Below are 57,671 nucleotides of genomic sequence, written 5' to 3' on the forward strand. Positions count from 1 at the left end.
ATAACCTTGTTAAACAATCCTGCTTCAATACTGCAATAAAAGCTTTACTGCTGCTGTTCCAGTAAAGCATTCGTTAATAAAAAATTTAAATAGGTTCTTAATCGTAAAAAAAGCAATAACAGCAACAATAAGAATAATCATACATCCTGGCTTTCCAAAGAAACCTCTATCGAATAAGTCTGTATTCTCCTCATTTTTTCTCCTCATTTTTCTTCCCCCACATAATTACTCTCTTGTTTCACTATTTGCTTCATTTGTTAATAAGTTTCACAAAAATAGCGTTAATCCCTTCTTGAATTAACGCCTTCGTTAATTCAAGAAGCATCACAAGAAATATGTGTACTAGACAAAGTAAAATTGACAATGGAAAGTTCCTCCATCGCTTGATAACCCAACCCTTCATATACCTGAACGGCAGGCAAGTTATCTGCCAATACACCTAGATAGACATCTGGTGAAAGTTTTTTTCCAAGGTGTGTCAATTCACTTGTTATATGTTTAGCTAATCCTCTTCCTCTACAATCTAATCTAGTAACAATGTTCCCAAGTTCTACAAGTTGAGAGTCATAAAAATGGTAGCCACCAACCGCTATAAAGTCGTTTCCTTCCTTAATTCCAAGAAAAGGACAATTCTCTAACTCACTCTTAGTAAAAAACCTCATTCCACCTCTATGTAAAAAATTAAGCACTTCTGAATATTCACTTTCACTAACTTTTGCTACAATATTTGAATCAAGGAGTTTCGTTTCATCCTGATGCTTCATATTTAAAAAACGTTGAGGATTACCCTGAATGAGACCGAAGGATTTGAAAAGTTCAAGGTCACGTTGAGAGAGTATCGTACCACAAACAGCATTTTCATTAAGTTTAATAGCTTTCTTGTATAAGAAATTAGTTCTGGAAAAAAGATGTTTTGCTCTTCAACACGGAAGAAAGAAAAGGCAGGAAAGGAAAGTTCATTAAAAAAGCTAATACAGCAGTAAGTTGGTTATTAACAAATTGACAAATATATTGAGCCTTCTCCTTGCGTTGAGTTAAATAACTATAAAAAAGCAAATTCTGGTCTGCATTGATGTAGGGTAATAATTCAAAAATTGTATCATGAGTAAGCATTCTATGGGCAAACATTTAGACACCTCACAATCGTTTATTTGTTAATGAATTCCACAATAAGAGCGTTAATCCTTCTCGAATTAACGCTCTTCGATAGTTGAAATACTTTAATCCCTTCTAGTAATGTTAATTTATAGATTAGCAAACTGAAGAAACGCTCCCATAACAGTAAACACAGTTAAAATAACACCACCAAGAATAAATAATAGTTTTAACAACCAATAATTAACAATAGTTGGTAATGGTGTAATGTCTCTAAATATCTCAAATGTGTCCTTTTGGAAAAAGCGATATTGGGTCATATAAAAACCTAAGCATATACAAGCTATACCGAAGAAAATTATTAACATCGCGATTATAATTTCGATAGTCATCAAGTTCAAAACCACCTAAGTATTAGTCAAATTTTAATCTTAAGTGTTACTATACCCAAAACTAAAAATTGGTAATTGATGATTCAGTAATTCAACATTCGCTCACCGTTAGTGCAAGAGGTAAATGTGATAGCTTTTATTTAGATATCACTAGTTCTACCAATGATTTAGATATAATACTTTATATTTTACGATCTATTTTTATAGAATTTATAAGAAATATTATTAACTTACTTTTAACTTATTTTTTATTATAAGCTACTATACAACTGCTACCGTGGGTTCTACAATATCTTTTCTTCGATAAACATTTAAAATTAGTCCTAAAAAAGCAGTGTAAAAAAGCAGCATACTTCCTCCATAACTAATAAATGGAAGGGAGACTCCCATAATAGGAACTAATCCAAAGCCCATCAAGATGTTCCAGATAGTAGGAACGCTAAATAATGCAGCTCCCGCAATTACTATTAATCTCCCATAAAGATCCTTTGTTTTAAAAGCATTTTTTGAAATTCTTGAAATAAATAGTAATAATATTAAACTGAGGGCAATTCCAAATGCCCAACCAAGAGAATAGACTAGATAAGGGAAAACAAAATCTGTATGAGCTTCTGGTAACAATTGAAAATTTAAATCGTTATAAAGTCCATTTCCAAACCAACCTGCTTGTGAAAGGATATCCCGTACTGTAATATACATATATCCTGCCCCGTTTGGATCAGCATTTGGGTTAATAAAAGCGGATAGTCTAGTAAAAAAATAACTTTCGCGAGAGGTAATGATTATAGCAAGGAGAAAAATGAGACCAGCTACAGCATTCGTCCCCACTAGCTTAAGTGCTAATTTCTTCTGAACTTGAGCAAAAGCAAACATTCCAATTATACAGAAAAAGTAAATAATACAAAACATAAAGTTTGGCACCATCATGTAGAGAAAGATTGGAGTCCAGAAAAGGAAAAAAAGTAAGCCTTGTTTTTTCCAGCTATTAAACTCATTATTTTTGCTAAATATACCTGCCCATGCAAGAAAAAATAAAAATAAGCTAATCATGGTTCCATCGACCATAACTCCTGGAAGTGAAATCCACTTGTTTACTCCATTGGTGATGTAGCCAAAGAAATAAAGATATAAATGAATCAATAAGCCACTAGCATAAAAGTACATCCACAAGTTCTTTAATTTCCGATAATCAAAGAAAAGAAAACCAATAAGTACAAGAACAGCGAGAATGGACCAGATTACCTGTCGTCCTATAAAATAAGTACTTGATAATGAAAGCTCAGGGATTCCACCAACTAACGGTAAAAAACCAACACCTGCAAGAATAACAAATAATACAATCAGAATCCAATCCATTTTAGGTTTATGAATTTGATTTAAATTCTCTCCAATGGCATATGGATTCCCCATTTCTTGTATTGCCTTTTCCTCTGCTTTCTCTTTAGAAGATTCTCTCTTTTGAAAAGATTGACTTAACTCCTGTAGATGATTGGTAAGTTCTTTTTTTATCCTATTGTGGGCTTCCTTAGATTTCACTTTAGAAGTTACTTTATTTAAAAATTCTTCAAATTTGGGAGAACTCATAAGGACGCCTCCTCTATTAAGTGTTTAAGAGATAACTGTTGTTTTGAATTTTCTTGTTTATAAGCAGTTAAGTATTTTTTCCCTTTAGTATTTAAGGAATAATATTTCTTTTCATTTAACCAATTTGATGTAATAATTCCCTTGTTTTCTAGTAAGTGTAATATTGTATAAAGTTGTCCTTCATTATTTTGAAAAAAAAGTTCATTCTTTTGAAAAAGCTGGGTGGAAATATTGTAGCCGTCCTTTGCTTCATTCTGAATAGATTCTAATATAGCTGTAATGGTTTCTACCTCCCAAGAGTGAAATTGTGGTTGAGATTGCTTCCCACGAATGGCTTCTTTCACTGCATTTTTTCTTTCATTGGAAAAAGAAAAATCCTTAAAAATTGATTTTTTCATCGAACTCTTCAGGTTTGTAAATGGATCATTCATCTCTAACCCTCCTCTATCATCTTTTCTTTTAATAATTCTTTCGCACGCTTTAATCTTGTTTTTAGTGTATTTGAATTAACTGTAGTAATCTTGCTAATTTCTGCTATAGAAAGTTCTTCATAATAATGTAGAAATACTACTTCTCTATACTTTAAAGGTAAATTCATGACAGCATTAGTTAAAGTATTTTCTTCATTTTTTGTGATAACCTCATCATCAACATGTGGTGATTTAGAAGGGATATATTCCAAAATTTTATTACTAAAAGATATTTTGCGATAATGCCAGCTTCTTAAGTAGTCCTTACAATGATTACTAGCAATACGGTATACCCAAGTTTTTATAGTTGATTGCTGATTAAACTGATTTATTTTTTCATAACACTTTATAAATATCTCTTGCGTTAAATCTTCCGCCGTGGCTCGGTTTTTTACATATGTATATACGAGATGTAATATACCATCGCTATATTCATGCATTAGTTGATCAATTATTTGTTCTCTCTCATCTAGCATAATTTCATCTGTCATTGCCAAGTGCATTAATTCATCCATCTAGATATCACCTCCTCTATTATTTTAGACGAAGCTAGCCCTCTTATGGTTTTAAAATATACAAAATTATTTATGAGCATTTGTAACCTAAAGATTAAATAGAAAAAGGAACAACCTTTTATTAGATTGTTCCAGAAATTTCAAGGTAGGTTAGATGGCTTACATTACTTATTCAAGTATACTGCTCCGTTAGTTGAAGAACTGAATTTTCGTAATCTTTTATATTATTTTACCACATAATGTAATAAATCCTTGAGTTTTCTTGAAACAGATAAAAATCGCATCTCAAATAACAATTAAAATTGCACCCTATTTCGCACGATGACAATATTCATTGTCAAGATGTTATTTGGGGTGCTATTTGCTATGCTATTTTATAGTTATTATCTTATAAACGTTGATAAATCAATGAAAACAGCCCTACGATTTACTGTGGTATAAGGTACGCTAATTCATATGTTATTTACACTGTTTTTCCACAAAAACGGAACTACTTAAGAAACGTAAGTGTTCTCTGTTTTTTTTGCTTTTATATAAAGCTAGTAAAGCTAAAATATATCAAGGTCTAGGGGGTATCTTTTCTGCCAATCGAAAGTTGTAAAAATCAAATAATTGCCCTAAAACTACAATGTTCACGAAAAGAGCCTTTGTATAAGTCGTTTTTCAAGGTAATAACAGATTTCCTAGAACGCTATTTTAGGTTATAATAACTACTTAAACGAATTTCACATTACCAAGCAAGTTCCTAGTGGTGAAAAATTGAGATTATGTCGTTTGAAATATTAGAACGAAGGTGATTATTAATGATAGAAGTAAAAACATCGACACTAAGTGATGGTGAGTTTAATAGAGGCGTTTTTGCGACTCAAGATATAAAAAAAGGTGAGTTATTCCATGTAGCACCAGTCGTACCTTATCCTAATGAGGAGCATATTTTAATTGAGCATACTGTTCTTGCTGATTATGTATTCGAATACGGGATAAACCACTCTGCTATTGTCCTTGGATATGGAATGTTGTTTAACCATTCGTACGAGCCAAATGCTACGTATGATATAAAATTTTCAAATCACACGTTTGAGTATTATGCTTATAAAGATATAAAAGCTGGTGAAGAGATTTTAATTAATTATAACGGTGATGTTGATGATCGGGAACCTCTATGGTTCATGAAAGATAAAGATGATCAATCTAAAGATGAAGCAAAATAATTAATGGGGCGAGATTTCTCGTTCCTTCTTGCTTTAGGGAAAGAGAACACTACACTTTTTCCTAGGTGCCTTGCTTTTTTCTAAACGAGGAGTGATAATCTTGAAAAAACATAAAATCTTGCTAATTGGACATGGTGGCATTAGTACAAAGTATTTAGACGCTTTTTCTATGATTAACAATACAGAAATCGTTGGTGTTGTTGGCCGCAACGAAGAAAAGGTTCAGGTGTTTGCAAAGGCGCATAACATATCAGTATATGGGACCGATATCGAAACGGTTGCGACACTCTCTGGGGCAACTGCAGCTGTTATTTGTACGCCCAATGCTCATCATTATGAAGGTGTTATGGTAGCCTCAAAATTAGGACTCCACTGTCTATGTGAGAAACCTTTACATATCTCCCCTAGCAAACAAGAAGAAATGATCGCTAGCTGCAAAACTAACAATGTGAAATTAGCCGTATCATATATGCGAAGATTTATTTCTCATTTTCCGTTTATTAAGGAAGTGATCGATTCTGGAAAGCTAGGCAGGATTATGGTCGTTGATGCCTCTATTAAAAATTATCGTAAGAAAGAATATTACGAGTCTTGGCACGGTACAATGGATTTAGATGGCGGTGGACCTTTCATTCAACAAGGTTCACATCTGATAGATCTCGCATTGTGGTTATGTGGTGGATACCAACAGGTGTTAGAGGCAAAACGTTTCCAAGTGTATCATGACATTGAAACGGAAGATCATGGATATGCTATCGTTCAATATAACAATGGTGCCATCGGGATGATTACTGCTTCCACGGCAACACCTGGGTTGAATAGTGAGTATATCGAAATCTCTGGTACAAAAGGATCAATAAAGGCGAATTACCAAGGCATCATCGCGTTTGAGGTTGAAAATCTTGTACTACCAGAAAATATATCCGTTGACGCTGAAAAAAGTAACTTTACCAAATTAGCAGAAGACTTTATACATGCGATAGAAACCGATACTGAGCCATTCATAAACGGTGAAAGCGCAAAAATAGCAACTGAACTGGTTGCTGAAATCTATGCAAAAGCCGGCAAACCCTTGAAACTTTAGAAAAGCGCAAGCGCCCTGGGAAAAAGTGTAGTCCTTTTTCTTTGGGTAGCCCCGACAAGCAAATGTTCTTCGAGAAAAAAAGTGGCTCTTCACTTTTATTTTCGAAGGTTATTTGACCTCGAGGGGCTGGGCGCTGAAGCTAGACAGTTATTATGTTGATATGTTCTTACCTAGAAAATAAAAATAGACATAGGAGAGGTCACTTTCCTATGTCTATTTTTCTACTCTCAACCTTCTTAAGTGATTTAATCAATAGTGAATAGAAAATGATCTCCAACATATTGAAACTCACAACCACTCAAGACGTATGCTTCATTATCTGAATCAAGTTTCTTCACGATACGATCGCAAGTTGTGGTTTGAATACTTTCTGGCTTATTGCTAAATAATGGGTCCTGTGTAAAATCAATAGTGTATTCGATTTTTTCATTAAAGACGAGATTTTGATAAATCGGTGCCCCCTCATTTGTATAACTTGTAACTCGAATCGCATCCGGTTCGCCAACTTCCATATTAGTTATAAATTCATAAAATTTTTCTAGGTTCTGTATCGAAGACCCTAGTACGATATCACCGTTTTTCAATGCTACTTCTGATGAATAGGGATTACTATCGGTATGGACAGGATTTCCGATGATGTTCGTTTGAATTTCATCTCCATTACCACAAGCCGAAAGTAATACGAGGAACAAAAGCAAAAAAGTAAGTCTCAATATTTGATTCATTATTATTCTCCTCTCGACATCTATTATATTTTATTGCATTATACTTCCCACTACAGAAATGGTTTGGTTAATGAATACTTGTATACTTCATTACTGTAAATTTACCTATTTTCTTTTAATAAGTCCTCTGCAAGTCTAATATTATCTTTTAGATAGACAGGCGAATCCTGATGAGTTAAAATCTCTGAAGTTTCCATCCATAAGACTTCATCAATTTCTTCTGTGCTTTTAGCATAAGGTTCACCAGATTTATAGTAACAAAGAAAAACGATGTCTATTACACAATGACCTGAGTCCGTTACAAATGAGGAACTATTTACATACCTAACGATTGTTACTTCAATGCCAATTTCTTCGAAAATTTCGCGGTGTAAAGTCCTTTCTAAAATGTCAGAAGAAACTCCCTCAATTTCACACTGTCCCCCAACAAGAGATATAGTTCCACCAGCATGTTCTTCTTTTGTACTTCTTCGGATTAAAAGCCATTTTCCTTCTTTATGAATTGCACCTTCTACATTTACTATAAACATTAAAAATGTCCCCCACTCATCTATTCATTGTATACAGATACTAATTTCATTTTAACATAAAATACCAAACTACTAGATTGAAAAAAAGAGATCAATTCACCTGCGAACTAATCTCTAATCATGGTATTTAAAATTGCATTTGTCTTAATTCGTAAAAGGCCCCTTTTTTCTCGATCAGTTCTTCGAAAGTCCCTACTTCCTCAACTTTGCCATTTTTCATCACGACAATCCGGTCAGCATCGCGGATCGTCGATAGTCTATGTGCGACTATAAAGGTCGTTTTGCCTTTAATCAGTTGCTGGATTGCTTGCTGTACTTTGTATTCGGATTGATTATCGAGGGCAGAAGTGGCTTCATCTAAAATGATAATCTCCGGTTGTCGGATGATCGCTCGGGCTATCGCAATTCGTTGGCGCTGTCCCCCGGAAAGTTTTCCGCCATGTTCTCCAATTAAAGTATCTAATCCAGCAGGTAACTCCGCGATAACGTCTTGGAGGTTTGCCATTCGGATAACCTCCTGTATTTGTTCTTCGCTAACATTTTCTAACCCATAGGTAATATTGTCTCGAATTGATCCCGAAAATAAGATTGTCGTTTGTGGGACAACTGCGAGTTTTTGCCGATAAGATTTCATATCGAGTTGGTCAAAGGGAACCCCATCTAGCAAAATTCTTCCTTTTGTTGGCCGATAAAATCCAACGACCATGCTAAGAACCGTCGACTTTCCGGCTCCTGATTCACCTACAAAAGCGATACACTCTCCAGGTTTAACATGCAAATGAAAATGATTTAAGACATGCTTTTCGGTATCTTTATAGTGAAAATGAACATTATCAAATACGTAATCCCCATATGTTTGGTTAACCTGTAGTTTTCCCTCATATTCTTCTGTTTCTTTAGATGATAAAATCTCAGTAATCGAAATGATCGATTCGTACCCTTTGGCAAGTTGCGGATAAACGACAATAATTTGGTTTACAGCCATGAGAATTTGTGTGAAATACGCTTGATACATGACAACCTCACCAATCGTTATCTCCCCTCGCATCGCCAAATATGCTGAAAAAATTAGACATGCCATTTGCAGGATTTGAAACACGACCCAGCTAGAGGAACCGAATAATGCCTCGGTAAGATCCAGGCGATATCCTTTTCCCTTTAACGTTTGCAGAGTTTTATTAGCCTTATTTATCTCGATATCTTCGAGTCCATGAGCCCTTGTGACTGGAATCATCTCGACTGTCTCTGCAACTTCTCCACTCATGGTTTCAATCTGTTTACGAAATTCATGATTTCGTAAACGTAATGTTCGTCTAAATAGAAACACAATGAGCAAACCAATAGGAATTACTAGGATAAAAAATAGCGTCATTTGCAAATTAAAATAAGCCGTGATCCCGATTGCAACAACTACATTGGTGATCGCTGCTGAAAATGAAAACATAATCTGTTTCGATAAAATCTCAATATTCTCTACATCACGTAAAATCTTAGCTTGGAGTAACCCAGAGCGAAGTTCACTGTGAAAAGACATTGATAAATGTTGAAGTTTGCGAATGATGGTACTTCGTAGCGCTGCCTCTACGTGCCTAGATGCCCGACTGAAATAACTTATGTGAAGCATATGCGAAGGCATATTTTGTGCGATAACTACAGCTACAATCGCAAATTGGATCCACAGTTCTTTAAGACTATGGTTCTCGGGATAAGTAGCAATGTTAATGACATTTGCTGTGATTACGGGGATAATCCAAACTGGAGAATGTTTAATAATAAAAAAGAAGAACGATAAGAAAATACTTTTAAACTGGCCATTGTACAAAAGCGAAAGTGTCTTTAGCGAATGACGCTTTTTCTCTTTTGCCTCGATAAATATTGGTTCAAAGTTTAGTAGCTGACTTTCTTCTAGTTTTCCCAATCCTTATCACCTCGTTTATTTTTATTACAAGATGATGCAAAACATGATTCTAGAGTTTAATTCTCAAAAATTATTGCTTTTAAAAGAGCTATTTATGAAAGGCTCTTTTCTAAAACATTGCCCCTGCGGTTACTCGTCGCACAAAAAGACTTGTTGCTTTTTAACCTAAAATAATTGGAAAATTCTTTAGATGAAGATAACACCGAATACAAGAGCAGTGCTTACTAAATAAGTAGTGATATCATCGATTTATGTGTAAATATCCGGATTTTGGGATTTTTACGAATGCAACAAACTTTACGAAAACAGCCTTATGAAAAGATATATCAAGGTCTCGGGGTCATCTTTTCTAACATTGAAAGTTATAAGACAGGAATAATCCCCCCTTTAAGATGGGTTTCCTTAACAAATCTACTTATTTCGATTCCTCTTTAATATTTATAACAAAGATAATTCCTCTTGTTTCTGATTGATAACCAAATCTTGAAACAACAAAGAATACATATTCTCCTTCTTTATGTGGAGAAAAAATAGTTATTTCATTATTCCGCGGGATAATTGATGCTACTCCTAGCCATTGACCATCTTTATATTCATGTGCATCAAATAACCTTGGTCTTTTATCAAATACAAAAGTGATTTCTTCTCCAGGTTCAAGGGTAATTGCTTTAAGTTCTCTCGGTACCTCTGGAAAGTCACCGTAAAGGTCGATATGCTCATACTTTAAATAGTCAATTTGAATATTATCAAAATAGACATCAGGATAAACATCGGTTTCAGTAGAACAACCAGCACTTAAAATAATTGTAATAAATATAGTTATTATTTAATTTTTCACTATACTCCCCCAATCAGAAACAATCTTTCCATTACAAGTAAATTCTCTTTTTTTAGAAATTTGTTCGTTTGTTAATAAAATCCAAAAAAGACCGTTAATCCCTTCTTGAATTTACGCTCTAAACTTATATATCTTTACCTACCTTTCGTTCAAGTGTACCTGAGTAATAGTCGTCTATAATACTCTTCAAATTGACATTATTTTCAGTTGGTGAACAATATAAAAGCTGCATTTTGCAGCTTCCTCGATCTTCAACTATTGCATTCGTTACTTGAAAGCATTTGCAATTTCCTTTGAATAGTTATAGAAATCAGTCTATCTTTTTGTGTCATACTTATCAATCTCACCATATAAAACAATAGATGTTGCCATCTCTGACATTTTCCACACCTCTTTCTCTTATTCAGCATTTGCTCTCGTTAGTTTAGTAAACTAAAACTATTCCAAGTTGAAATTACTTTTGGAAATCCTCTTCACTGAGCCCGACAGAATAAAATTCATACCGTGTGTACTCAGCAATCTCTAGGTTAGGTATATTCATAAAAAACTCATAAGAAATTGTATCACCATTTCTTCTAAACTGTCCTACAAAATTTTCTATTACTAACAATTCAGTATCAGGAGTCGTGGCATATGGGTCTATACCTTTCTCAACATCTTCAATTAAGTTTTGGGGATTTGGATTTAATCTACGATTAGGTTCTTGACTAAACCTAAAGTATGTTTGAATATCTTCACCTTCATATCTTAACTCTAGTAAATAATTTTCTAAAGAGAGGGAGGACATAGATGATAAACCTAAACCATTTGGAATATATTGTGGAACTAATACTTCGTAAGGTAATTCCTCTTGAGCCTTGTCAATAATATCTTCTTTACTTGAACACCCCACGAACATCAAAATAAGGATAAAAATAATACAATAATATGTTTTTTTCATATTAACCTCCTCTTTAAAAGTATCATTCATAACAGCAATTACAACAATTTACAGACAGATAATGAATTTTCTTTTATTACTAGACTGCTAGTAAATAAATCCCACAAAAAGCGATAAATCCTTCTTGAATTAACGCTCTCGTTTGTTTAAATATATAACTTCACAAACTCTTTGAAGATGTTAATAAAAAATCCCTGCTTTAATAGGTAGGTTTGAATAATAAACTTTCTCTGACCATTTGTAGTGTCCAATATCCGTAAGCAACGGTATTCAAGAATATTGTAATATCAATCCAAATTGGACCCGTTCCAAAACTATCCGCTATTATCCAAAAACATAGTAAATACAATAAGACTCTAATAAGATTTAAACTCCAACGGTCCTTATTTAGAATTAATATTCTCCAAGAAGATATTTGCTTAGGAGACTTTTTAATGCTTTTCTCGTATACGACTAAGTAGAATACGACATTAAATATAAATAACAATAAAGGAGCAAAAATCATAGCAAGACCTACCATTGCAACATTGTCAATTCAGGGTGTTTTCTAGTACAACAAGTGATGTTTCGTAAAGTTTATACAGAGCATAACAAGAAAAAAATGAGATGATTAAACACAGAATATATATACTTAATTTATTTGCTTCCCTCAACTTAACTTCCTCATCCTCCTCTACTGTTCTCAATCCTATTTCGTTAGCTGAATTTTATCTTCTAGCTATCATCTCGATTTCAACCTGTGCACCAAGAGGTAGGGATGCCACACCTATAGTTGTACGGGCAGGATATGGCTCAGAAAATTGTTTAGAATAAACTTCATTCATTGCTCCGAAATTATTCATATCAGTTAAGAATACATTCACTTTTTCAACATTTTCAGGAGTTAAACCTGCTGCTTCCAATACAGTGAAAAGATTCTTAAAACATTGATTTGTCTGTTCAACAATATCACCTTCTACAAGCTTTCCAGTCTGTGAGTCTACTGGGGTTTGCCCAGATAAAAATATTAAATTTCCTGCTTCAATTGCATGTGAGTAAGGACCAACAGCAACAGCTCCAGATGCACTAAAAGCCTTTCTTGACATATAAAATTCCTCCTATATTAATAGATATAAGACCAAATGGTATGGTATATAAAATATATAACAACCCTTCTTTATATAAATGCTCCGTTAGTGCAGTAAATAATTATTAATATTTAAGCGCTGTAAAATAATAATGTTAATTTTGTAATAATTTAAAGGAACCAACTTTAGGGGGGGCTTTACCTGACTTATTAATCTATGAAAATTATAACCAAGACCCTTTGCCCTAGGTTCTCTTTATAAGCCTATCCATAAGTAAGTAGTCGCCGTGCTCCCAAACATTAGATATTATACTTTTTAATTTTTCAACACCTGTATTCGAGTTAAGATTGCAAAAAGCTATTACCTCTCGTGAAGGTATAGCTACCACATATCCTTTATGAACATATTGTTCTAGTGTATCATTCCATAAGTCATCTAATAGAACCAAAGCAGCTTCAAAGTTTCCATCAAGCAATAACGCAAAACAATCATTCTCTAAGTCATGCATTCTCAAACCATTACTTTCAACTAAGGAACAAAGGTTTCTTATTGCAATATCCATAAGTGCTTCTCTGAGCTAACTCTAAATCCCGCTTTTGTATATATTTAAATGCCTCGGTTTCCGAATTATATGTTAGAAACGTAATAATCAAGTCTTCATTAAATTCTATGTCAACTACACTATCCTCTTCAGAAATAGAAAGTAGATCTTCGCCAATATCATCTCTTAGAATTGGTTTTAAGTACGGTAAAGCCTTATCACATAACTGATGATTCATAATTCTTGTCTCCTTAACTTTTATAATACTTGTCTATGTTCTTCCCTTTAACAAAACAGAAGTTGCCTGGACAACTCCTTATTTCGTCAAGCTGCTTCGCTTGTAAATAAATTCCACATAAAAAGCGTTAATTCCTTCTTGAATTAACGCACTTCGTTTAGTTAAATAGCAAGTATTATCGTTTTAAAACTTCATATATATTAAAACGGTATTCAGAAGGTAGTTTATCAATATCACGAGAAATCTCTGCTCTTAAACTTTTTCTACCCTTAATTACGATTTCATTTTTCTTTATTTGTATTGTACCGATACTATATGGGGCATAATCAATATCTAAATTATTAATAGCCACAATTCCGGTAGAATTAGTGTTAATTTCAGTTAGTCTAAGTTTAAATTCAGCTTTTGTAAGATGAATTTTAGGAACATGGTAGATTATTTCGACCAGATAATCCTTATTTTTAGCATTAGCATAAACTAACTCTGTATCAATACCATTTCTATCTATATATTCAATTACTCCTTCAATCTTTTCCTTTTCTAAATGGTCAAAATCAGCAATCAACCGGAGACCAGTACACATTGTGTTGAAAACCATCTTTGATTTACCTTCTTCGTCCGACTTCTTATATTGTGATAAATTCAAGGTAGAATATGTATACTTGTTCCATGTTTCAAAGGCAAACGACTGTTTCGCCTGCTCCAGAGTTTCAGCAATACTAAAGTAAATTTCTTCATAATCAGGAGATTTGACTTCAGCTCTCCTTAATAGGTTACTAAAAAGTTGTGAGTAAATATAGGAATAAGGTGATAAAGTATCTCTTTCAAAATGGTCATATAACCTAACACCGATTACCTTTTTATTCAATGATCTTGGATTGTTCTTGTAAGAGTTTATTAAGCAATCAACACGTTTAACCGTATTCAAATATCTTATTTCTTCTTCCTTACATGCATAGTCCTTTAGTTCTCCATCAGTCTGTGGTGCAAATTGAACAATATTTTTAAAATCTGCCAACAATTTATCTTTTTGAAAATCCAGTTTCTCGTTTATCTCTATCAGGGGAACCATGTTGATGGCTTCGTATACTTTTAAAAATCCATGTTGAAAATCAGAAACATTTAACCTCACATTATCAGTAAAGTTCCCTTCAATTTCAATTTGTGCGATGGTTTTATAGAGTGAATTTAATTTAAACTTTTTCTTTTTTGGTGGATTGTTTATAAACCGTATTAGTAAGCACTCAAACGTTAGTCCATGAAAATCTCCAATAAGATGTTCATTTAAAAATGTCTCCAATAAACTTAAAGATTTATTTCGTTCCACTTTTGTCTTAAAATCTTTATATTCAATTAAAACCGCATATGTACTCCTTTAGCCTTTTATGTTTTAACAATGATCCCTATCAAACTAAACTCTTCAATAAGAGAAGAGTGATACCTTTATTAAGCACCCGTTAGCGCAATAACTACTACTTATTTTCTTCTAATTATCGTATAGCAAGAGCCAAATCAAAAGCGACAGCCTTTATTGTGTTATCGCATATGTTACTTGAAAGCGAAAAGAAAATCTTACTCTTATTTAAATTTGCTTATCCCTGTGTCATAAAAATCCAATTAAATAGTGTAAATAAAGTTATGATAATGAAGATTACTAATAAGATTATTAAAAATTTTTTCAAGTTCTTTCAACTCCTTTAAAAAAATAACACTAAAAAATTGGACTATCCTAATTAAAGTATCCTGTTGCAATACTTCAACAAAGTCGTTACTGTGGCTCTTCCACTAAAGCATTCGTTAATTTAACAACATTGTTAATTCGTTCCAATGTTCTTGTACTTTAATGTCAAACATATCCAATGTTGTCACCCAAAAATCTTTCTTTATACTGGTCCGCGACAAACTTTCTCTATCTTTGGTAATTGTGTATTCTGAACCTTGGATTTCAAATCCTATTATATTTTCACTTAATACTTGAATCCACGACTGATTAATATTAGAAATAGTGTTAACTTTATTTAAAAATTTTCATCTAAGTTAACAACTTCTTGGTAGGTCATTATTCGATTAAAAACCGCTTCTATGGTAGAAGCAGCACTAGAAGTCGATGGACCATCCTTCTTGAACCCTCGTATTAGTGCAGCTAAACTACTATAATCTTCATAAAAATTATATATTACATAAGTATTATTATGAATTCTTTCTACTTGTTCTTTTGTCAAAACCTCTGTACTTACTATCTCTTCATAAATTTCCTGATTATCCAAAAGACTGTGGGTAAGTGTACTAATATTATTCATTAATCTATGTGAATGATATTGCTCATAGCCTTTATTGCTTAAGAACAGATTTATATAATGAATGAAAAATACTAATGAAATTACTAATAATACCACAACAAGAATTTTCTTTCTTTTTAACAAATTACCACACCGCCCTATTTAAATGTGCCTATTTCACTTTTGGTTAAATTTTTCGTTACTTTCATAACAAGAGGAATTGCCACATTAACAACTCCTCAACTAATGCACTCGTAACTTGAATAGGACTATTTATTAGCAACTTACACAACATTTAACTATAATTCTTCATCTACTTGCACCCATTCTCGTAAGGAATACCTTCACGATAAGTTTGTTCAAAATGCTTGTTGCTTTCTAATAACTCTATACCTTTCTCAGTTAATCGTGCAGGCTTCAAAGAATACATATCATTAACCCACAATACCCTCTCTATGTATCCCTTTCTTTCAAGCAAAATTATAAACTTTTCAAATTCAATTTCCTCTAATCCATAATCATTAGCATTAGGTTCAAAGTGTCTTCTATGAATCTCTCTTAAAACACTATATCCCACACGCAATACCACCACTCCTTCTTCCACGATTGCACTCGTTAGTAAAAAGTTACTGATTGTTTGCTTTTATAAATTCTCGCCACTCTTCTGAGTATTTTTGGTTAGTTACTTCTAATTCTACAAAGAGTACCTCCATATTTTCCAAATCATATTTAACAATATAATTACCAAATGGTTCTTCGTTTTTTGCTAATCCTCTATTTAATTCAACTATACCTTCTGAACTGATTTCAGAAGTGATAAGAGTTTTATAATTATCATCAACAAAAGTAGCAAGAGTAGGGTCAAATTGGTCTAAGTTATCTGCTAACAATATAATTAATTCTTGTCTTTTATCTTCCAGTAATTTTTGAAATTCCATTTGCTTTGACTGGTAAATCAAAGCTATTGTACCTAGTGAAATCACCGAAATAGTAATAATTAAAGTTAGTTTATTCTTCACTTTCTTATCCCCACCAATAGATAGTTATATAGATTTAAAAGAAATTTAAGATCTTGTTTGTCTATTTAATACAGGTATGCTGCTCGTTAGCTTTAGTAGCTTTGCTCAAAATCTCTATACATATTTTAACATAATTAGTAATATAACCTTGAATGATAATCGAAAATATAAGCCTATTTTCTTTAAATAGAAGTTTTTTGAGAGTAAATCTATGTAAAATTGTATATAAAAATGTCCCTATACACTGGTTGGTATATAAGGACATTTGGTTAGCATTTTACAATTTGACGGTCAATTAGTAATACATTTTTAATGCTTATGATAGGTAACGGAATCCGCTAAGCAAATAGCTGTCCTTTTTTGTCTGAAAAGTAAGGCTTACCCCAAGATTTCTTCGATTTTGTTCATAACATCTTCTGATAAGGTAACATCAATTGCTTTGACATTTTCTTCGACTTGGCTTGGTTTGCTAGCGCCAATTAATGCACTTGCGACATTTGGTTGTCGTAGGACCCAGGCTAACGCAAGGGAAGGTAACGTGATGTCTAGTTCATTTGCGATGGCTTCTAACTTTTCAACCTTCGTTAGAATTTCTTCATTCAGCATGTTTTTGATTGAATTATTAATGGAAGCATTTGCCGCACGACTACTATCCGGAACTTGACCGCCCTTATATTTACCAGTTAGCACGCCCTGTGCTAATGGAGAAAAGACAACCTGCCCGATACCGTGTTTTTCACTTACTGGGATAATTTCTTTTTCAATGTAGCGTTTAAACATATTGTAGACAGGTTGATTTACGACGATGCGGTCTAGTAAGCGACGGTCAGCGATACGTACAGCTTCTTCAAGTTGTGCGGCATTCCACTCACTTACGCCTGCATATAAGATTTTCCCCTGACGAATGAGATCATCGATTGCACGTAGTGTCTCTTCCACAGGTGTTTCAGAATCATAGCGATGACAATAAAAACATCAACATAATCTAACTTCATTCGTTGTAAGCTACCGTTTACTTGTTCAATAATATGCTTTCTTGATAAACCACGGTCATTTGGACCATCGCCCATTTGCCCGAAAGCCTTTGTTGTAATCACGTACGAATCACGACGATATTCCTTCAGTGCTTGAGCGAGTACTCGTTCTCCCTCTCCTCGTTCGTAAACATTGGCTGAGTCAAAAAAATTAATTCCTAATTCATAAGCTTTATGTATTGTTTTTTCTGCTAAGTTTTCTTCTACTGATTTACCGTAGGTTAACCAGCTCCCAAGACTAATTTCACTAACTTTTAATCCGGTATTTCCTAAACGTCTATACTTCATCAGAAATCCCCCTACAAAATATTGGCAGTACGTGAATATTTTACAGAAAATAGGACATTTCGCCACTGTTATATTTCGTTATCGAAACTCTTGGTAAATAAATGAATTTTATAAAGCAAATAGTGCATCTAGAGGTTAGGGACACTCAACTAGATGGACTTGTGACACATTGCAATTTTAAATTTACGAAAAAACTTTTACTCTAAGTTATTTTTTTGAATTGAATAAATGACATCATCACTTTTACCCACAAAGGTTCTTTTTTCAAATTTCATTCCAATTCGCTCAGCAAGTCTAATTGAGGGTTCGTTCTTGTGGTAAATTGTTGCGATTAGCCTAGAAAATCCAAGTTCTTTAAAGCCATAATTCAGGGTGGCGATTGCTGCTTCTGTAGCCAACCCCTTTCCCCAATGCTTTCGTACAAATAGATATCCTATCTCCATTTCCTGTTTTTCATCTACGATTTGTGGAATGATTCCGCATTGGCCAACAAATGACCTGTCGTCTTTTAATTCACATATCCATAACCCTGTTCCAACTTCTTCGTAATTTTTCATATTCCAATGGATCCATTTTAGTGCTACCTCACGAGGATAAGTTGATGGATAATATTGCATCGCAATTGGGTCAGAAAAAATTTCCATTATAAGATCAACATCTGCTTCAACCATTTTCCGAAATGTTAATCTGGCAGTTTCTAATATGTACAACTCTGCATCCCCGTTCTATATTATAGGTTATAATAATCCTTCAATTCCTTATCTGCTTTACAAGGTCCAAAAACTTTTATATTTAATAACGTTTCCTTTGCTAATTGAAGAGGGACATTTTCATCGATTGTTAATCTCCCAATAACGTAAAGTTTTACACCGGTATTAGAGGCCTTTAGTTTTAGTAATTTTTCAGTATCATAGGTAACCTTTCCGAACTGAATAAAAACATCTGTATCTAATTCCTTAAAGTCGTTTCCAAAATACCTTCATTTTTATTTAATTCGTTGGTTATCGCTTTTACCATAAAATCAGTCTTATTTGTATAAATTCCTTTTTCTATTAAAAGTTCTATCTTCCCAATATCTACGACATTAACATTTACACTTACTTTTTCGGTATTCACCTTGTCATCCCCTTTCCGCTCTTGTACTCTCATTGTAATACGTGGGAGGTATAAAATAAACATATTTTTTATAATCGTTCTTTATTAAAGGCTGTTTCGTAAACTTTGTTGCTATATTGTCGTAAGTTTTAAAAAAAAGAGCGTATAGACAACAAATCCATTTGTCTATACGTCTCTAAACTTAATTAAGGGAAACACCACCATCTTAATTTTCTACTTCATACTGCTGCCAATCGGTTTCGGTAATTTGTAATGATAACTGAACGAGTTTTTGTTTTAAGTTATCAGCCGCAGCACCTGTCATTGGTGTTGGTTGAAAATTATTTCGGTTACTTTCTGATGAGATACTAAAAGGAAGAACTCGGATCTCCTTTTTGTCTGTTAGTTCTTCCCCCTTTATATAAAATGATTGCTGAAAGACGAATGTATCTTTATCTGAGGGATTTCTGTTTCCACCAAACATAAAATTGCCAAGGCTATAAACAATAAACTTATCCTTGTACTCCTCAATTCCTTGAACAACATGTGGATGATGCCCTAGAACTAAATCAGCCCCTGCATCAATCGTGTATCTTCCTATCGATTGTTGTGTTTGGTTTGGAACATAGCTTCTTTCAACACCCCAATGGAAATTTACAATAATGATGGTTGCTCCGTTTTCCTTTAATCCCTGGATCCCCTCTCGGATTTGATTACGTAAAGTGATCGTATCATACCACCCGGTGAACCCAAGGAGCCCAACTTTGACACCTTTTATTTCGGTAAGGTAATGCTGTTCGTAACCAAAATAGCCAATCCCTGCATTGGTTAAATGGTAAATTGTATCATCAAAGCCTTTTTGCAAGTAATCAAACGTGTGATTATTGGCGAGATTGACAGCTTCTATGCTTCCTAGCGTAAGAATTTCAGTGTATGAAGGATCTCCCTTAAACGTAAATTGTTTGGTGGCTTTTGCTGTAGCATTTGTTAATGCACCTTCTAAATTGACAATGGTTAAATCGTCATTACTGAATATATCCTTAATGTTTTGGACGAAGTAGGCAGGATCATTATTTTTTGCTACTTGATTAAAGCTACCTTGATATCCATAGGAATCGTCCCCACCTAAAGTAACATCGCCTGCAGCGCTAATTGTGATAACTACCTCTTCTGGTTCTACTCTACTACTTTCGATTAATCTCTCTCTTACATCACCAAGAAACCTATCTATGTATCGAAGTGAACTTAACAGTGTCACAGTTTTCTCTTGTGTATTTTGCTTAAATAGTGCTTTGAACATGATCGTTGTATGATTTATATTCGTAAGGGCTGTTTTCCTTTCAGAGGATGATGTTAGACCTTCAGTCTCTTCGTAAACTAATTCATGAGCTAAAATAGGATTAGTAGTAAATACCAAAAAAAGTGCTAGAACTAGTAACAATTTTTGATGAAACTTCATAGGAAAACCTCCCTAGTAAAATAGTACTCAGGGAAGTTTATTTAGAAAATTATCGTTTTATTCCTGAGTGAATTTCATAATTTCCTTAATCAAGCTATATCCATCTAAGTGTAGTTACGAATGGTTTATAAAAACTATTAGGAAATTATAAAATTCATTAACAAAAAGAAAAAAACAGAGAATCGCCTAAAGGGTTCTCTGTTTTTCGTAATAAATTAACAGCTACTATTTGGATTGTGCATAATAAACTGACCATTATTACTATCTAATGTAAGAAGCTCTGCAAAATACAGTGCATCTTTTTGAAATGAAACTTGAATATCATTAATTTTTTTTATAACATCGTCAGCTTTTGGTTCATCCAGAACCATTCCTAATTGTGGACCGCCTCAGCCCATGCCGGCAATATAAACACGTAGTCCGGCTGCATTATTTTCAGCGATAATGGTCTTTAATTGTTCTGTTGCTGTCTCCGTAATCTTCATAAATTTCCCCTCCATAACTAAAACTAATATACCTATATGGGTATATATAAAGTTTACAACAATGTCTTTTAAATTTCAATAAAAAAGATTTCGTGCAACTTGGTCTTATTATGCCTCACTATTTCTCAATCTAATTGTAGATATCATTTTGTTTTGGGAATAATAAGCTTGGTCATTAATAGATGCCGAACACTGGATTAGAAAGGAAGTTTATATACATGCCAAAACAACAAATAGGTGTTATTGGATTAGCGGTAATGGGGAAAAATTTAGCATTAAATATTGAAAGCCGCGGCTACTCTATCTCGGTTTACAATCGTTCTTCAGACAAAACTAAGGAGTTTGTTACTGAGTCACAAGGGAAAAATGTTGTTGCAGCTTACAGTCTTGAGGAGTTTGTTCAATCACTGGAAGTCCCAAGGAAAATTTTACTTATGGTTAAGGCCGGTACGCCAACAGATGCAACAATTGATCAACTTAAGCCTCTGTTAGATAAAGGGGATATTATCATTGATGGTGGAAATACCTTCTTTGTTGATACCCAAAGAAGAAATAAAGAACTAAGTGAAGCGGGTATCAACTTTATCGGTACTGGCGTTTCAGGTGGTGAAGAAGGTGCGTTAAAAGGACCTTCAATTATGCCTGGAGGACAAAAGGAAGCCTACGATTTAGTTGAAAATATCTTAAAGGATATATCTGCAAAAGTTGACGGGGACCCTTGTTGTACATATATTGGTCCAGATGGTGCTGGTCATTATGTAAAAATGGTCCACAACGGAATTGAATATGGGGATATGCAGTTGATTTCTGAAGCTTACTTTTTAATGAAGCATGCACTAGGGCTAAATGCCGATGAATTTCATGAAATCTTTGCTGACTGGAACAAAGGTGAATTAGATAGTTATTTAATCGAAATTACGGCAGATATCTTCACAAAGATGGACGACGAAACTGGTAAACCATTAGTGGATGTGATTCTTGATACTGCTGGACAAAAAGGAACTGGGAAATGGACGAGTCAAAGTGCCTTAGACCTTGGTGTACCGCTTCCAATTATTACAGAGTCTGTTTTTGCCAGATTTATTTCTGCGATGAAAGCTGAACGTGTAAAAGCTAGTGGAATGTTATCAGGCCCTGAAGCAACTACTTTTACAGGTGATAAACAGGAGTTTATTGAATCTGTACGTAAAGCTTTGTATATGAGCAAAATTTGTTCGTACGCCCAAGGATTTGCGCAAATGCGTGCGGCTTCCGATGAATATGGTTGGGATTTACGATATGGAGACATTGCGATGATCTTCAGGGGTGGGTGTATTATTCGAGCGGCGTTTCTGCAGAAGATTAAAGATGCTTATGATCGTGATCCTCATTTACCTAATTTATTATTAGATCAATATTTTAAAGAGATTGTGGAGAGCTACCAAGGAGCGTTACGAGAAGTGATTGGTCAAGCAATAACTCGCGGGATACCTGTTCCTTGTTTTTCAAGCGCCTTAGCCTATTATGATAGCTATCGCACCGCTACGTTGCCTGCCAATCTCCTCCAAGCACAACGCGACTATTTTGGTGCTCACACCTATGAACGAATCGATAAAGAAGGGATTTTTCATACCGAGTGGATGGAAAAATAATAAGAAAAAGCGCAAGCGCCAATTTAGCCCCGACAAGCAAATGTTCTTCCAGTAAAAAGTGGCTTTTTCACTTTTTAACTGGAAGGTTATTTGACCTCGAGGGGCTGGGCGCTGGAGCTAGACATCAAATACTAAAACGCATATTTTTTAATCTTTTAAAAAAGCGGGATACTCTTTTACCATAGAGTATCCCGCTTATTAGTTAACCAATTGTTATTCCTTCAATTAAAACAACCCTTGCTGGTGCCCCATCAATGCCTGACAGCTTTAATGGTGCAGCTACCATAAAATAACTTCCTTCGTTAATATCCTTCAAACGTAAACCTTCGAGGATGATTACGCGATTTTCAAAAAATGTTTTATGGGTTGGGTGCCCATCTTGACTTCGTTCAATTCCAAGAGTATCTATTCCTACTCCACGTACACCGAGTTCAGAAAGATACTTTGCACCTGATTCGTCTAAATAAATAAAATCAAAATTAAATTCTTCATCAAAAGAATTTTTGTTTTTAAAATAATGAAATCATCAGTTGCAATGTCAAATTGCTCTAAATCAGTCTTTGAAATTTTATCATTCACCGCTGTTAAATCAAACACCTTACATTGCCCGACTAACTTTTCAATAGAGATCGTTTCTATAGTCTCACCTTCCACAACCATATGTAATGGCGCGTCTACATGAGTGCCTGTATGAGCATCTAGTTCTATGCGAGTTTCAGTTACATAACCATTTGTGACTGTTGATAGTTTTGGTTGTTTTTCTGGTTTGTTTTTGTAAACTGGCATTCCTTCATAGATGGGAGAAGAAATATCATATACTTTCATCAAATCATCCTTTCTATTATGGTGCTTCTGGTAACGCCCACCAATAAAAGCCATCTTTCGCTAACAAGAGGTTCGCTTCATCTGGTCCCATAGATCCGGCTTTATAATTTGGAATTGTATCGGTTTTATTTTCCCATACATGCGAAATTGGATCAACGAATTTCCACGAAAGTGCAACTTCATCCCAATGTGTAAAATTAGTAGCATCCCCGCGCATGCAATCATATAACAGTTTTTCATACGCTTCCGGAGTATTTACAACATCATCACAATTATTGCAGTAACTTAAGTTTATCGGAATCGTCTTAAAATTTTGATCTGACTTTCTTGCGTTTAAAGAAAGCGTAATCCCCTCGTTTGGTTGAATATGGATCACTAACAGATTTGGTGTGATATTTTGATCGTTTTGATTGAAATATAAATTCATCGGAATATCTTTAAATTGAACAATGATAATCGTTGACTTTTCTGTCATCCGCTTTCCAGTGCGGATGTAAAAAGGCACACCCGCCCATCTGAAATTATCAATAAGTATTTTCCCAGCTACATATGTTTCCGTCGTAGATGTTTCCCTAACATTGTTCTCCTCACGGTACCCAATTACTTCTTCACCGTTGATTGTTCCGCTTGTATATTGTCCTCTTACAAAAAAGTCATCTACCTCAGTTTCTTGAATAGGACGCATCGCACGTAATACTTTAATTTTTTCACTACGTATTTCATCTGTTGTTAATTTAATTGGTGGTTCCATTGCAAGTAACGAGACCATTTGCATCATATGATTTTGAACCATGTCTCGCAAGGTACCTGAATTTTCATAATAGCCACCACGATCCTCTACCCCTAAAACTTCACTCGAAGTAACTTGGATATTGGCAATATAGCGGTTATTCCATAACGGTTCAAAAATTGCGTTCGCAAATCTGATAACTTCAATGTTCTGAACCATTTCTTTCCCTAAGTAATGGTCAATACGATAAATTTGATCTTCAGAAAAGGCATGACGGATCTGCTCATTTAACTGCTCGGCAGAAGGATAGTCATGTCCGAACGGTTTTTCAATAATTAAACGGCTAAAGCCTTCTGTAGAAGTTAACCCTTCTTGTTTTAGATGCCCAGCAATTTCCCCGAAAAATTCTGGAGCCATTGCCAAATAAAAAATGCGATTTCCTTTTGTTTGGTACTTCTGATCCAATTCACCCAACAAATCTTTTAGGTTTAAATAAGATGTTCGATTTGTAACATCGAACGGATGATAATAAAAGTGATTGGCAAATTCCGATAAATGTTCATCCACTTCTAACTTTGAAACTGATTTTTGAACATTTGCTTGAAATTCTTCTTGAGATAATTCACGTCTTCCTATTCCAACCACTGCAAAATTACTTGACAGGTGCCCTTTCTTATACAAGTTATAGATGGATGGAAACAGTTTTCGTTTCGCTAAATCACCTGTTGCACCAAAAATAACGACAACGGTTTCGAGTTGTTCTGTTTTATTCAAAAAAATAACCTCACTTTTTTAAAAAAATAAGAATTTATAAAAATTCAACGTAATAACTGTCTAGCTCCACCGCCCAGCCCCTCGAGGTCAAATAACCTTCGAGAATAAAAGTGAAAGAGCACACTTTTTTCTCGAAGAACATTTGCTTGTCGGGGCTAAAATGGGCGCTTGCGCTTTTCTTATGTACATTGATGTCTTACTTGGTCACTTTTTTTAGTATTCCAATGCTAAGAATTTCTAGTATACAAAATTCTGCAGAAATAGGCTAGGATTAGACTCCTAAGAAAGTTCACTTTCACCATTAAGAATGTAACTCTATTTGCGCTATATGAAGTTGATAAGAGAAAGTGAACTTTCGAAGTGAATATATTTTCAGTCGAGTTCTAGAGTTTTTTGATGCCCTTTATGAGATATTGTGGTACTTTTTAATTAGAGCATTTGCAAAACTATTTCGACAGGAGCTTGAAGATGAGCAACAGTGATAAATGCTATTGTTTAGAGATTTTCAGAAAAAAATACGGGTCCCACGTGACAGGAAGTTGTCTAAAGCTGGCTTGTGAAAGGTATCGTCGTGAAAATCATCTACCACCTCTAAAGGAAAAGCCAAAAGATAATTAAGAGGGATGAATGAAATTCACTCAATTTCATCAACCCTCTTAATTATCTTTAACGAGCCATATTAGTTTAAATAATTAAGGGAACCCCAATTTGAGGTTCCCTAAGGCAATATCTCACTCAATAGATCCACTTAATGACGTCCTCTTTCTTTTTACGTGTTTTAGGACGTGGTTCCTCTGCACGATAGCCAAAGGCAACCATCACAGAAATATCGAGATGGCCGTTCTCCAAAAGACCCTCTTCTTCAAAGATTTGGTGAACCGAGTCATAATGAAAGCCTTCCACTGGACAAGAATCGATGCCGATTTGTGCGGCTGCTGTCATCATATTACCTAATGCAATGTAGGTTTGTTTACTTGCCCAATCAAACATTGACCTTTCACTGTCTAAAAGATGGAGATCATTCTCTTGAAACACTTTATAGCGCTCATGGACTTTTGGAATTAACTCTTCTGGAAGTCCTTTAACTGTTAAGAGATGATTCGTTATATAATCTGAATCATATTTCGTATCCACTTTAGTTCGAGCAAGTAGAGCAACAAAGTGACTGGCAGTAGGTAGTTGGCCTTGTGCTCCCCAGGTGACTTCTTTTAACTTCTCTCTCAATTGTTGGTTTTGGATTACGACAAACTTCCAAGGTTCGATTCCGATTGAACTAGGTGATAACCTTGCTGTTTCTAAAATAAAGTTAAAATCATCCTCTGGAATGATTTTGTCCGGATCAAATTTCTTCGTTGCGTGCCTAAACTGAAATGCTGCTAAAATCTGTTCTTTTATGGCGTCTTTGTTTTCCATATGTATCTCCCCTTTTTCTACACAAAGCTCTTTAATAAGTATTTGCTAACCCTTATGTATTTACCCAAGGGTTACGCTTTGAAACAATTAGTGAATTAATTTTTAGGTGCTCCCCAGTTACATGATATCTTTTACGAGAAAGTAGTCTTTTAACACCTTGGTAAGATACTCATAGGGGGTTGTTTCTACTTGGCCATAGACTTTATCGGTGTACAAATGAATAGCATTTGGCAGTTCTCTTTTTAACTGTTTACGCAATTTATCACCAGATTCATCGGCATCTACTAGGATATAAACATCCATATCTTCAATTGGATAAATCAACTCCTCAAGCTTTTCTTGGCTTAAGGTCCCATAGGTACAAATAATATCTACAGGCTCTGCCAACACTTGCTTCACTCTTTTTCGATCACTTGTCCCTTCAACGATTAATACTTTTTCTTCCATGTTATTATCACCTTCGTTCAAAAAAGATAAGCTAGCTATACTAAATTTTAACATGAATTATGATTGATAACCAAAAGTAGGACAGTACGTATGTACTGTCCTCCCCTACTTAAGTTATATTAATATGCATTCCCTTGGTCATCAATATATACAGATTTAATAACTGTTCGTTGGAACTTATCTCCGGTAGGGGTCACCCCTTCAATATTGACAGTTATATTGTAAGCACCTTCGCCGCGATTTGGAATTGTTACAAGATTATTTTCATGATTTTGGTTTTGTCTGAAATTACGCATTTTGTGGCCGATTTGTTTATTCGCGTTCCCTTTACCTGGGACAAAATCAATGTCGTAGAACAGTTTAAATGGAGTGTTGCCTTTACTGTTTCCAGCTTCAAAATCTGTATTAAATCTCCAATTATTTTTGTTGCCATCTTCAACAAATGATAACCGCTTGTTTAGTTCAGAATCGAATTTGACTAGCATTGCATACGCAGACTTTTCATCTGTATGTGTACGAATTGTCCATTCACCCTTCTTTGGATGTTCAATTTCGATATAATGGTGCCAGGCGCCATTAAAGTATTCTGTATCCTGGATACCAACAACATCATAGACCTTCTTTTCATTATTTCCTGGTCTAACTACTTCCACTGAAGTAAGTTCGGTAGCGCTCATCCAGTTAATAGACAGTTTCTTCACGTCACTTTCAACGTAAAACGTTTCTTCGGCAAGGCCATTCTGTGAACCGCCACGAACTAAAATATCAAGGGCGCTAGCACCTGTTTTATTATAGAAATTATCAAAAGCTGCCATTTCCATTGGTTTAGTTGTCGAAATTCGATCTTTAAAAAGCGGGAGGGCGTTAGAGCCGCGATGAACTTCGCCGTGATTCCAGTTACCAATTCTAAGCATCTCTCCATATGGAAGGTGTGCACTTGCGACTGAAACTACGCCGTCACTTGCTCCAGGTATAAAGCCTCCACCAAACCAATAGTTACTAAAAAGTGGGCCCGCACGATTTCCAGCAATCGTATAATATCGATTTTGCTGTACTTCCCAGCGACTATCGGTAATAGAACGGAAATAATTCATGACCCCAGTTTGTAAACTTTGTGTGCCTTCACTATTTTGACCAATTAATGCTGCTAACCAACCAAGTGATGAACTATTTGCTAAATCTGCCAATTCACTTCCCCAGTGTGGAGAACCGATTGTAACAACATCTGATACTAAATGGTGTTTGCCTTCATGTATTAAAGCGACCTGCGCATCAACGCCACCTTTGCTATAACCAACAACGACGAGCTTTTTCCCGTTAAAATAGTCGGAGATTTGCTCTAACTGATCAGCTAAGATCGCACCGTTATCCCAATAGCTTTTAGGAGTTCCACCCGAATCGTGTAACTCAACAAATGCAGTTTCAAAGCCTTCCTGACGAGCTAGATCGTACATGTTATTCCCTTGATACCATGTAGTTGAATTGTTTGTTAATCCTTGGACAAAGACTAGTACTGGCTTATTTGGATCTGGTTCCGCAGGTAATGTTCCAATATGGAATGTCCCTGGTTCAAATGGTTCACCTTCCGTTTTATGGAATAGACTATTTGCTAGCCCTACTGACTGAAAGATTAGTGCAAATACTAACACAATGGCAAATGTAAAACCTAAGCTTCTTTTTTTCAACTTCATCTCTCCCTAGACATATTTTAATAATAAAAAATACAAAGCCTCCTCTCTCTTTTTTTGGAAAACACTATAATAATAGTTCAAACACCGTTAATGAAAACCCTTTCATAGACTTGTAGTATCTCTCCTCGTTTTTCAGCAAAAATAGTCAATTGATAGTTCTATATGATTAGGTAATTCATTTTTAGATGTTAGCTATTATCAATTACTAGATTTTTTTGGTGATAACATAGTAAAAAAGTCATAATAGATTTATAAATTAATGAGTCTCTCCATAATTACCTAAAAATCACAAAGTTTACGAAACAGCCAAATAAAAAAACTGAAAGAATATCTTCCAGTTTTTTAAAGGGGGAAATATCTATATAAAAACCTAGTATTGTCCTAGTAATCCTTTTTTCATAGCAATTTTTTCGCATTGATGAAAGACGATGAGTCCCAATGCCATATAAATCGCCGAGTTGGCTAGTAAACTAAGATAATCTGTCCACGGCAATTGTGTTAAAGTTAGATTTTCCATCATCACCATTCTTACCATATTGACTCCTTTGACAAATGGCGCTAATTCTAAAAACGGCGCAACAGATAGTGGGACAAAGACAAGTCCCATTAAGACAAATTGGAAGATCTGCAAAAATGCCTGAATTTGTTTGACGATAATCGCAAGGCCCGCGATCATAAAGGAGACACCTACCATACTAAACATGGTTAATAAGATAATTGGGATTGTCGTCATTGGGTTAAGGTTAAGCCATTGTCCTGATGTCAGCATTGCTGCAAATAGTAAAATAATCATAATGATTGATTGCAGAGCAAATTGCCCAAGGATTCTAGTTAGCATGATTTTCCAGACACCCATGGGTGACATATACAATTGCTCAAGTGTTCCGCGCATTGCTTCTTGGATGACGGCAAAACCAATAAAGTTCATTGTTAACATGGTTAAACTCCAAAACACAACACTAATAATCGAATATTGAACGTTAGCTTCAAAGCTAGCTGGATCACCAACAAACATGATCCCAAAGAAGGCTGCAAGAAAAATAATATAGAATGTTAGCAGTAAGGCTAGCGTATTCGGTAAGTAACGTTTCAGTTCAATATATTCCTTACGAAAGTTCGCTTTTAAGAGATTAAGCCATCGCATATTGCTTCTCTCCCTTCACAATTTGCATAAACACCTGTTCAAAGTCAATCGTTGTTCTGTCGATACTTTCAACGATCGTTCCCTCAGCTTTAAAGATATCAAAAAGCTCATATATGTCTTCACTGCGCTCTAAATTCACCTCGACGGTCGGTTGAAGCGAATTCCCTTCATACGTACATAAGGGAAACTTAGCGAAAAGCAGTTGTTCTTGTGAGATACTTAAGTTTTGACCTAGCTTTATTGAATAAGCCCGTGTCTCAAATAGTTTTAGTAGATTATCGACTTTTTCGTCGATTACGACTGCGCCTTTATTAATGATTACAGTCCGATCACATAACTCTTGGACGACTGGCATATCGTGCGAACTAATGATAATTGTTCGCTGTTCTTCCTTTACGATCATCTTTAAGATTTCTCGTAGTTCATAGCTAATTTCAACATCTAAGCCAAGAGTTGGTTCATCTAATAGGATTACTTCTGTATTGGCTAACAAGGAGACAGCAATCGCCAGCTTTTGCTGCATTCCACGTGACAATCCATTGACGAGTTCATGCTCTTTTTCTTTTAGGTGAAATTGTTCTAAAAGCTTCTCTACTTGAAAGGAAATTTCTTTTCGAGAGCAACCGCGGTTTCCAGCAAAATATTCGAGATTTTCACGAACTGTTAAGCGCCAATACAAATTTCGATTTCCTTCTAAAACCGCACTAATATGGCGCAACGCTTTTAGTCTTTTCTTCTGTATGTCTAAACCATTTATGGTGATTGATCCGGCATCAGGTTGTAACAAGCCACAAATCATTTTTATTGTCGAGGTTTTCCCTGCCCCATTTGGACCTAATAAGCCGAGAACCTCACCTCGATGGACGTGGAACGAAACATCGTTAACTGCGGTAATCGTCTCTTTTGTCTTTCTTTTGACATATTCCTTTTTTATCCCTTTAACCTCAATAATCTTTTCCAACAAACACTCATCCTCTCTTCAACTGATCGTCTATATGTATTATAATTTGAATTATTTTTTAATTACACTTGCTGAAGGTTGAATTTAACTCCGTCTGTAGTTGGACTTTTTGCTGAAAAAAAGCAGCTCGCTCAGAAGAATAACCCTTTCGTTTGAGAGGGGGAAAAAGTTAATTTGCAGATTGATTAACACTGGTTTTAGCAAGTGATTACCAATACAAATAACAATACAAAAAAAGAGGCTGGGACAAAAGTGTCTGACACCACGCGGATCCTACTAAGTATAGACAATCAGATTAATAATATGTCTACATTCGGTGCCTAGCGGTGTCTGACACTTTGTTATGTCCCAGCCTCTTTTGCTCTGAAATCCCAGTCTTCTTAAACTAAAGCAGCTCGTTAGTGGAATAGCCAAGAAGTAAAATTATTCTTCCAGTTGGGCTTTATAAAGAGATTTAATAATTTCATTCTCATCTAAATTCCTTAGATTTACAGACTTATCATCGCTATATCGTAAGGTAAAGGATGTTTCTCGTCCATCCCATTTTATTATTACGTCAAACTCATCATCTTTTTTTACATACTGTTTAAAATTAGAGTGACCGATAGTACCAGCAATCCATTCTTGGAAGTGACTGCTAGAGCCAAACAACCTTTTTGCTTCGTCATTATTACTGTTAGCTGTTTCAATAAAATGCTCAATAGAAATTTGTTCACCTTTAAGTTCTCTATTTGTATATTCTTCGTAATCACCAGTATAAGTAATATTGAACACTTGATTTATAGTATAGTCATTCTTACTATTTTTCCTTTGACTAACATACAATAACGCACTCCAATTTTCAGATTCGCCTACAAATAACAAAGGAGAATTAATTTCTTCAGTAGCAAAGGAAGAGTCAATTAGATTACACCCTACTAAAATAAAAATTATAGATAAAGATAATAGAAGTAAGAATTTTTTTTGAAACATAATTATCCTCTCTCCATCAACAAATTATAAACTTTTTACTCCTTACATTTGCTTTTTTACAACTCTGTCCGCCAAAGCTAAAATTCATGTCTATTTTTGAAGTTAACGGAACTGGTGTCCGCGACACTTTTTATAACATTTTTTTCGCTTATTAAACTCTCCATGTTCTTTACTTCCACAAGAAAGAACTCCCTTTATTAATTCGCACTCGTTACTTTAAGTGTACCATTTCACATAGCCACAATTTTCTATTTTAACTCTTATGTTTAATAATGCTAAAATAAAAATGCCCCCTTTAAAAGAGGACTACTTTATGGATATGTTAAACTGTTTCAAATCAATAATAAGACCTACTTCTTTCATGAAGTCAAAGCCGATAATACCATCAATCTCAAGACCATAATCCATTGACCCTAATTCAACATGGAAGTTTTGAATTAATATTTCATCGTTAATAGAGATTTCATCTATGTTTTTAGTATAAACAAACTCAAGGCCACCGACTCCTTGAATCGTTTGAGTTACATCATTTGCTTCTGGTTTTATCCCTATTTCTTCGAGTTTGTTAACATTAAAAATTGTTCCAGCAGATCCAGTATCAATTAAAACATTTTCTAATTTTAAGCTTTGCCCTCGAAAAGTAACTGTAGCTTCTATAAATGGTAATTCTGACAATACCCTTAACTTAATCATATTTTTCTAAGTCCAGTCAATTTCTTCTCACGTATTTCAAGATCTTCCCTAGATGTATGAAAGAAGTAAAGTTCACGGTTAGACTTTTGCTTGTGTAATTCATTATGACGACGGAATGCGTCCATTGAGTCGTCAAAGCAATCTATTATCGCAATCTCATCTACTATACGATAATTATTATCTGAATGAGCTTCAATTGCTTCAAATACAACTCATTTATCTGGATATGCTTTTCGAACATCCTCCCATAACATTTATACTCCCCCTTTGTGAAGTAGTGATTTCTATTTCTATTTTATCAAATTTCTTTAATACACCTCAAATTTTTTTATTCAAGATAAGCCTCCGTTAGTGAAATTTTGTTACAACTTTTCCAAAGTATAAAGTCACTATATCTGATGTATTATGCAGACTTTGGAAAAGAGTATTTTTTCCTAAAACTCCACAGAATTAATGAAATAATTAGCGATATAACAGTATAAAAAATTGCCCACCCAAAAATACCTTCCCAACTCACGTTGTAAAATATTGGAACTACTACTGTTGGGATGCTGAGAATAAAAAATATGATTAAAGGTGCCATAAAATACTTTTTAAACCTAATTATGCAGAGTAAAGAAATGATGATTGTTAAAATAGGTGCAAAGATTAAGTAAATTGGAATTTCCCACATCAATATCCCCCCTTGTATATTGTTAGATTTCTAATTACTAATTACTTCGATAAGAAAAGGCGATAACCTTTATAAAGTTATTGCAACCCGTTAGTGACACAAGGATAGAGATTGCATATTTAGATCACACCTTCAGAAACATGGTTACATTTTTCCTACCTTCTGGTATGAAGGTAGGGTTCTTTAGATCCGTTATATTTCACCATAAATAACCCTAATATCAATACTTGCGGACCACTCCGATAGTTAAATAGGTATTAATATTTGAGTAAGCTCTCTTACTGTCTGTTGTATGGCAAATTATATAACCTGGAAAGTTAAATTAATAAGTCAACCTGCCTTATGTGAAATTACATTTTAATTCCCATATCCTCTCTTTTAACTCGTTCTAATTGACCTTCTGTCAAGCGATAAGTTTCATCTCCTAAAAAAGTGATTTCTTGGTCATGAGTAACTAACAGAATACTGTGTCCTTTTTGATGTAGTTCCTTGAGCGTGTTTAACACAGCATCACGATTTTTTTGGTCGAGGTTCCCCGTTGGTTCATCACATATCAATAATTTAGGGGAATTTATAAGGGCTCGAGCAATCGCTGTCCTCTGTTTCTCCCCACCAGACAACTGTGTGGGGAAATAGTGTCTACGATGATGGAGTCCAAACTGAGTTAACAACTCTTCAGCTTTTTTTTGTAGCACTAGCTTATTTTCATAAGGAACCATTGGCATCATGACATTATCTAGTACAGTAAATTGATCAAAGAGACGATAGTCTTGAAAGACAAACCCAATCTTATTTCTTCGAAACTCGGGAATATCATCTCCTTTAGCCTTTTCTAAATGCCAGTCATCAAAAATGATTTCTGAACCTTCGTCCAGCTTTTCAATTCCTCCGATACATTTTAATAATGTAGATTTCCCCGAGCCAGAAGGTCCAACAATTGTGATCCATGTTCCGTTTTTAATGGTAAGCGTGATTCCATTTAATACTAGTATTTTTTCTGTCGAGGTTTTATACTCTTTCGATAAATGGTTGATGACAATAGCCATTCTGTTACCCCCTTTATTACATATATACATATTTTCTAGTAAATGCAGTCACATTCCACCAGCTGAGCAGCACAACTAGTGTGAACCAGAAAGCGGTAAATAAGAAAATCCAGACGAATAACCCCTCTAGTCCAATGGTTACATAAAATATGAGGATACTTATGAATAAACCGATCAAAACTGCGACCGATGACCATAGCACAACCTCAGCTAGTAAAAATAGTGTTACCTTATTCCGTGTCCAACCTATTAGAGCCAATAGATGAATTTCTTCCAAGCGATGTCTCCATAAATGACGAAGCGCCTCTATTAATGTCAGCGCAGTGAGAACGTAAGCAAGACCCAAAATTATATACTGTATGATTTCTGTTTGAACATGGACATATTCACCAAGTCTCGTCAATGTTGTCTTCTCCTCAGTTCGTAATAACGATGAAAATACATAGATGGACAACACGCTGGACATAATAATTTGTATAAACACATTAAGTAATTGCTTTTGGTAGTATATTAGATTTTTCTTCGTAAGAGAAGCCTTCGGTCGGCCCACTTTACCTCTCAATTGCCGCCCCCTTAGTAGGAAAGCAATCAGTGCTATTATAGTAGCAAACATGGAAATGACGGCATAGAGGAATAAGACATTTATCTCAACGACTCCACTGACGATTAAACTATTAAGTAACAGTCCACTACCTACAATCGAGATCACTATTAAATAAGCAAATTCTTTGGCAAAGAATCTTGATGTATGCTTTCGCTCCCAACCAAGTAATTGTAGAAGCTCTTCGTCTCGTCGTTGACGTTCACTCCAGAGTCGAAGCCTATTCCAAAATGTCGAACCACCTATGAAAACAAATAGCCCGGTAATCATTACCGTAAGCACGTTCCAGCTTGTTAAAATCGTATCCGCTGCTCCCAAAGTCGTTGTTGGTTGAATGACGGTTCCAAAACCTTCAACATCAATTACCAATTGCTGATGAGAAGCTCCTGCAACAATATCAACTTGAAAGCCTTTAGCAGCAATCTTATCTGCCACCTGTTGAATCACCCCTGCTGCTTCTACTGTATAGCCATCAATTCCAGTAACAACAACCCGGATTGCATCAATTGGCGCTTCTCCTTTGAAGTGCTCTGCCCATTCAATTGACGTAATTCCATGTGCGGGAAGTGGTAGAAAACTTCCGGGTAACGCAGTCGGTTGGATCGGATTCCCATTTAAAGTTGTTTCTTCAAAATTGTAAATCCCTAGAGGACTAGCAGCAAGAATGTTTGAATTCTCATTGACCGAAATTGTGTCGACGGTTTCAAAATATGTCAACGTTTCCTCCTCCACAACTGGTGCAGCAAAAGAGCGATTGATTAAATAATCAAACGTATTCTGACGTTGAATAGCTGATATTTCGCGATAAATTGGAATCCCGTTATCATGTTGGTTCAGCTTTTCTACTATAATTTGGTCTGGTGTAAAAGAGTAGTCAACCTGAGATAATAGATAGTAGACATCCTGTGACTTAAGATCCTCTACAAAGGTAAAATCGTCGTGAATTTCTGAATCCCATTCTTCCGCTCTCTTTAATTGATAAGCACGATCAAGAAAGAAATTGTATTCATTTAGTGCTGATAATTGCTTAGAAAAATCAATTGAATAGTTTTCTTTTGAAAGGGTTTCTATATCGCTTAATGAATCAAAAAATTCTAAAAATATTGGCTCATCATCAAATGATAACAACGGCCATTCTGGACTAGGATTAATGCCAAGCTGTTCCTTTCCTTTACGAATTAGCCGAATCGTTTCTTCATTCGATATGTTAAGTCGTTCAATTTTCAAATCTACAAAGAGTGGAACAGCGCTTTCACTTACATTAACAATTGGAAATACTTTTGAGTTTTCTTCCATTAAACTACTTGCTTTAGGTTCTCTTAGTAATGAGCCTAATGAAATCGTTGTTAATGCTTCTTCTTCAAATGGATCAACAGCAACAATGGGGTGAAATGTCGTAGGTATGGGTATCACATGATGCCCCGAGTGAAAAAGGTTAATCAATTCACTTTTCGTTATTGTGTCTTTACCATCAAAAAAAGCTTCACTGTTTGGAAGGGAATAAGCAACATGTTCATTAACTAGATATGTATTCATACCATCATCCGTGTAGAATGATACAGTATAGCGGATAGGTTCATCCAAAATAGGGAGGTCAAATGATCTTTGTGTCATTGTATAATACCCTAAAGCGGCAATTGGAGCAGCAATTTCAACTTCTTCAATTTGCTGAATCTCCCGCCATTCTGACAATGTTATTCCACCTTTACCTACTCCAAGATAGTTTTCTTCTACTATTCCTATCTTTTTTTCTAGCTCTGAATGGGCATCAACTGGTCGAACAAGTAAATCATAGCTTCCACGGGCAAAATCTGTAATCTCCATTTGAACAGTCGCATCAGCTGAACGGAGGGTTGATAAAGCAATGGGAAGAAAAGTTATCAGTAATATGAGTATGGCTACTGTAAATAGAAAGGCTCTTTTGTGATGTTTTATCTGCTTGAATAATAAACTTCGCATAAATAAGGCCTCCATTTATTTAATAACAGAGGGGAAACCCCCTCTGTTCCCTTTTTTTATTATCTTTTCCAGACTATTATAGATCCAGTTGTCCAAGGTGAAGCACCATTTGTATTATCAGCTACTCTAGCACGAGGATAGTAAAATTGCGCATCTTGTCCATTTGTAACTTTATAAACGATTGGCCTAAAATTATAACTATAATCAGTTGTAGTCCTAGATAAAGTTCCCATTCCTGTTCCTGGTTCCAGCTGATAGAATTTAGAGCCTCGATCCGCATCAATACTAGATACGATATTGTAGGTCGATTGTCCATCGTCTACACTTGAAGGGTATGACATCCTTGCACCAATAGACATTAGAGTGATCTCTTCTTTTGAGGTATTTTCTTCAGCTGAAGCAACTAGTGATAAAGAAAAAAGTAATACAAAACCAACAATTATTGCAGATATTTTTTTCATTGAAACATCCCCCCTTTTTTTGAAATATTTGGTAATTCTACTAAATTATAAAAAAAAGTTCACAATAAAGTCAATATACTATTTTTTTAGATTATTCATTATATAGTGTTCTGTCTAGTATATAGAACCTTAATTCCTTACCTATACCTACTCAAATAACCAAAATAATTACTTTTGATTACCGCCACTCCAATTTACCACCTACACCATGTCTTTTACCACCGAATGACAAGGATTTTACCGCATATTTGGGCTCCTTTGAAATTTAAGGTTATATATACGAATAGGTAAGGGTTTGAAGTTATCGCTCCCTTTTCCCCTCGTTCACACCGTACATGAGACTTTCACCTCATACGGCGTTCCAACTATTCCAACTCTATTTAACCATCAACACTTTTGATATTTTAGTACCTTTTGTGTCTCAATTCTTCCGTTTTAATAAGTCGGTGCCTCCCGTGGGAGGTAAACCTCTATTAGTCTCACAAGAACCTTATTAACCGATAAAGATTTGCCTTGCATGATTAAATAAATCTTCATTAGTCTAGTGGCTATCCCTCCGTGCGGATTAGACATTTCATTGGTACTGTGCCACCACTTTCACTGATACAAAAATAAGTTATACAATAGCTAATCTCATTATTGCTTTCCTTATTACCGTTTCTTTGGGAGTAAGCCCTCCACGTTATCAGCTTACAACGTTGAATTATATCTATTATAGAATGAACTTAGGTGCTTCCTGTAAGCCTGTTAGCCGTTTATATGCCTGTAACATATCATGGACTTTCATATTAGCGAGTCTTACTCATCCACTGCTAACTTCACAATTTGGTGATATACACATTTCTATGTAGTAAGCGTTTAGACCCGTACATTCAGAAGTTTGTCAGCTTAATCCGTCTTCGTAGATAATTTAGCATTCTCACCATATTCATTCAACTCAAGCATCATGATTTACACCACCCCCGTGGGTAGGCTTTCGCCAGCCGAACTGTTACGGTAAATTCTCACGCCTTTTTGCCGAGCTTATAACACTATCATTCTTACCAATTTTAGTGCTATTCGACTAAGAGAGAGCCCTTCAAGACGTTACTCCATCATTTGGCTCTTCGATATAACCCTTCGAAGGGAATTGTCTACCTTTTACCTGAGTAATGTAACCATTCTCAATTTGGGGTAGAAACATTTCGCACAACTAACGCACCCGTTAGTGAATTATCCCACTAAACTTAATTATCGAATGAGCGAACTAATAAAATACCTGCAAGTACGTTTAAGACAACGTTAATTTCAATACCTAAGACGTAACTTATAAGAAAATTTGGTGCAAAATACTGTAACAAATATGGTGCAGGTAACAAAGTTAATAGAATCAACACAACTACAAAACCAAGAGAAATCCAATTAATTGTTAATTTCTTAGTAGAAATTTTAATTAACCTTTTAGTCTCAATTAAAACACCAAATAGCAAATACAAAATACTCAATAATATTGAATAAATTAAAATCCATTTAATATTGAAGAAGTCCAACATTTCTCGATAAATAGGGAGAATTTGTGCTATTAACAATAAAATAATAATTCCTATTATACTAGTCAAAATTGTTGTTTTTTCACCTAATCACCTCTTTCTCTTATTGTAGTAACCTGCTCGTTTGTAAATAAATTCCATAGAAAAAACCTTTATTCCTTCTTGAATAAACGCTTTCGATAGTTCAATAGCGATAATTATTTTTTTACTTTATGTATGCTATAGGAAATATAGTAACCACATAAAATCAAAGCAAAGTTCCGTAAATAGATATGATTAAATCTACCTAAATCCACTAAACCTTTTAAATAAAAAGTTAATAGGAGTAGAACTATTCCAAGTGGTAAGATGCCAAGCGTAATCATCATTTTAAAGTTAATTTTCCAGCTTCCATCTGCTTTTAACTCTTTAATCAAATGCCCTCCACCAAGAAGAACCCCAAACAAAATTAGTATCGATATTGGCGTTACAATTGATAAAAAATGTAAAAATGGTGTTGTAGGCCAAAATGCGGTATTTTCCCATCCCCAGGATGTTTCGAAAAGCCACGCTGAACTAAGTAGGAAAAAAATCCACATAATGCACTTTAATAGATAATTCAACCTTTATCCCTCCAAATAATAAAGTTGCCTAAAGCATTCGATTTTAGAAATTTTATTCAACTCTTTGCTTCGTTAGTTGAATAAGCCTATCCATAGAATACCATATTTGCGGAATATTCTTATAAATAATTAAAAAAAACCCAATAGCAACCCTTTTAACAGGTGTACAAAAATTATTGTACATCTGCTAAAAGGGTTGCTATTCCTCTGTTAAACCTCTAAAAATTCCATAAAATCTTGATATGTCAATAAAAAAGAGATGCGAATTATCGTGCTAATTCCATCTCTAAAAGGCGCGCATTTTGTATTTCCTCCCTCTCAAGCAACTGGTTACTCAGAAGAACGAACTGATTTTTCTCTTTCTCAAAGAATGGTGTTTTTAAAATAGCTATTAACGACATGATCTATCAAGGTCACGGGCAATTGTCAATAAAGAGTTTTCTATTAAGGACTATGCACATCTCGAACAATTCCGATTAGGTACCACTCATCTTCAAACTCTTCATAGATAAACCGGAGTGCTTGCCACTGATGCCATAATTCTTCTGACGGCGGTGTTGAGTAATATTCAACGTACTTTGCGTCTGGAAAGAAGTCCGGTATCGTATTAATGATCCCCCCACTTTGCACAACTGAGTCATTAAACGTGATTACATCATAGTCAATCTCCTTACTATTTTCTCCGTCCCAACGCATCGAATGGTTTACTAAAAACTTAGAAGTGTAATCATTCACACTGAATTCGAAGGCGTAATCACCCATGTCATAGCCCCAAATATACGTTTCTGTTCCTTCGAGTTGGCCAAGGTTTTCTTTCGTAAAATGGACTTCATCGGAATTAGGACTTCCGACAGCAGCATAAAACGAAAAGAATAGTCCTTTTTCTGGGTGCACCTGATTTGCCAGTGCCGACCAATTAGTTGTGTTTAAGTTTGCAAAGACCGTTTCTGTTTTTGTTAGTAATACAGTTTCAATATCAAAAGGAAGTTCATCAGTACGATCATCACTATATTTTTCTGTCCAAGCCCTTTCCCAGGAAGGATAGTCAATCCCATGAAGTTCTTCTAGTGTTTGGCCATCTAACGAATAGACCCAACCACGCAGTTGTTCCTCAGTCACCGGCCAAGATGTGCCACCGATAACAATACCATCAACAAGTAGTACAGATATTCTCGTTTTGCCCAAAGTGTTTACACCTTGCAGCTGATCTAAACGATGCCCTTGAACAATAAATAATTCGGTATCAATCGTTTTTTTCTAGATATTCATCAGGTCCTCCAGGTTGAACCGACCAATCTTGCTTATAGGGAAGTTCTAGTAATTTGTTTTCGTTAAACGATATGACTCACTACTACCATCATATGAAATAACTTCATATCCTCTTCTTTCTAAAAAGCTCTTCGCATTTTTCACATTCGCGCTTAACTCTAGTTCGTGGTCAACAACTTCTAATTCTTCATTTTCATTTAATAAAGAACCAACCGTATCAAAAATAACTTGCTTCCCACCTAGAAACGATAACCAGACTGAAAAGATTGCAGTTGCAGCTATACTACTCGAAACGATGGAAAGTTTCTTCACATTTTTTTGAAATTTCATTTTCCGTGCTTTTTGAACTAAATTCTTTTTTGTCTCTTGGACGAATTCCATTCGTGGCTCGAAGTCTGGAGAGTTTTTTACTTCTTTAAAAATGTCATCCTCATTTCGCATTTTCAAATCCCTCCTCCATAGTAATTTTTAGTGTTTCTTTTAATTTTTTTAGTGCTCGAAAGTAGTCAACTTTCACCTTTGCTTCAGAACAATTTAAGATCTGAGCAGTTTCGCGAATCGATAGCTCATTAATCCCTCTAAGGATTAGAACTGATCGGTAATTAGGTTTTAACTTTGAAATCGCTCCATGAACGATTTCTTTTTGCTCCTTTGTTTCGAGCGCTTCATCGGGAGAATTCCCCTTAGATAGTAGACCTGTAAAAAAACCATCCTTAAAAATCGAATAAAATTTTTGGCGACGGAAATGATCTACAGCAACGTTTCTAGCGATCGTTAAAATCCATGTTTTTAGCCGGTACTGGTCATTGTACTTCGCAAGAGACTTTAGCACTTGAATAAATACATCTTGGGTCAAATCTTCAGCATCATTACGATTTCCTGTAAAACATATTAAAAAATGATAAACATCTCGATAATACTCATCATATATACGTTCAATCCGTTCTTCGAGTTGACCTGAATTTGCCAAACGAAATCCCCTCCTTGCCGGTTCTTTTTCTTTCGTAAATAATTCGTATAAGAGTCAGAAAAAGTTACAGTTTTTACTATAATTCTATCAGGTTAATAAAGGTGTTGTAATAACAAAAAAAATAACTGAAAGAGTATCGCCTCTTTCAGTTATTTCATCTTGATTTTTAGTGAGTAAAAATTAGAAAGCTAGAAACAAAGTAGATTAGTACAAGTAAGGCTGAAGGAAGCCAATACGCGATTTGTAATCTTGGTAATTTAAACCGAATTAATGAATAAAGAACAATAACACTTAGAATAAACGACGCCAAGGCCGTAATGACATGTACGGTTGAAACAGATGAAAGAATGGTTGCAGGACGGTAAACAGCATCTGCCCCAATTAAAATTAAAATGTTAAATAGGGTTACTTCCTAAAACGGAACCAATAGCTAAATTATAGTTTCGTAGTTGAATAGCAATTAACACAGCCACCGCTTCAGGTAAAGATGTAGAGGCGGCGATTAAAAAACTACCAACAAAACTAGAACCAAGGCCAGTAATATCGGCGATTTTATCCCCAGTTATTGATAAAAGACTACCAGTTACTAAAATAACGACTGCAGCGATTGAAAAGCCGATGATCGCTCGCTTTAATGAATCGCAGATGTCTGTGGTACCCCCTCTTCTTTCTGATCACTCTCTAAACTAGAAGCTTTTTAGAAAGGAAATACATTCCACCAACATAAACGAAAAGTAAAACGATTGCGTCTAGGCCGATCCCGAAAAGTGAGTATGGTAGTTTTAAAGTTAACGCGAGAAAGATAAGGAACATGAGAAGCATACCTAAGTAAACGGTATAAAGGTTGCTTTCAGATGCGCCTTTAAAAATTTGTTTATTTCGGAAGTACAGATCAAAACTTGCAATAATTAATAAATTAAACAAATTACTTCCTAGGACATTTCCAACAGCTAAATCTGGATTATTGATGCCAATAGCCGTTAAACTTGTAGTTACCTCAGGTAATGACGTTGCACCAGCCAGAAAAATGGTACCGATCAGCATTCCACCTAACGAAGTCCTTTCACTTAAAACGTCAGCGTACGTAGAAAGCTTACTGCTGCTAATACTGGTGATTGTTGCCGCTAATAAGAATAGAATAAATACCATGGGTCATGACCTCCTGAAATTGACATAGAAAAAGACCCTTTTATGAAAAAGCTCTTAAAATAAAAGCTCTTTCATAAAAAGGTCTTGCGTACTTTGCAAATCACAAAGCTCAATGAACCGAGTGAATTTCTTCACCGAAATGACGATTCATTAACCAGTTGGTCGCTACTCCCCCCTTTTTGGGCTTATTCTCTTGTTAATATCACTGTAACATAGCTATTAAACTGCGTCAATCATTTCCTAACGATAAGAATTTAGAAGAAAGTTTCATATAACGAAAAGACATAATTCTTCTACTCTCTCTTTTTATTATAGAATTTTTCTAAAAGATTGTTGCTTTTAACTTGAGAAAATAAGCAACACACTTTGCGAGAAAGCCTATTATATTACATTTGTCACTTGTACTCTTTCTTCGGACGAGCGTATACAATGTCTAGGTAGTGTAAACTTAAAAATTTCAATTTTCTGAATAACGTACCCTAGATGAGTGCTTGTAAAGCAATGACCACCATGGCCTGTTTCTAAGTTCACTTTTTTGCCCATAATTATTTTAGGAATTCATTTACTTAGGCTCTTTTCGTAAACATTGTGGCTTTTTTCACTCAAAAATAATTGGGGAAATACCTTAGAGGAAGATATCACCCAATAAATTAAGAAAAGAGCAAAACTTACTTAATTAGTGGTGAATTCTTAGTATTTTGTGTAAAAATCCGGTTTTTGGGATTTTTTTCAAAAGCAACAAACTTTGTTAAAACAGCTTTTATTTAAAAGGAGAGAATAATGCTAACTAATCATTTAGATTTCAGACTTGAACCAAAGTTGCTCGAACTGTATGAAATTCATAAAGAAAGATCTGAAAAAATCGACTGGGGTTACCATGATTACCTCCCTTGGGATAAGGCCCAAGACTTTCGTAGAGTCCCTTGGGATGAAAGCCAGGTTACCCTGCCAAATGGTATCATTACAGCGGTTGAAACAGCGTTGTTAACAGAAGTTAATTTGCCATGGTTTACTTCACATTTAGAACAGACTTTTAAAGGGTCTTTGTCGGTTATTCGTGATTTTGTCCATACCTGGACTGCTGAGGAAGACCAGCATTCGAACCTACTTGAGACATACTTACTAATTACACGGAATGTAGATCCAAAACGCTTACATCAGCTACATAGGGCAAACGGTAGAAATGGGCTGGAGGTCCAGATTATGAAACCCCTTTTGAAACGATGGTCTATACATCATTGCAAGAATTGGCTACTATGGTTTTTTATAATAATGTCGCAAAAGAAGCGAAACTATATGATAAAGACCTAGACGTCTTATTAAAAAGACTTGCAAAGGATGAAAACTCTGCATTACGCCTTTTACCGTGATGTCATTAAGTACCATTTAGAATTAGAGCCTAACTACTGTTATTACTTAGGTAAGGTCATCATGAATTTTCAAATGCCTGGTACTGTTATGCCTGACTTTGAGGATCGCATGTCAATTATCGCTAGGAAGCTAACTATGGTCCACTCGAATATTTTGACCAAGTTTTAGAGGCAATTATTGAGTACTGGCAAATTGAAAAGCTAAGGCCAATCGCTCCAGAAGCAGAGAAAGCAAGATTAGAAATTCTTGAATATCATAGAAGAATGAAAAGGATCAGAGATCGTTTTTATAAAAGAAATGCAAAATAAATATGTGATATATTAGCTGGTCTAGATAAACTCAACAAAAAAGGAGTATGAATTGACTATTCATACTCCTTTTTTGGTTTTTGCTAATGGCTTTTAATCAAATAACTTAGTAGCAAACTTGGAATCGTCATAATCATAGCGAAAACCATCATTTTGTGCTGTTGTTTCACTATCGATTTCTGTTTTCTTCTCTTTTGAGTTTGTAATTTGTTCCTCTTTGTTTTTCTTTGCTTTCTGATTTTTTGGTTGGAATTCCAATATCTATGCCTCCTAACAATTTTGACAAAGTTTGTCTTATTTTTATTAAAAGGTTGCGATTTTATGCAAGAAAAGAATTTCATTATAATTGTTTAAAGGCAGGTAGGTTTGCAATAAAATATGCTATTTATTCGAAATTACTCTTCTTCCCTTTTTTACTACTCATTCCATTTCAGTCTATCGAAAGCATAGCTTAAACTAATTCCAATTACTTCGTCAGAGTTGTGGATAAAAGAGATTACTACGTTATTTACGTGGTCATAATAGCCTATTTCATCATTGGTTTGTCCTCTGTTTTCGAAAGTGAAGTAATCCTCTCCATAAGCCGTTATTACCTCATTTATTGGAACAGCTAGTCTAATTCCTTTTTCAGTTGAAGATGTAGAATTACCTTCAAGGACCGCTATCTGTAATATCTCTTTTGTTACTCTATCAATAGCTACAATAACTTGTTTGTTCCAATATTGATCATAGTTTCTTTTAGGAGCATAGTATTCATTATCTGGGTGGGGCTCAAATTGACCATGATAATTTATAAAATTATTTTCAGTTATTACCATACCTAATTTAATCCCATCAATATTTTCGTTAGATAAGTTAGTCGATCCCACTTCTATTATTGCATCCTCACGAGTGTGGGTTTCACAACCAGTAAAGATGCTGATAAATAAAGAAAAGAGAATGACAGCAATTTTCGTTTGAATTCCAAAATCGTTCGCCATATAAATTTCACCTCAAATAGATAGAATAATAAATGAATTATTAGAATTCAAGGTCTACCCAAACGCGTTAAAGCTTTAAACTGACGGGGGTCAGACCCCCTTTTCGTAAACGCGTTAAAGCTTTAAACCGGTGGGGGTCTGACCCCTTGTTTTGACCCCTTGTTTCACACTTTCTCACTAGAAATCCTTCAAGGCTTTTTTGGCTTTTTTTCGTGAGAGATTATAGGATTGCCAAGAACTATCTTGTTCCAAAATTTGTTCTCTTTTTTTAGATAACATTGTCTTCAAGCCAAATATCTCTGGATTTTCTTGATACAACTCGACTAATGGCGGAATTGCTGAATAGGATAATTCGCCTAAGTAATCGATATCGATTTTCTTTGTTGCCTCATAGCGTGCTATATTCGTAGAAACAATCAACTGGTCGATGCCAACCATGTTTAAACCTACGTAATAAATCACTGCAGCAATCAAATAGAACCGTGCAAGTGGTACAACGATTTACCCATACTTTTACTAGTGTAAAAGAAAAAATAACAACAAGAAAATCATGAAGGAAATGCGCCAAAAACTCGTAAATGTAGTTATCCCATAGGTCCTGTTCATACATCATTAACCTTAAGAAAGCCGAAGATAGCAACACACTACTAAATAGTATTAGTATGTTAACAAAACCTTAATTGTTTTCGATTGTTGATTTTTCACATAGGTAACTGTCCTATTAAAATGAAAAAGTTGATGATCGTCACGAGTATTGAGTTCAAAAAACCCTCTTCTTGCATACTCGGCATAGGAAAATCCGGCTTGAAGTGTGCCACTAAAGAGATATTGAAAAACTGTACAACCGTCACAACCACAACAGAAAACAAGAGTTAACAAAGAGCAGATTGTTGTCACAATTGATGGTATCCCAATTCGTTTAACTCTTCGCCTTTGGGACAACCTCTTTGATTTTCGTTGTTTTAGATAGATAATTGAAAAGTAACTATAAAAGACCCCTCGGTGAAGATGATAATTTTTAAAAGTGTCCAAAGTAGATCCGTTTGAAAGTTTAACATCAATTCTGGTATCACAAACAATAGGTCCGCAAATTTCTCGTCAGCTGAAGAAAGTAACGTGATAATAATAAAGAGCAATGGCACTGAAAATAAGATGCCTAGACTTATTTTTTTTGCTGTTTGGTACGTAGATTTGTTGACCTTTCGTTTTACCTGTCTTCTACTGATTTTTGTCATCAGCTTTCCAAAGTTGAACATCTGCTCTACTTTTTTTATCAATAAGGCTAAAAAAGAACTTGAATACCAACGAACAATGGTAGGACTCAATACCAAAACTGTATGAACAAATACAAAGAAACGGTATGACTAGACTATTTAACTGATTAAAATATGGGTTAGAATATACGAAAAAACTTATTGTGAGTACACCTATGGAGAAAAATAATAAGCCACTAATCTGTTTTTGTTGAAATTCTACCTTTCTAAAACGCAAGAAAAAAACAACATAAAACAGGGCGATAAACATACTGTAGGAAACACCGACTTGATTTGTGAATATACAAACCTCTACTAGCACTGCCAACATCAGACAAACTCCAAGAAAGTACCAGTTTTGAACAATTTTCATGACAATCACTCCTTGTTTTATACATAGTAATTCTATGTAGGTGAGTAAAAAAATATATATTCTTTGTTACCTAGAATATCGATATAGATGGGCAAAAAAATTAGATAGACCGACTCGTGCCCCAGCGAAAGCCGGCATAGCTAATTGGATAAAGAAATATCGTACAAATAATACAAACGGCTATAAATGGTGGTGTTAATAAAGGATCAAACCATTGGACTGGCATTATCTGAAAAACGACTAGCGCCATTAAAATCAAATTAGGCACTAAGGCAATATAAAACGTCCTTAAGAGTAGTTTTTTTCCACCTAATCCAAACTCTTTGCCAATTTCGTAGCCCAACAAGACCCAAAAAAACATGTAAAGAATAATTAATATTGAAGTAATGCTCGTCAAAACCTTCCACAGATCACTAATTAAAGGTGCGGGAATTTGATGATAGACAATCGTTAGGCAAACTCCACCGATGAAAAACAACAGGTTTACAGAAATGAAGGTCCATTGTATTTTTGATGGTGATACATCAAGTTCCTGGTTATACGCTTGAGCAACATCTTCTGGTCTACCGAATTTTTCAATAACTATAGCCATTGCCTCTGCACCAACGGCTCCTTCATGTAATAGGTCGTCGAGCATCTCTGAAATATGCAACTCAAATTCCTGCAATATCTCTTCAGCATTAGTAGTGGCCTTTAAGTCTTTTTTTAGAGCAAATAAATAATCGTCCTTATTTTGGATCATACCCTTTTCTCCCAATCACCTTATCAATTACACTAACAAAATTCTTCCATTCACTTGTTTTTTCTTCTAATATTTCTTTTCCAAGCTCAGTGATCCTGTAGTATTTTCGAGCTGGACCTTTGTCGGGTTGTTGCCAATAGGCTTCAATATATTGCTGTTTTTCTAATTTATGAAGGGCAGGATATAACGTCCCTTCTTTCACTTGTAAAATATGACCGCTACGTGCTTCCATCTCTTTTACGATTTCATAGCCGTACATATCCTTTTCCTCTAACAACTGCAATAAAATTAAGGATGTACTCCCTTTTACAAGTTCTCGGTTAAACATGATCTTTTTCACCTACCTAGAATACAGAGGTATTAATGTATCTTTATCTTAGCTTTTTCAAATGAAGATTGCAACTTATTTTTGTAAGTATTTTACTAAAAGTGAAACTACCACCAAAATACTAGAGTCTTCCGTTGGAGAAGATTCCATCTAATGCTATAATAAAAAAATATTCGTGTCCCTAAATATAAACATAAGGAGTAGGTACTATGTTTCAACTATTAAAAACATTATCAAGCTTACATGGCCCGTGTGGTTTTGAGCAACCCGTAACGACTTGGATTAAGGATACCCTTCAGGATCTAGCCGATGATGTTCGTGTAGACGCATTAGGAAATGTTATTGCTAGAAAAAAAGGTAAAAAAAATGGACCCAAAACGATTATCACTGCTCACATGGATGAGGTAGGCTTTATTGTTAAAAAGATTGAAAACAACGGTCTCATACGTTTTGAGAAACTTGGCGGACATGATGACCGAATTCTTCTTGCACAAAAAGTGCAAATTCGAACTCGAAAAGGGTTACTTACTGGTGTAATCGGTACTATGTCAGCACATTTTGTCAAATTCGATGATCCGATGAAAGTTCGTAACCACCGTCAGCTTTACATAGATGTAGGAGCTTCAAGTAAAGAAGCGGCTCAGAGCTTAGGAATTGAAATTGGTAACCCAATTACTTGGGCTTCTTCCATCGATTTTTTAGGTAATGAAACAACTGGAAAAATTGTTGGCAAAGGCTTTGATGATCGTGCCGGTTGTGCAGTCATTATTCAAACATTACAAGAATTAAAAGACGCAGATTTTCATGGGGAGATTATCGCTATTTTTACAGTACAAGAAGAGGTTGGTCTTCGAGGTGCGAAAGTTGCTGCTGAATCGGTTGAAGCAGATCTGGCCATTGCGATTGATACAACCGCTGTCAGTGACACTCCTGAAGAAACCATGGATCAAAGTCTTTCATTAGGTAAAGGGACAGGGATTAAAATCATTGACTTTAGCTTAATCGCCCACCCAGCAGTGAAAGAAAAATTAGTGGTCGTAGCTGAAGAACACAACATATCGTTCCAATACGAAGTGTTCCCAGGAATCGGTACAGACGGTGGCGCTGTTAGCCTCGCCAATAAAGGCATTCCAACTGGAGTACTATCAATCCCTTCCCGTTATGCGCACTCCCCAGTTGAAGTCATTGATGTTGAAGATCTAGAAGCAACAAAAGAGTTACTAAAACAGTTCATCCTCGCAGTGGATGAACGTGAGGAATTTCTTTTTATATAAGAAAAGCGCAAGAAAAGGAGGGGTCTGACCCCCACCACTTTAAAGCTTTACAGCGGTGGGGGTCAGACCCCAATGAAAGTTCACTTTCATCATTAAGAATGTAAATCTATTTTGAGCTACCTGAACTTGATAAGAGAAAGTGAACTTTCGAAGTTTAACTATTTACAGAGTAGACCCCATTTTTTAGTTAGAATCAGTTATAAATCCTTCGAAATCAATGATCTGACTTTTGGAGATCCCAAAGTGCTTATATTCAATAAGGATACCGTTCACATCATTTGTATAATTTGTATCGATAAGTTCAAGTTTGAAAACTATGTCAAACAATTCATTATTTACTTTGTAACCATTAACAGGAATGAAAGTATCTAAAAATCCTCCCTTAATAACACTTGCTTCATCAAGTACACCAATACTATTTTGTTTTCCATTTTTACCACTATCGATAAAACTAGTGACTCGTAATAGTTCGTTTGGTTGTTTGCCTGCAGTTGCCATGCCTCGAATGACAGAGATGTCTGTTATGGTTGGGCTACCTAAGCCTTCCCATTTTACCCCATATCCAATATAAACCGTTTGATGTTCTTCGAGTGCCTCTAATGAAGTAGTCGAATAACTCCAATTTGAAAACTTACCGTAATCTAAAATATAGAAAAATATAACACCAAAAATTAACAATATGAAAGTAAATATTGCAAGAGACACTATTTTTTTCATTCTTCATTCACTCCTCTTTGATAATGTATAAGTATGTTGTTGAATGCTATTCTATCAATCTAGCTATAGTACTTTTATAATATGAATTTTTCTTTAATAATTTGTGCAACTTCTTTTGAACTTAGATTTGTATTATTGATCCTAAGGTAGTTTTCTTTTGTTATTTCTCCGTCTTTTGAATTTAATCTATATCTTTCCATGCTGATTTTTAAATCATTTTCTGACCAATCGATATTTCGTTTTGTAGGCTTATGTGCAAGGCGGTGTGGACTTTTATTTCGTTGGATTCTTTCTTCAATATCTGCTTCTAGTTCTACAAAATAAATAGTACCACCTCTAGCTTCAAAAATATTACAGACGTTTTCAACATAATCCCAATCTTCTTTTTGGTCGAAAGCCCATACATAAGTAAAGATCAAGCCATATAAGTCACTTTTGGAAACCTCTTCAAAGATCTCTTGGCGAAATTTATGGACTAGCCTCTTCCCTGCCTCAGTTCCATAACTAAAAAAAGGTGTAACAAGCTCAATGGTCATATGGTTATGAAAAAGCTTCAAGTCAGTAATTTTTTCTAACTCATGACCAATGGTCATCTTTCCTACTGCCTGCGGTCCAAATATTAATAGAAATTTCAAAATAATCACCCCGAAAAAAAGATAGAGAATTCTTTTAACAAAACAGAAATTTAGGATGGTAGTAATATCAAATAAAGTTTAGAACTTTGATATTTTTAACATATAATTCCAATGAAATAAGTTTATATCCTGTTTTAATCCTTTGCAACTGTATATTTTTGTTCGTTGGTTTGAAACTACAATTTATAAGGAGGGATTATTTTGGAAAATAAGAAAACTACCGTTAGCGGAACAAACATTGAGGAAGTAAAACGCCTAAATAAACAATCAGGACTCTCATACAACGAGGCTAAAAGAATTTTAGCCGTAAAAAAAGGATTTCTTAAATGAGGACCAATTAAAGTGATATAGGGGGTCTGACCCCCGCTGAGTTAAAGCGTTAATGCAGCGGGGGTCAGACCCCATATTGTTATTGGTAACATTGCCTTTATACTTTAATTCCTTCAAGCCAATCTTTATAACAATTTTTGCAGAGTTCTTTTTCTACATGCTCTCCTTCGCTAATGAAATGAGCATGGTAAGAAACAGTCTCTCCAAGAACATCGTCGCAATAAAAGCATTGATTTTCTGTTGCCATAACCTATTCTCACCTCTTTCATATCATTATTATTTCCATGAAACTAGATCATTACTAAGTAATTTATAAAATAATGTTGATTATCATAGAAAAATGACTTAGATCATTTTCTAAGTCATTTTTCTAGCACCTAATCTATTTCAAATTTAATTTTACTGCTTAGGACCCTACAATGAATAAAACTTCGTAACATTGAATCAGCCTGCTTCTGTCCGAACTTCAACGCCATTCATTTACACCAATAAATACTACCTTAAATGAGAATTTCACCTGATAGGTCAGTCACTTTGCAATTAGTTGACAGAGTTAAAGTGATAAACTTTGTATCCCCCATTATTGGATGAGTACTTTAATATATTCCCGTCTTTTGGTATCCCTTCAAAGTAAGCGCCTATACAACCCGTCGTGCATCTATGACCTGATATCAAAATGTTTACGTCATTATTCCCATAGCCAACTTCTAGTTCCCTCATGAAACCAAAGACTCTTTTTATGTAACTCTCGATTTGCTCCACTCCATTATATACACATGAATCAGGTACTACTCCTGCCATGAATACTTCGCCTTTTTTTAATCTATCAGCTTCTCCTAAATCAAAAACGTCGATCCTGGGATCAATTTTTGCTTTTAAACCTGTAGCAAGTTCAGCTGTTTGAATTGCTCTTTCTTGAGGTGAAGAAAATATGTAATCAAAAGTAACATCTTTAAGTTTTTCTTTTAAGGATTCAGCTTGTGCAATTCCGTCATCGTTTAAAGGTAATCCCAATCGTCCCTGCAGTCTTCCTTCCTTATTTAGATTTGTTTGGCCATGTCGAATTACATAAATCATCATTCTCCCCCTCCTGATTTAACTGCTGAAAAGCAACTTCTCCCTTACAAATTGTTAAAACGACATCAAGATTTTCATTTAATACTACTAGATCTGCGTCTTTACCTATTTCTAGACTACCTTTATTGAACATCTTTAATTGTCTGGCGGGATTGACAGAGGTCATCTGTACTACATCTGACAAAGAGCATTTTGTAAAATTCAACATATTTTTCAGGGCGTCATTCATGGAAAGTACACTACCAGCAAGAGTTCTATCAGCTAAGGTTGCTTTGCCCTGTTTTACGGTCACTTGTTGTTGACCTAGATGAAAAGATCCATCTCCTAAACCTTTTGCTCGCATCGAGTCGGTGATTAAAACAAGTCCATCTTTGCCTTTTAATTTATATGCAAGGTCAATCATTTCTGGATGAACATGAATCCCGTCAACAATGAGTTCACATAAGAGGTTGTGAGAATTTAAAGCACTTCCAACTACGCCTGGTTCTCGGTGGTGAAGACCTCTCATCGCATTAAAAAGATGAGTAACCTGGGAAGCCCCCGCATCGATCGCCCTAGTTACTTGCTGGCTGGCGGCATTAGAGTGTCCAATAGAAGAAATAACGCCTATTTCCGTTAAGTGTTTTATCAATTCAATACCACCAGTAATTTCTGGAGCTAAGGTTACGAGGCGAATGTTATTTTTTGCTAGACGTTGAAAATCAGTAAATGTTTGTAAGCATGGGTTGATCATATGATTACGATCCTGTGCTCCTGCTCTTTCAGGTGAAATAAACGGACCTTCAAGATGTATACCTAGAATTTCTGCCTTTCCACTTGTATTGTTTTTTTCAATAAACTTTCCCGATGTCTTCAAAGATTGATGAATAGTAGGAATATCCTCAGTTAATGTTGTAGCAAGAAAACTTGTTGTTCCTTCCTGAGGAAGTGTTCGACAAATCGTCTCAAGTGATTCTAGGCTTCCATCCATTACGTCAGAGCCGGCGGTACCGTGGATATGAAGGTCAATCATGCCTGGAATTATAGAAATGTTTGATTTAAATTCAAATGTTTTAATATCCTGGCATTCCCGCCATTCAGTCATGGGGCCAACATTTTGTATGATTCCATTTTCAATTACTATAAAGCCATGTTCGAATACTTGAAAGCCAGTATAAACCTTACCTTTGACTAAAATTCTCATAGTTTCACACCCAATTTGACATTGATATGCTATCTATTATTACTAATTAATGGTAAAAAATCTATCGGTTTAGTAAAATAGTGATAAAGAATTTTTAGATAAGAGGGAATGCTACATGAACTTTAAAAAAATCTTTCTTTTATTGTGTATGACAGTTCTGATCGGAGGCGCTTTTTTTATCACGTTTTATAGAAATGGTATGATCCTTGACTCAATGAATATTCACCTTGAATTTCCACTTACAAAGGCTGTTGTTGTTCCTGATGATACTGTGATGGTTGATCGAAATAACAATGGAATCCCTGACCCGATTGATATCGTAAATGCTGCTCGAAAAGAAGTTGAACAACGTACTAAATATGAAAGCAACTACTATGGTGGAGGGTATCCCCCTGATGATGAAGGTGTTTGTACAGATGTGGTATGGCGCGGGCTTTTTGGAGCTGAAATAAACTTAAAAGATGTCATGGACGAGGATATTAAGGAAAACACGAAGCTATATCCACGAGTTGGTGGAAAACCCGATCCGAACATTGATTTTCGCCGAGTGCCGAACCAGTACGTGTTTTTTGAACGTTATACCGAGGTTTTAACTACTGAACTAATTCCGGGGGATATTGAAAATTTACGTGAATGGCAGCCAGGTGATATTGTTTTGTTTTTAGATGGATTTCATCATGTAGCCATCGTCTCAGATCGCCGAGCAAAAGATGGAACACCATATATTATTCATAACAATCCCCCTTTTGCAGCGGAAATTAAATTAAAATCAATCAAAACACCAATCGCAGGTCATTATCGGTGGAATTATTAAGTATTATAAGGGGTCTTGTTTTAAGGGGTCTGACCCCCACTGCTTTAAAGCTTTAGTGCAGTGGGGGTCAGACCCCTTTATTTCTATTTCATCAACTTCTTCATTCTCGCTGCTGTTAGCGGGTTTGTTCTTAGTACATTTAAATCCGGATCTGTTTTGGCAAGTTCACGATAATAGTTGTGATCATCTTCATTTGTTAAGACAAATTGTAAATGTTCAAACGCCTCTTCTACATTGCCCAAAACAGTTAGGAAGCAAGCTTTATTGTAATGCCCATTTAAATGCAGGTCATCTACCTGTAATAATTGTTCTGTATATTGCAATGCCTCCTCTGTACGTCCCTGCTGATAAACTGCGATACCAAGTTGTATATACGCATCAGGAAAATCAGGATTTAATTGGATGGCATACCGTGCACATTCTTCCATTTGAGGATATTCCTCAAGTTGTTCATAAATTCTGCTCTTAGCATAGTAAGGATTGAACATTTGCGGGTCAAATTCAATTGCTTGATCTAAATGCTGTAACGCTTCATCAATGTGTTCGAGATCGAAGTATAATTGACCAAGGTTGCTGTGAACGGATGCAAGTTCTTTTTCGTCTTGTAGGCAACGATTTAAAATTTCTATCGCTTGTTCATAAATGTCAGTATTCTCAGCATCGAAATATTCCAATACAGAATAAGCAAAATGGAAGCCTATATCAAAATTCCAGCCCTTGTCTAAATAAGTTTGAAGTTCCATCAAACCGACCTCTGGTCCGTCCCCATGCTGGCAGTGATACTCACATAGCCAGTTAATACCCACGCCATTATTTGGATCAAACTCATAGGATAATTTATATAAATCGATAATTTGAGGTTTCAATTCTTTTAGTAATTTTTTTGTTTTAAGCGATTTAAAGATTGAGATTACACTAGACTTTTCCTCTTTAATCGCAAGTACCTGCTCGACTACTGCACTTGCTGCATACATCAACACAATGCTGTTCTCTTGATCTGACAGTTCTAAACTCAAAACTACGTCTTTTATTGTGTTTAGTTTTTTACTCTCATGTAAAGAAGCTACCAATATAGCATATAATTGCTCATTTTCTAAATCCGTTTTGATCAGCTTTAATGTAAGCTCAACAGCTTTTTGGAAGCGTCCTTGTTTATAACAAATATTCGCATAATGCTGTTGAATTCCCTCATTTTCAGGCTCAATGGCTAAAGCTTCTTCAATTAATGTAGCTTCATGTTGGAGGTCCTCATTCATCTCGGCAATAAACGCTAATGTTTGAAGTCGCCATACTTCTTCTACTTCACCTTTAATCGATGTTAAATATTCCTCAATCCGTGGTAATCTTTCAACACGTGCAGCTAACTCTAAGAAATATTCAATATCTAAATCATCAGGCGCTTGTTTAAATGCTGAAAATAAATATTCATGCTCTTTGTCAGGGTGATCAGTCACTTTTTCAATATGGGCTAAACGGAAATAAGCTACCATAAATGTTTCGTCGATTTTTAAACAGTTTTCATAAAAATGTGTTGCCGTAGCATACTCCTCTTTTCGGAGAGCCATTTCACCTAGGCGGTAAAACGGAAACGTATTTTCTTCTAGAGGTAATGCCTCTTGATACAGTTGCTCAGCTCTTTCTAGCTCACCTTTAGCTTCGAACAAGCATCCGATATAACACATTAAATTTACGTTACCCTGATGATTTTTTTCTAACTGATCAAGTAAAAACAAGCGAGCTCTGTCATTGTATTCGGTTTCCTCGACTAAATTTACATAGAGATTCCAGCTATAATCAAGATGAACATTTTCCTGAGAAAGGCCTGTCTCAATCCAATCTAACGCCTTTTGTTCGTCTACTTCATTCAATGCATGATGCATTAACCACTCACCAGCTTCGATGAAAAATGGACCATTTGTATGAAACTTTTCGGCGCCTTCTTTTAGGAAATTTACAGCCTTTTCCTGTTCCTCTACCTCACTTAGCACTTTCGCATAGGCTAATAACGGAGTTGGCTCATCTGGATGATGTTCGAGTACTTTTTCATAGCATACTTTGGCCTCGGGATAATTCTCTTTTGCAATGTAGAAATCTGCAAGGGTCATCAGTAGTCCAAAGTCTGTGGGATTTGTTTTTGTAAGACCCTCCTGCAGCTCTATTATTGCTCGATCCAAATTCTCAAAATGGTAAGCATAGATACTAGCAATCTCTACGTAAGGAAACGGAACAGACTTTTCTAACTGTTTTGCAATTTGAAACCCTCGTAATGCTTGATGAAGTCGCCCTAGATTTTGATCACATCGAGCACGTTCGTACCACGCATGGCCATGATCTTTATACTCCCTCAGCAAACTTGTATATAAAGCGCGTGCCTCATTCCATTTTTCCTCATGATATAAAATAAAGCCATAATTCATCCTGTTCCAAATGTCATGATTGTTTATATCTAATGAAATTTCAGAGTAAGAAATTGCTTTTTCAGTTTCTTCTGCGTAATAAGAACATAGTGACAAATACGACCACGTATCGTAATGATCTCCCTCAACCTGCAATGAATGGTAATAATGACTACCTGCTTTTAGATACTGTTCTTGATCATAAGCCATTCTTCCTAGTAAAAAATGATATAAGTGGACTTTTTGATTTTTTACAGTTGTTAAAATAGATGTTGCTTTCTCAAAGTCAGAAGCTCGAGCAAATGCATAGGCGATAATTAATTTGAAATAATCAGATTCTGGTTGCCTTTCCATGATCAGGTCGGCTGTTTTTCTTAATAGCTCCAGGTTACTATCTTTTACAGAGAAAAACTTTACAACATACGACATTGTGTATAGTGATTTTTCAGTTTCAGCAAATATTTCAAACTCTTTTACAGCTGTTGGATCATTTTTCTCCATTCGATCAGAAAATTGATACATTTTTCGAACAAGTTCGTCCTCATTCGTGTTTAACAAAGTGATTTTTTCACGGTCTACATCTGGAACAACCGCAATGGATAAACATTGGTTATTTCCGTAATGTTTTTCAAAGTCTGTATATTTGATGAAAAAAGGCTCAGGAAAATTTGGATCTTGAAGAAGTAGTGCTTTTAGATTTTCATCATATCCTCGAACTAATTGGACGTGAGAAGCGTTTGGATAATCCAAACAAACGATAATCGAGACACCACGATCGGTTAGCTGTTGATAGTTTTCGATTGTACCAAAAAAGTATCGACAGCTCATTTCTATTTTAGTTAAGTAATCCACAGCAACCGATAACCTTGAACCATTTACGTGAAAAATAGATTCTGCAATCTCTTCTTGAGTTTTCTCAATTCCATAGCGAGCTAAGAGCATTGAAACCGTAGCAGGAACACAATAGTTGTATTTTTGAACAACCACGTTGGTTGGTATTGTCACCATTTTATTAGCGAAATCCTGCGGATAGTTACTATATGCAGACCCTTTAAAAATCATCGGATGTGTCGCTACAATGTCACTAAAAATGCCATACTCCCCTTTTTGGTAAAATATCTGGGCCCGGGCATATTGAAAGTAGTTTTGATAGTCATGTAGTGGTGATAGTTGTTCAAGATGACTAATCTCATCTAAAAACTCATCCCATTTCTCTAACTCTTTTAACCTTTTAGCTTTTTCGAGACGTAGCGGCAAATAGTATGGAGCTTTGGCAATACCGTCATTTATGACCTCTAATGCTTGATAAGGATTGCCCTCAGCCAAATAAAGTGATTGCAGTAAACTGTAACAGTACTGCGGTTTCGGATCATGTTCAATTCCTTGAAGAAAAAGCTTTTTTGCTTCGTCCCATTCTCCTTTTTGATAGTAAAAGGACCCCCAACGATCATACATTGGTTCAGAAGAAATTTTTCCTAGTAGATTTAAATAGTGTGCAGCTTCACCAAAACGTTTCATTTCCATTAATGAGTGTGCTAACGCC

60 protein-coding genes and 3 pseudogenes (1 of these 63 only partly in view) are annotated in these 57,671 nt (G+C 35.2%); 7 read left to right on the forward strand and 56 right to left on the reverse strand.

What is annotated here, in order from left to right; genetic code table 11:
• Nucleotides 1–24 precede the first annotated feature (24 nt).
• The 6 genes from H1D32_RS12750 to H1D32_RS12775 form a co-directional block, all read right to left on the reverse strand.
• Nucleotides 25–207 (reverse strand): hypothetical protein, encoded by a 183-nt coding sequence (locus tag H1D32_RS12750; protein WP_261178678.1) that lies wholly within the window; start codon nt 205–207, stop codon nt 25–27.
• A 107-nt stretch (nt 208–314) separates the two neighbouring features.
• Nucleotides 315–662 carry a GNAT family N-acetyltransferase gene (locus H1D32_RS12755; protein WP_261178679.1) on the reverse strand — a complete coding sequence of 116 codons (348 nt, stop codon included), beginning with the start codon at nt 660–662 and terminating at the stop codon, nt 315–317.
• A 582-nt stretch (nt 663–1,244) separates the two neighbouring features.
• Nucleotides 1,245–1,490 carry a hypothetical protein gene (locus H1D32_RS12760; protein WP_261178680.1) on the reverse strand — a complete coding sequence of 82 codons (246 nt, stop codon included), beginning with the start codon at nt 1,488–1,490 and terminating at the stop codon, nt 1,245–1,247.
• A gap of 258 nt (nt 1,491–1,748) precedes the next feature.
• The gene (locus H1D32_RS12765; RefSeq protein ID WP_261178681.1) at nt 1,749–3,071 is read right to left on the reverse strand and encodes an FtsW/RodA/SpoVE family cell cycle protein; all 1,323 of its coding nucleotides are present in this window, start codon (nt 3,069–3,071) and stop codon (nt 1,749–1,751) included.
• Nucleotides 3,068–3,502, reverse strand: coding sequence for a PadR family transcriptional regulator (locus tag H1D32_RS12770; RefSeq protein WP_261178682.1), 435 nt, complete (start codon nt 3,500–3,502; stop codon nt 3,068–3,070). The genes H1D32_RS12765 and H1D32_RS12770 overlap by 4 nt, the downstream gene beginning before the upstream one ends.
• A 2-nt stretch (nt 3,503–3,504) precedes the next feature.
• Complete coding sequence (locus tag H1D32_RS12775) at nt 3,505–4,056, reverse strand: sigma-70 family RNA polymerase sigma factor (RefSeq protein ID WP_261178683.1); 552 nt, start codon at nt 4,054–4,056, stop codon at nt 3,505–3,507.
• A gap of 803 nt (nt 4,057–4,859) precedes the next feature.
• Between H1D32_RS12775 and H1D32_RS12780 the strand changes: the two genes are divergently transcribed.
• Both H1D32_RS12780 and H1D32_RS12785 read left to right on the forward strand, forming a co-directional pair.
• Nucleotides 4,860–5,267 (forward strand): SET domain-containing protein, encoded by a 408-nt coding sequence (locus tag H1D32_RS12780; RefSeq protein WP_261178684.1) that lies wholly within the window; start codon nt 4,860–4,862, stop codon nt 5,265–5,267.
• Nucleotides 5,268–5,367: 100 nt separating this feature from the next.
• A complete protein-coding gene (locus tag H1D32_RS12785) occupies nt 5,368–6,351 on the forward strand; it encodes a Gfo/Idh/MocA family protein (RefSeq protein ID WP_261178685.1) in 984 nt (327 codons plus the stop codon).
• A gap of 245 nt (nt 6,352–6,596) precedes the next feature.
• Here the strand turns inward: H1D32_RS12785 and H1D32_RS12790 are convergent, their stop codons facing one another.
• The 18 genes and pseudogenes from H1D32_RS12790 to H1D32_RS12870 form a co-directional block, all read right to left on the reverse strand.
• Nucleotides 6,597–7,076, reverse strand: coding sequence for a DUF4362 domain-containing protein (locus H1D32_RS12790; protein WP_261178686.1), 480 nt, complete (start codon nt 7,074–7,076; stop codon nt 6,597–6,599).
• Nucleotides 7,077–7,177: 101 nt separating this feature from the next.
• The gene (locus H1D32_RS12795; protein WP_261178687.1) at nt 7,178–7,606 is read right to left on the reverse strand and encodes an NUDIX hydrolase; all 429 of its coding nucleotides are present in this window, start codon (nt 7,604–7,606) and stop codon (nt 7,178–7,180) included.
• A gap of 127 nt (nt 7,607–7,733) precedes the next feature.
• Nucleotides 7,734–9,524, reverse strand: a complete 1,791-nt coding sequence (locus tag H1D32_RS12800; RefSeq protein ID WP_261178688.1) for an ABC transporter ATP-binding protein — start codon at nt 9,522–9,524, stop codon at nt 7,734–7,736.
• 1,292 nt (nt 9,525–10,816) lie between these two features.
• On the reverse strand, nt 10,817–11,302 hold the full coding sequence (locus tag H1D32_RS12805; protein ID WP_261178689.1) for a hypothetical protein: 486 nt from the start codon (nt 11,300–11,302) through the stop codon (nt 10,817–10,819).
• Between the two features lie 199 nt (nt 11,303–11,501).
• On the reverse strand, nt 11,502–11,807 hold the full coding sequence (locus tag H1D32_RS12810) for a hypothetical protein (protein WP_261178690.1): 306 nt from the start codon (nt 11,805–11,807) through the stop codon (nt 11,502–11,504).
• Between the two features lie 202 nt (nt 11,808–12,009).
• Complete coding sequence (locus H1D32_RS12815) at nt 12,010–12,387, reverse strand: RidA family protein (RefSeq protein ID WP_261178691.1); 378 nt, start codon at nt 12,385–12,387, stop codon at nt 12,010–12,012.
• 226 nt (nt 12,388–12,613) lie between these two features.
• Nucleotides 12,614–12,931: a DUF1444 domain-containing protein gene (locus H1D32_RS12820; RefSeq protein WP_261178692.1), complete on the reverse strand. Its 318-nt coding sequence runs from the start codon at nt 12,929–12,931 to the stop codon at nt 12,614–12,616.
• Nucleotides 12,894–13,148: a hypothetical protein gene (locus H1D32_RS12825; RefSeq protein WP_261178693.1), complete on the reverse strand. Its 255-nt coding sequence runs from the start codon at nt 13,146–13,148 to the stop codon at nt 12,894–12,896. Before H1D32_RS12825 ends, H1D32_RS12820 begins: the two co-directional genes overlap by 38 nt.
• A gap of 175 nt (nt 13,149–13,323) precedes the next feature.
• Complete coding sequence (locus H1D32_RS12830) at nt 13,324–14,475, reverse strand: hypothetical protein (protein WP_261178694.1); 1,152 nt, start codon at nt 14,473–14,475, stop codon at nt 13,324–13,326.
• Nucleotides 14,476–15,166: 691 nt separating this feature from the next.
• A complete protein-coding gene (locus tag H1D32_RS12835; protein WP_261178695.1) occupies nt 15,167–15,571 on the reverse strand; it encodes a hypothetical protein in 405 nt (134 codons plus the stop codon).
• Between the two features lie 169 nt (nt 15,572–15,740).
• Nucleotides 15,741–16,031, reverse strand: a complete 291-nt coding sequence (locus tag H1D32_RS12840) for a YjcQ family protein (RefSeq protein WP_261178696.1) — start codon at nt 16,029–16,031, stop codon at nt 15,741–15,743.
• A gap of 22 nt (nt 16,032–16,053) precedes the next feature.
• The gene (locus H1D32_RS12845; protein ID WP_261178697.1) at nt 16,054–16,446 is read right to left on the reverse strand and encodes a hypothetical protein; all 393 of its coding nucleotides are present in this window, start codon (nt 16,444–16,446) and stop codon (nt 16,054–16,056) included.
• A 378-nt stretch (nt 16,447–16,824) separates the two neighbouring features.
• A pseudogene (locus H1D32_RS12850) lies at nt 16,825–17,768 on the reverse strand (aldo/keto reductase family protein).
• Between the two features lie 197 nt (nt 17,769–17,965).
• Entirely contained in the window at nt 17,966–18,478 is a 513-nt protein-coding gene (locus H1D32_RS12855; protein WP_261178698.1) for a GNAT family N-acetyltransferase, read from the reverse strand.
• A 20-nt stretch (nt 18,479–18,498) separates the two neighbouring features.
• The gene (locus H1D32_RS25430) at nt 18,499–18,702 is read right to left on the reverse strand and encodes a hypothetical protein (protein WP_396126187.1); all 204 of its coding nucleotides are present in this window, start codon (nt 18,700–18,702) and stop codon (nt 18,499–18,501) included.
• A gap of 14 nt (nt 18,703–18,716) precedes the next feature.
• Nucleotides 18,717–18,884, reverse strand: a complete 168-nt coding sequence (locus tag H1D32_RS12860; RefSeq protein ID WP_261178699.1) for a hypothetical protein — start codon at nt 18,882–18,884, stop codon at nt 18,717–18,719.
• A 205-nt stretch (nt 18,885–19,089) separates the two neighbouring features.
• Nucleotides 19,090–20,322, reverse strand: coding sequence for a CapA family protein (locus H1D32_RS12865; protein WP_261178700.1), 1,233 nt, complete (start codon nt 20,320–20,322; stop codon nt 19,090–19,092).
• 215 nt (nt 20,323–20,537) lie between these two features.
• Nucleotides 20,538–20,693, reverse strand: a complete 156-nt coding sequence (locus H1D32_RS12870; RefSeq protein WP_261178701.1) for a hypothetical protein — start codon at nt 20,691–20,693, stop codon at nt 20,538–20,540.
• A 332-nt stretch (nt 20,694–21,025) separates the two neighbouring features.
• Between H1D32_RS12870 and gndA the strand changes: the two genes are divergently transcribed.
• Nucleotides 21,026–22,438, forward strand: a complete 1,413-nt coding sequence (gene gndA, locus H1D32_RS12875) for an NADP-dependent phosphogluconate dehydrogenase (RefSeq protein ID WP_261178703.1) — start codon at nt 21,026–21,028, stop codon at nt 22,436–22,438.
• A gap of 202 nt (nt 22,439–22,640) precedes the next feature.
• On the opposite strand, the pseudogene H1D32_RS12880 reads toward gndA, so the two are convergent.
• The 18 genes and pseudogenes from H1D32_RS12880 to H1D32_RS25000 form a co-directional block, all read right to left on the reverse strand.
• A pseudogene (locus H1D32_RS12880) lies at nt 22,641–23,263 on the reverse strand (cyclase family protein).
• Nucleotides 23,264–23,279: 16 nt separating this feature from the next.
• A complete protein-coding gene (gene zwf, locus H1D32_RS12885; protein ID WP_261178704.1) occupies nt 23,280–24,767 on the reverse strand; it encodes a glucose-6-phosphate dehydrogenase in 1,488 nt (495 codons plus the stop codon).
• A 735-nt stretch (nt 24,768–25,502) separates the two neighbouring features.
• A complete protein-coding gene (locus H1D32_RS12890; RefSeq protein ID WP_261178705.1) occupies nt 25,503–26,180 on the reverse strand; it encodes an NAD(P)H-dependent oxidoreductase in 678 nt (225 codons plus the stop codon).
• 117 nt (nt 26,181–26,297) lie between these two features.
• Complete coding sequence (locus tag H1D32_RS12895) at nt 26,298–26,627, reverse strand: toprim domain-containing protein (RefSeq protein WP_261178706.1); 330 nt, start codon at nt 26,625–26,627, stop codon at nt 26,298–26,300.
• Between the two features lie 119 nt (nt 26,628–26,746).
• Nucleotides 26,747–28,312 (reverse strand): esterase/lipase family protein, encoded by a 1,566-nt coding sequence (locus tag H1D32_RS12900; RefSeq protein WP_261178707.1) that lies wholly within the window; start codon nt 28,310–28,312, stop codon nt 26,747–26,749.
• Nucleotides 28,313–28,688: 376 nt separating this feature from the next.
• Entirely contained in the window at nt 28,689–29,462 is a 774-nt protein-coding gene (locus H1D32_RS12905; RefSeq protein WP_261178708.1) for an ABC transporter permease, read from the reverse strand.
• A complete protein-coding gene (locus tag H1D32_RS12910) occupies nt 29,449–30,423 on the reverse strand; it encodes an ABC transporter ATP-binding protein (RefSeq protein ID WP_261178709.1) in 975 nt (324 codons plus the stop codon). Before H1D32_RS12910 ends, H1D32_RS12905 begins: the two co-directional genes overlap by 14 nt.
• A 423-nt stretch (nt 30,424–30,846) precedes the next feature.
• Entirely contained in the window at nt 30,847–31,395 is a 549-nt protein-coding gene (locus H1D32_RS12915) for a hypothetical protein (RefSeq protein WP_261178710.1), read from the reverse strand.
• Nucleotides 31,396–31,701: 306 nt separating this feature from the next.
• Nucleotides 31,702–32,088 carry a retropepsin-like aspartic protease gene (locus H1D32_RS12920; protein WP_261178711.1) on the reverse strand — a complete coding sequence of 129 codons (387 nt, stop codon included), beginning with the start codon at nt 32,086–32,088 and terminating at the stop codon, nt 31,702–31,704.
• A 1,023-nt stretch (nt 32,089–33,111) separates the two neighbouring features.
• A complete protein-coding gene (locus H1D32_RS12925) occupies nt 33,112–33,807 on the reverse strand; it encodes an ABC transporter ATP-binding protein (protein WP_261178712.1) in 696 nt (231 codons plus the stop codon).
• A 16-nt stretch (nt 33,808–33,823) separates the two neighbouring features.
• Nucleotides 33,824–36,367 carry an ABC transporter permease gene (locus H1D32_RS12930; RefSeq protein WP_261178713.1) on the reverse strand — a complete coding sequence of 848 codons (2,544 nt, stop codon included), beginning with the start codon at nt 36,365–36,367 and terminating at the stop codon, nt 33,824–33,826.
• Nucleotides 36,368–36,426: 59 nt separating this feature from the next.
• Nucleotides 36,427–36,828: a hypothetical protein gene (locus H1D32_RS12935; protein ID WP_261178714.1), complete on the reverse strand. Its 402-nt coding sequence runs from the start codon at nt 36,826–36,828 to the stop codon at nt 36,427–36,429.
• Between the two features lie 1,726 nt (nt 36,829–38,554).
• Complete coding sequence (locus H1D32_RS12940; protein WP_261178715.1) at nt 38,555–38,959, reverse strand: hypothetical protein; 405 nt, start codon at nt 38,957–38,959, stop codon at nt 38,555–38,557.
• A 444-nt stretch (nt 38,960–39,403) separates the two neighbouring features.
• The gene (locus tag H1D32_RS12945) at nt 39,404–40,144 is read right to left on the reverse strand and encodes a hypothetical protein (RefSeq protein ID WP_261178716.1); all 741 of its coding nucleotides are present in this window, start codon (nt 40,142–40,144) and stop codon (nt 39,404–39,406) included.
• Nucleotides 40,145–40,273: 129 nt separating this feature from the next.
• Nucleotides 40,274–40,669 carry a hypothetical protein gene (locus H1D32_RS12950; protein WP_261178717.1) on the reverse strand — a complete coding sequence of 132 codons (396 nt, stop codon included), beginning with the start codon at nt 40,667–40,669 and terminating at the stop codon, nt 40,274–40,276.
• Nucleotides 40,659–41,198: an RNA polymerase sigma factor gene (locus H1D32_RS12955; protein WP_261178718.1), complete on the reverse strand. Its 540-nt coding sequence runs from the start codon at nt 41,196–41,198 to the stop codon at nt 40,659–40,661. Before H1D32_RS12955 ends, H1D32_RS12950 begins: the two co-directional genes overlap by 11 nt.
• 395 nt (nt 41,199–41,593) lie before the next feature.
• Nucleotides 41,594–41,845 carry a hypothetical protein gene (locus H1D32_RS24995; RefSeq protein ID WP_314733412.1) on the reverse strand — a complete coding sequence of 84 codons (252 nt, stop codon included), beginning with the start codon at nt 41,843–41,845 and terminating at the stop codon, nt 41,594–41,596.
• 34 nt (nt 41,846–41,879) lie between these two features.
• Nucleotides 41,880–42,347 carry a sodium:calcium antiporter gene (locus tag H1D32_RS25000; RefSeq protein WP_314733408.1) on the reverse strand — a complete coding sequence of 156 codons (468 nt, stop codon included), beginning with the start codon at nt 42,345–42,347 and terminating at the stop codon, nt 41,880–41,882.
• Nucleotides 42,348–43,127: 780 nt separating this feature from the next.
• Here H1D32_RS25000 and H1D32_RS12965 point away from each other — a divergent pair.
• Nucleotides 43,128–44,026: pseudogene (locus H1D32_RS12965) on the forward strand (acyl-ACP desaturase).
• A gap of 93 nt (nt 44,027–44,119) precedes the next feature.
• Here H1D32_RS12965 and H1D32_RS12970 read toward each other — a convergent pair.
• From H1D32_RS12970 to H1D32_RS13000, 8 genes are all read right to left on the reverse strand, one after another.
• Nucleotides 44,120–44,284, reverse strand: coding sequence for a hypothetical protein (locus tag H1D32_RS12970; RefSeq protein WP_261178719.1), 165 nt, complete (start codon nt 44,282–44,284; stop codon nt 44,120–44,122).
• 158 nt (nt 44,285–44,442) lie between these two features.
• Nucleotides 44,443–45,006: a hypothetical protein gene (locus H1D32_RS12975; RefSeq protein WP_261178720.1), complete on the reverse strand. Its 564-nt coding sequence runs from the start codon at nt 45,004–45,006 to the stop codon at nt 44,443–44,445.
• A 177-nt stretch (nt 45,007–45,183) separates the two neighbouring features.
• Nucleotides 45,184–45,507 (reverse strand): DUF4173 domain-containing protein, encoded by a 324-nt coding sequence (locus H1D32_RS12980; protein ID WP_261178781.1) that lies wholly within the window; start codon nt 45,505–45,507, stop codon nt 45,184–45,186.
• A 156-nt stretch (nt 45,508–45,663) separates the two neighbouring features.
• Nucleotides 45,664–46,038 (reverse strand): DUF4153 domain-containing protein, encoded by a 375-nt coding sequence (locus H1D32_RS25005; RefSeq protein ID WP_314733409.1) that lies wholly within the window; start codon nt 46,036–46,038, stop codon nt 45,664–45,666.
• Nucleotides 45,969–46,337, reverse strand: coding sequence for a DUF4153 domain-containing protein (locus tag H1D32_RS25435; RefSeq protein WP_396126186.1), 369 nt, complete (start codon nt 46,335–46,337; stop codon nt 45,969–45,971). The genes H1D32_RS25005 and H1D32_RS25435 overlap by 70 nt, the downstream gene beginning before the upstream one ends.
• Nucleotides 46,225–46,632 (reverse strand): hypothetical protein, encoded by a 408-nt coding sequence (locus H1D32_RS12990; RefSeq protein WP_261178722.1) that lies wholly within the window; start codon nt 46,630–46,632, stop codon nt 46,225–46,227. The genes H1D32_RS25435 and H1D32_RS12990 overlap by 113 nt, the downstream gene beginning before the upstream one ends.
• A 100-nt stretch (nt 46,633–46,732) precedes the next feature.
• Nucleotides 46,733–47,374: an HAAS signaling domain-containing protein gene (locus H1D32_RS12995; protein ID WP_261178724.1), complete on the reverse strand. Its 642-nt coding sequence runs from the start codon at nt 47,372–47,374 to the stop codon at nt 46,733–46,735.
• Entirely contained in the window at nt 47,361–47,702 is a 342-nt protein-coding gene (locus H1D32_RS13000; protein WP_261178725.1) for a PadR family transcriptional regulator, read from the reverse strand. Before H1D32_RS13000 ends, H1D32_RS12995 begins: the two co-directional genes overlap by 14 nt.
• Nucleotides 47,703–47,911: 209 nt before the next feature.
• On the opposite strand from H1D32_RS13000, the gene H1D32_RS13005 reads away from it, so the two are divergent.
• Complete coding sequence (locus H1D32_RS13005) at nt 47,912–48,976, forward strand: M42 family metallopeptidase (RefSeq protein ID WP_261178726.1); 1,065 nt, start codon at nt 47,912–47,914, stop codon at nt 48,974–48,976.
• Nucleotides 48,977–49,159: 183 nt separating this feature from the next.
• Here H1D32_RS13005 and H1D32_RS13010 read toward each other — a convergent pair whose 3' ends face one another.
• Complete coding sequence (locus H1D32_RS13010; protein ID WP_261178727.1) at nt 49,160–49,693, reverse strand: hypothetical protein; 534 nt, start codon at nt 49,691–49,693, stop codon at nt 49,160–49,162.
• A gap of 74 nt (nt 49,694–49,767) precedes the next feature.
• Nucleotides 49,768–50,328, reverse strand: coding sequence for an AAA family ATPase (locus H1D32_RS13015; protein WP_261178728.1), 561 nt, complete (start codon nt 50,326–50,328; stop codon nt 49,768–49,770).
• 201 nt (nt 50,329–50,529) lie between these two features.
• Here H1D32_RS13015 and H1D32_RS13020 point away from each other — a divergent pair, with 201 nt between their 5' ends.
• Complete coding sequence (locus H1D32_RS13020; protein ID WP_261178729.1) at nt 50,530–50,658, forward strand: hypothetical protein; 129 nt, start codon at nt 50,530–50,532, stop codon at nt 50,656–50,658.
• Nucleotides 50,659–50,755: 97 nt separating this feature from the next.
• On the opposite strand, the gene H1D32_RS13025 is transcribed toward H1D32_RS13020, so the two are convergent.
• From H1D32_RS13025 to nagA, 3 genes are all read right to left on the reverse strand, one after another.
• The gene (locus tag H1D32_RS13025; RefSeq protein WP_261178731.1) at nt 50,756–50,905 is read right to left on the reverse strand and encodes a hypothetical protein; all 150 of its coding nucleotides are present in this window, start codon (nt 50,903–50,905) and stop codon (nt 50,756–50,758) included.
• Between the two features lie 293 nt (nt 50,906–51,198).
• Nucleotides 51,199–51,735 carry a histidine phosphatase family protein gene (locus H1D32_RS13030; protein ID WP_261178783.1) on the reverse strand — a complete coding sequence of 179 codons (537 nt, stop codon included), beginning with the start codon at nt 51,733–51,735 and terminating at the stop codon, nt 51,199–51,201.
• Nucleotides 51,695–52,918: an N-acetylglucosamine-6-phosphate deacetylase gene (nagA, locus tag H1D32_RS13035; protein ID WP_261178733.1), complete on the reverse strand. Its 1,224-nt coding sequence runs from the start codon at nt 52,916–52,918 to the stop codon at nt 51,695–51,697. Before nagA ends, H1D32_RS13030 begins: the two co-directional genes overlap by 41 nt.
• Nucleotides 52,919–53,033: 115 nt before the next feature.
• Here nagA and H1D32_RS13040 point away from each other — a divergent pair, with 115 nt between their 5' ends.
• Nucleotides 53,034–53,732 (forward strand): DUF1287 domain-containing protein, encoded by a 699-nt coding sequence (locus tag H1D32_RS13040; RefSeq protein WP_261178734.1) that lies wholly within the window; start codon nt 53,034–53,036, stop codon nt 53,730–53,732.
• Between the two features lie 83 nt (nt 53,733–53,815).
• Here the strand turns inward: H1D32_RS13040 and H1D32_RS13045 are convergent, their stop codons facing one another.
• Nucleotides 53,816–57,671 carry the 3' portion of a tetratricopeptide repeat protein gene (locus tag H1D32_RS13045; RefSeq protein ID WP_261178735.1) on the reverse strand. It continues 392 nt past the right edge of the window, so 3,856 of the gene's 4,248 nt are visible here — the last part of the coding sequence; its start codon lies off the right edge, out of view; its stop codon occupies nt 53,816–53,818.

The organism is Anaerobacillus sp. CMMVII (assembly GCF_025377685.1).
GTDB lineage: Bacteria > Bacillota > Bacilli > Bacillales > Anaerobacillaceae > Anaerobacillus.

Coding starts and splice junctions, on each gene's coding strand:
- H1D32_RS12750 (WP_261178678.1), bottom strand. CDS start 207: ATGAGGAGAAAAAATGAGGAGAATACAGACTTATTCGATAGAGGTTTC.
- H1D32_RS12755 (WP_261178679.1), bottom strand. CDS start 662: ATGAGGTTTTTTACTAAGAGTGAGTTAGAGAATTGTCCTTTTCTTGGA.
- H1D32_RS12765 (WP_261178681.1), bottom strand. CDS start 3,071: ATGAGTTCTCCCAAATTTGAAGAATTTTTAAATAAAGTAACTTCTAAA.
- H1D32_RS12770 (WP_261178682.1), bottom strand. CDS start 3,502: ATGAATGATCCATTTACAAACCTGAAGAGTTCGATGAAAAAATCAATT.
- H1D32_RS12775 (WP_261178683.1), bottom strand. CDS start 4,056: ATGGATGAATTAATGCACTTGGCAATGACAGATGAAATTATGCTAGAT.
- H1D32_RS12780 (WP_261178684.1), top strand. CDS start 4,860: ATGATAGAAGTAAAAACATCGACACTAAGTGATGGTGAGTTTAATAGA.
- H1D32_RS12790 (WP_261178686.1), bottom strand. CDS start 7,076: ATGAATCAAATATTGAGACTTACTTTTTTGCTTTTGTTCCTCGTATTA.
- H1D32_RS12795 (WP_261178687.1), bottom strand. CDS start 7,606: ATGTTTATAGTAAATGTAGAAGGTGCAATTCATAAAGAAGGAAAATGG.
- H1D32_RS12805 (WP_261178689.1), bottom strand. CDS start 11,302: ATGAAAAAAACATATTATTGTATTATTTTTATCCTTATTTTGATGTTC.
- H1D32_RS12810 (WP_261178690.1), bottom strand. CDS start 11,807: ATGATTTTTGCTCCTTTATTGTTATTTATATTTAATGTCGTATTCTAC.
- H1D32_RS12815 (WP_261178691.1), bottom strand. CDS start 12,387: ATGTCAAGAAAGGCTTTTAGTGCATCTGGAGCTGTTGCTGTTGGTCCT.
- H1D32_RS12820 (WP_261178692.1), bottom strand. CDS start 12,931: ATGGATATTGCAATAAGAAACCTTTGTTCCTTAGTTGAAAGTAATGGT.
- H1D32_RS12825 (WP_261178693.1), bottom strand. CDS start 13,148: ATGAATCATCAGTTATGTGATAAGGCTTTACCGTACTTAAAACCAATT.
- H1D32_RS12865 (WP_261178700.1), bottom strand. CDS start 20,322: ATGAAGTTTCATCAAAAATTGTTACTAGTTCTAGCACTTTTTTTGGTA.
- H1D32_RS12870 (WP_261178701.1), bottom strand. CDS start 20,693: ATGGTTCTGGATGAACCAAAAGCTGACGATGTTATAAAAAAAATTAAT.
- gndA (WP_261178703.1), top strand. CDS start 21,026: ATGCCAAAACAACAAATAGGTGTTATTGGATTAGCGGTAATGGGGAAA.
- H1D32_RS12890 (WP_261178705.1), bottom strand. CDS start 26,180: ATGGAAAACAAAGACGCCATAAAAGAACAGATTTTAGCAGCATTTCAG.
- H1D32_RS12895 (WP_261178706.1), bottom strand. CDS start 26,627: ATGGAAGAAAAAGTATTAATCGTTGAAGGGACAAGTGATCGAAAAAGA.
- H1D32_RS12905 (WP_261178708.1), bottom strand. CDS start 29,462: ATGCGATGGCTTAATCTCTTAAAAGCGAACTTTCGTAAGGAATATATT.
- H1D32_RS12915 (WP_261178710.1), bottom strand. CDS start 31,395: ATGTTTCAAAAAAAATTCTTACTTCTATTATCTTTATCTATAATTTTT.
- H1D32_RS12920 (WP_261178711.1), bottom strand. CDS start 32,088: ATGATTAAGTTAAGGGTATTGTCAGAATTACCATTTATAGAAGCTACA.
- H1D32_RS12925 (WP_261178712.1), bottom strand. CDS start 33,807: ATGGCTATTGTCATCAACCATTTATCGAAAGAGTATAAAACCTCGACA.
- H1D32_RS12930 (WP_261178713.1), bottom strand. CDS start 36,367: ATGCGAAGTTTATTATTCAAGCAGATAAAACATCACAAAAGAGCCTTT.
- H1D32_RS12935 (WP_261178714.1), bottom strand. CDS start 36,828: ATGAAAAAAATATCTGCAATAATTGTTGGTTTTGTATTACTTTTTTCT.
- H1D32_RS12950 (WP_261178717.1), bottom strand. CDS start 40,669: ATGCGAAATGAGGATGACATTTTTAAAGAAGTAAAAAACTCTCCAGAC.
- H1D32_RS25000 (WP_314733408.1), bottom strand. CDS start 42,347: ATGGTATTTATTCTATTCTTATTAGCGGCAACAATCACCAGTATTAGC.
- H1D32_RS12975 (WP_261178720.1), bottom strand. CDS start 45,006: ATGGCGAACGATTTTGGAATTCAAACGAAAATTGCTGTCATTCTCTTT.
- H1D32_RS12990 (WP_261178722.1), bottom strand. CDS start 46,632: ATGAAAATTGTTCAAAACTGGTACTTTCTTGGAGTTTGTCTGATGTTG.
- H1D32_RS12995 (WP_261178724.1), bottom strand. CDS start 47,374: ATGATCCAAAATAAGGACGATTATTTATTTGCTCTAAAAAAAGACTTA.
- H1D32_RS13000 (WP_261178725.1), bottom strand. CDS start 47,702: ATGTTTAACCGAGAACTTGTAAAAGGGAGTACATCCTTAATTTTATTG.
- H1D32_RS13005 (WP_261178726.1), top strand. CDS start 47,912: ATGTTTCAACTATTAAAAACATTATCAAGCTTACATGGCCCGTGTGGT.
- H1D32_RS13010 (WP_261178727.1), bottom strand. CDS start 49,693: ATGAAAAAAATAGTGTCTCTTGCAATATTTACTTTCATATTGTTAATT.
- H1D32_RS13025 (WP_261178731.1), bottom strand. CDS start 50,905: ATGGCAACAGAAAATCAATGCTTTTATTGCGACGATGTTCTTGGAGAG.
- H1D32_RS13030 (WP_261178783.1), bottom strand. CDS start 51,735: ATGATTTATGTAATTCGACATGGCCAAACAAATCTAAATAAGGAAGGA.
- nagA (WP_261178733.1), bottom strand. CDS start 52,918: ATGAGAATTTTAGTCAAAGGTAAGGTTTATACTGGCTTTCAAGTATTC.
- H1D32_RS13040 (WP_261178734.1), top strand. CDS start 53,034: ATGAACTTTAAAAAAATCTTTCTTTTATTGTGTATGACAGTTCTGATC.